At 68.7% G+C, this 56,800-nt stretch carries 50 protein-coding genes and 1 tRNA gene (2 of these 51 only partly in view); 25 read left to right on the top strand and 26 right to left on the bottom strand.

Translation table 11 applies throughout. The features are described from left to right. Together EV668_RS22745 and EV668_RS22750 are read right to left on the bottom strand one after the other, a co-directional pair. Positions 1–751: the 5' portion of an aminopeptidase gene (locus EV668_RS22745; RefSeq protein ID WP_133774502.1), read on the bottom strand. The gene continues 512 nt to the left of window position 1, outside the view; only the first 751 of its 1,263 coding nucleotides appear in the window; the start codon lies at positions 749–751; its stop codon lies beyond the left edge, outside the window. Between the two features lie 28 nt (positions 752–779). Further along, the gene (locus tag EV668_RS22750; protein ID WP_133774652.1) at positions 780–1,814 is read right to left on the bottom strand and encodes an MBL fold metallo-hydrolase; all 1,035 of its coding nucleotides are present in this window, start codon (positions 1,812–1,814) and stop codon (positions 780–782) included. Positions 1,815–1,944: 130 nt separating this feature from the next. Between EV668_RS22750 and EV668_RS22755 the strand changes: the two genes are divergently transcribed. Further along, positions 1,945–4,419, top strand: coding sequence for a glycogen/starch/alpha-glucan phosphorylase (locus EV668_RS22755; RefSeq protein WP_133774504.1), 2,475 nt, complete (start codon positions 1,945–1,947; stop codon positions 4,417–4,419). 16 nt (positions 4,420–4,435) lie between these two features. On the opposite strand, the gene EV668_RS22760 is transcribed toward EV668_RS22755, so the two are convergent. The 3 genes from EV668_RS22760 to EV668_RS22770 form a co-directional block, all read right to left on the bottom strand. Continuing rightward, positions 4,436–4,990, bottom strand: a complete 555-nt coding sequence (locus EV668_RS22760; protein ID WP_133774506.1) for a type II toxin-antitoxin system VapC family toxin — start codon at positions 4,988–4,990, stop codon at positions 4,436–4,438. A 2-nt stretch (positions 4,991–4,992) separates the two neighbouring features. Beyond that, the gene (locus tag EV668_RS22765) at positions 4,993–5,328 is read right to left on the bottom strand and encodes a hypothetical protein (RefSeq protein ID WP_245513374.1); all 336 of its coding nucleotides are present in this window, start codon (positions 5,326–5,328) and stop codon (positions 4,993–4,995) included. A gap of 81 nt (positions 5,329–5,409) precedes the next feature. Next, on the bottom strand, positions 5,410–6,627 hold the full coding sequence (locus tag EV668_RS22770) for a polyhydroxyalkanoate depolymerase (RefSeq protein ID WP_133774508.1): 1,218 nt from the start codon (positions 6,625–6,627) through the stop codon (positions 5,410–5,412). Between the two features lie 137 nt (positions 6,628–6,764). Here EV668_RS22770 and EV668_RS22775 point away from each other — a divergent pair, with 137 nt between their 5' ends. Beyond that, complete coding sequence (locus EV668_RS22775; protein ID WP_133774510.1) at positions 6,765–7,421, top strand: glutathione S-transferase family protein; 657 nt, start codon at positions 6,765–6,767, stop codon at positions 7,419–7,421. A gap of 15 nt (positions 7,422–7,436) precedes the next feature. Here EV668_RS22775 and urtE read toward each other — a convergent pair whose 3' ends face one another. The 5 genes from urtE to urtA all read right to left on the bottom strand — a co-directional run bounded on the left by urtE (position 7,437) and on the right by urtA (position 13,585). Then, positions 7,437–8,132, bottom strand: coding sequence for an urea ABC transporter ATP-binding subunit UrtE (urtE, locus tag EV668_RS22780; RefSeq protein WP_133774512.1), 696 nt, complete (start codon positions 8,130–8,132; stop codon positions 7,437–7,439). Positions 8,133–8,303: 171 nt separating this feature from the next. Beyond that, a complete protein-coding gene (urtD, locus tag EV668_RS22785) occupies positions 8,304–9,062 on the bottom strand; it encodes an urea ABC transporter ATP-binding protein UrtD (protein ID WP_133774514.1) in 759 nt (252 codons plus the stop codon). 196 nt (positions 9,063–9,258) lie between these two features. Next, positions 9,259–10,407 (bottom strand): urea ABC transporter permease subunit UrtC, encoded by a 1,149-nt coding sequence (gene urtC / locus EV668_RS22790; RefSeq protein ID WP_133774516.1) that lies wholly within the window; start codon positions 10,405–10,407, stop codon positions 9,259–9,261. A 160-nt stretch (positions 10,408–10,567) separates the two neighbouring features. Further along, positions 10,568–12,169, bottom strand: a complete 1,602-nt coding sequence (urtB, locus tag EV668_RS22795) for an urea ABC transporter permease subunit UrtB (RefSeq protein ID WP_133774518.1) — start codon at positions 12,167–12,169, stop codon at positions 10,568–10,570. 165 nt (positions 12,170–12,334) lie between these two features. Beyond that, positions 12,335–13,585: an urea ABC transporter substrate-binding protein gene (gene urtA / locus EV668_RS22800; protein ID WP_133774656.1), complete on the bottom strand. Its 1,251-nt coding sequence runs from the start codon at positions 13,583–13,585 to the stop codon at positions 12,335–12,337. Positions 13,586–13,953: 368 nt separating this feature from the next. Here urtA and EV668_RS22805 point away from each other — a divergent pair, with 368 nt between their 5' ends. The 7 genes from EV668_RS22805 to EV668_RS22835 all read left to right on the top strand — a co-directional run bounded on the left by EV668_RS22805 (position 13,954) and on the right by EV668_RS22835 (position 20,018). Then, entirely contained in the window at positions 13,954–15,033 is a 1,080-nt protein-coding gene (locus EV668_RS22805) for an alpha/beta hydrolase (RefSeq protein ID WP_245513375.1), read from the top strand. 23 nt (positions 15,034–15,056) lie between these two features. Beyond that, on the top strand, positions 15,057–16,058 hold the full coding sequence (locus EV668_RS22810) for an Lnb N-terminal periplasmic domain-containing protein (RefSeq protein WP_245513376.1): 1,002 nt from the start codon (positions 15,057–15,059) through the stop codon (positions 16,056–16,058). 95 nt (positions 16,059–16,153) lie between these two features. Then, positions 16,154–16,555, top strand: a complete 402-nt coding sequence (locus EV668_RS22815; protein ID WP_245513377.1) for a DUF350 domain-containing protein — start codon at positions 16,154–16,156, stop codon at positions 16,553–16,555. Positions 16,556–16,559: 4 nt separating this feature from the next. Further along, complete coding sequence (locus EV668_RS22820; protein WP_133774524.1) at positions 16,560–17,144, top strand: DUF1190 domain-containing protein; 585 nt, start codon at positions 16,560–16,562, stop codon at positions 17,142–17,144. Beyond that, positions 17,141–18,307: a glutathionylspermidine synthase family protein gene (locus EV668_RS22825; protein ID WP_133774526.1), complete on the top strand. Its 1,167-nt coding sequence runs from the start codon at positions 17,141–17,143 to the stop codon at positions 18,305–18,307. Before EV668_RS22820 ends, EV668_RS22825 begins: the two co-directional genes overlap by 4 nt. A gap of 71 nt (positions 18,308–18,378) precedes the next feature. Beyond that, positions 18,379–19,161, top strand: coding sequence for an SDR family oxidoreductase (locus EV668_RS22830; RefSeq protein WP_133774528.1), 783 nt, complete (start codon positions 18,379–18,381; stop codon positions 19,159–19,161). 35 nt (positions 19,162–19,196) lie between these two features. Continuing rightward, positions 19,197–20,018 (top strand): SDR family NAD(P)-dependent oxidoreductase, encoded by an 822-nt coding sequence (locus tag EV668_RS22835; RefSeq protein ID WP_133774530.1) that lies wholly within the window; start codon positions 19,197–19,199, stop codon positions 20,016–20,018. Between the two features lie 135 nt (positions 20,019–20,153). On the opposite strand, the gene EV668_RS22840 is transcribed toward EV668_RS22835, so the two are convergent. Next, positions 20,154–21,569, bottom strand: a complete 1,416-nt coding sequence (locus EV668_RS22840) for an APC family permease (RefSeq protein ID WP_245513378.1) — start codon at positions 21,567–21,569, stop codon at positions 20,154–20,156. Between the two features lie 175 nt (positions 21,570–21,744). On the opposite strand from EV668_RS22840, the gene EV668_RS22845 reads away from it, so the two are divergent. The 6 genes from EV668_RS22845 to EV668_RS22865 are packed head-to-tail and all read left to right on the top strand — an operon-like array spanning position 21,745 to position 27,322. Continuing rightward, positions 21,745–22,167 (top strand): hypothetical protein, encoded by a 423-nt coding sequence (locus EV668_RS22845; protein WP_133774532.1) that lies wholly within the window; start codon positions 21,745–21,747, stop codon positions 22,165–22,167. Further along, positions 22,164–23,027 (top strand): alpha/beta fold hydrolase, encoded by an 864-nt coding sequence (locus EV668_RS22850; protein WP_133774534.1) that lies wholly within the window; start codon positions 22,164–22,166, stop codon positions 23,025–23,027. The genes EV668_RS22845 and EV668_RS22850 overlap by 4 nt, the downstream gene beginning before the upstream one ends. After that, complete coding sequence (locus tag EV668_RS22855) at positions 23,024–24,238, top strand: ABC transporter substrate-binding protein (RefSeq protein ID WP_133774536.1); 1,215 nt, start codon at positions 23,024–23,026, stop codon at positions 24,236–24,238. The genes EV668_RS22850 and EV668_RS22855 overlap by 4 nt, the downstream gene beginning before the upstream one ends. Continuing rightward, a complete protein-coding gene (locus EV668_RS25105) occupies positions 24,235–25,695 on the top strand; it encodes an aldehyde dehydrogenase (protein ID WP_208111612.1) in 1,461 nt (486 codons plus the stop codon). The genes EV668_RS22855 and EV668_RS25105 overlap by 4 nt, the downstream gene beginning before the upstream one ends. Continuing rightward, positions 25,692–26,594 (top strand): NAD(P)-dependent oxidoreductase, encoded by a 903-nt coding sequence (locus EV668_RS25110; RefSeq protein WP_208111613.1) that lies wholly within the window; start codon positions 25,692–25,694, stop codon positions 26,592–26,594. Before EV668_RS25105 ends, EV668_RS25110 begins: the two co-directional genes overlap by 4 nt. Before the next feature lie 5 nt (positions 26,595–26,599). Further along, entirely contained in the window at positions 26,600–27,322 is a 723-nt protein-coding gene (locus EV668_RS22865) for an IclR family transcriptional regulator (RefSeq protein WP_133774664.1), read from the top strand. A gap of 6 nt (positions 27,323–27,328) precedes the next feature. Here EV668_RS22865 and EV668_RS22870 read toward each other — a convergent pair whose 3' ends face one another. The 10 genes from EV668_RS22870 to EV668_RS22915 all read right to left on the bottom strand — a co-directional run bounded on the left by EV668_RS22870 (position 27,329) and on the right by EV668_RS22915 (position 40,695). Beyond that, positions 27,329–28,054, bottom strand: coding sequence for an SDR family oxidoreductase (locus EV668_RS22870; RefSeq protein WP_133774538.1), 726 nt, complete (start codon positions 28,052–28,054; stop codon positions 27,329–27,331). 27 nt (positions 28,055–28,081) lie between these two features. Continuing rightward, positions 28,082–30,781 (bottom strand): nitrate reductase, encoded by a 2,700-nt coding sequence (locus EV668_RS22875; RefSeq protein WP_133774540.1) that lies wholly within the window; start codon positions 30,779–30,781, stop codon positions 28,082–28,084. A gap of 169 nt (positions 30,782–30,950) precedes the next feature. Continuing rightward, positions 30,951–32,546 carry a sulfite reductase subunit alpha gene (locus EV668_RS22880; RefSeq protein ID WP_133774542.1) on the bottom strand — a complete coding sequence of 532 codons (1,596 nt, stop codon included), beginning with the start codon at positions 32,544–32,546 and terminating at the stop codon, positions 30,951–30,953. A gap of 118 nt (positions 32,547–32,664) precedes the next feature. After that, on the bottom strand, positions 32,665–34,458 hold the full coding sequence (locus tag EV668_RS22885; protein WP_208111614.1) for a NirA family protein: 1,794 nt from the start codon (positions 34,456–34,458) through the stop codon (positions 32,665–32,667). Beyond that, a complete protein-coding gene (locus tag EV668_RS22890) occupies positions 34,458–35,699 on the bottom strand; it encodes an NAD(P)/FAD-dependent oxidoreductase (RefSeq protein ID WP_133774546.1) in 1,242 nt (413 codons plus the stop codon). Before EV668_RS22890 ends, EV668_RS22885 begins: the two co-directional genes overlap by 1 nt. A gap of 74 nt (positions 35,700–35,773) precedes the next feature. Next, positions 35,774–36,568 carry an ABC transporter ATP-binding protein gene (locus EV668_RS22895; RefSeq protein ID WP_133774548.1) on the bottom strand — a complete coding sequence of 265 codons (795 nt, stop codon included), beginning with the start codon at positions 36,566–36,568 and terminating at the stop codon, positions 35,774–35,776. Between the two features lie 11 nt (positions 36,569–36,579). Continuing rightward, positions 36,580–37,497 (bottom strand): nitrate ABC transporter permease, encoded by a 918-nt coding sequence (gene ntrB, locus EV668_RS22900; protein WP_133774550.1) that lies wholly within the window; start codon positions 37,495–37,497, stop codon positions 36,580–36,582. A 26-nt stretch (positions 37,498–37,523) separates the two neighbouring features. Further along, positions 37,524–38,819 carry a CmpA/NrtA family ABC transporter substrate-binding protein gene (locus EV668_RS22905; RefSeq protein WP_133774552.1) on the bottom strand — a complete coding sequence of 432 codons (1,296 nt, stop codon included), beginning with the start codon at positions 38,817–38,819 and terminating at the stop codon, positions 37,524–37,526. Positions 38,820–39,091: 272 nt separating this feature from the next. Further along, entirely contained in the window at positions 39,092–40,111 is a 1,020-nt protein-coding gene (locus tag EV668_RS22910) for a CmpA/NrtA family ABC transporter substrate-binding protein (RefSeq protein WP_245513379.1), read from the bottom strand. Then, positions 40,108–40,695, bottom strand: a complete 588-nt coding sequence (locus EV668_RS22915; RefSeq protein ID WP_133774554.1) for an ANTAR domain-containing response regulator — start codon at positions 40,693–40,695, stop codon at positions 40,108–40,110. Before EV668_RS22915 ends, EV668_RS22910 begins: the two co-directional genes overlap by 4 nt. Before the next feature lie 204 nt (positions 40,696–40,899). Between EV668_RS22915 and EV668_RS22920 the strand changes: the two genes are divergently transcribed. Genes EV668_RS22920 through EV668_RS22930 form a run of 3 tightly spaced genes read left to right on the top strand, consistent with a single transcriptional unit; the run spans position 40,900 to position 44,203 of the window. Next, a complete protein-coding gene (locus EV668_RS22920) occupies positions 40,900–42,702 on the top strand; it encodes a sensor histidine kinase (protein ID WP_245513380.1) in 1,803 nt (600 codons plus the stop codon). After that, complete coding sequence (locus EV668_RS22925) at positions 42,699–43,136, top strand: response regulator (protein ID WP_133774556.1); 438 nt, start codon at positions 42,699–42,701, stop codon at positions 43,134–43,136. Before EV668_RS22920 ends, EV668_RS22925 begins: the two co-directional genes overlap by 4 nt. Then, positions 43,133–44,203 (top strand): sensor histidine kinase, encoded by a 1,071-nt coding sequence (locus EV668_RS22930; protein ID WP_133774558.1) that lies wholly within the window; start codon positions 43,133–43,135, stop codon positions 44,201–44,203. The genes EV668_RS22925 and EV668_RS22930 overlap by 4 nt, the downstream gene beginning before the upstream one ends. A 63-nt stretch (positions 44,204–44,266) precedes the next feature. On the opposite strand, the gene secA is transcribed toward EV668_RS22930, so the two are convergent. Then, positions 44,267–47,152, bottom strand: coding sequence for a preprotein translocase subunit SecA (gene secA, locus EV668_RS22935; RefSeq protein WP_133774560.1), 2,886 nt, complete (start codon positions 47,150–47,152; stop codon positions 44,267–44,269). Between the two features lie 232 nt (positions 47,153–47,384). Here secA and EV668_RS22940 point away from each other — a divergent pair, with 232 nt between their 5' ends. Then, positions 47,385–47,717: a cupin domain-containing protein gene (locus EV668_RS22940; protein ID WP_133774570.1), complete on the top strand. Its 333-nt coding sequence runs from the start codon at positions 47,385–47,387 to the stop codon at positions 47,715–47,717. 16 nt (positions 47,718–47,733) lie between these two features. Here the strand turns inward: EV668_RS22940 and cmk are convergent, their stop codons facing one another. Beyond that, entirely contained in the window at positions 47,734–48,357 is a 624-nt protein-coding gene (gene cmk, locus EV668_RS22945; RefSeq protein WP_133774572.1) for a (d)CMP kinase, read from the bottom strand. 4 nt (positions 48,358–48,361) lie between these two features. After that, a complete protein-coding gene (gene aroA, locus EV668_RS22950; RefSeq protein ID WP_133774670.1) occupies positions 48,362–49,705 on the bottom strand; it encodes a 3-phosphoshikimate 1-carboxyvinyltransferase in 1,344 nt (447 codons plus the stop codon). 203 nt (positions 49,706–49,908) lie between these two features. On the opposite strand from aroA, the gene EV668_RS22955 reads away from it, so the two are divergent. Further along, a complete protein-coding gene (locus EV668_RS22955) occupies positions 49,909–50,292 on the top strand; it encodes a TIGR02300 family protein (protein ID WP_133774574.1) in 384 nt (127 codons plus the stop codon). A gap of 105 nt (positions 50,293–50,397) precedes the next feature. Next, positions 50,398–50,473 (top strand) — tRNA-Ala (locus tag EV668_RS22960). 158 nt (positions 50,474–50,631) lie between these two features. Here EV668_RS22960 and EV668_RS22965 read toward each other — a convergent pair. Together EV668_RS22965 and EV668_RS22970 are read right to left on the bottom strand one after the other, a co-directional pair. Then, positions 50,632–51,321: a TetR/AcrR family transcriptional regulator gene (locus EV668_RS22965; protein ID WP_133774576.1), complete on the bottom strand. Its 690-nt coding sequence runs from the start codon at positions 51,319–51,321 to the stop codon at positions 50,632–50,634. Between the two features lie 59 nt (positions 51,322–51,380). After that, on the bottom strand, positions 51,381–52,583 hold the full coding sequence (locus tag EV668_RS22970; RefSeq protein WP_166652604.1) for an ABC transporter substrate-binding protein: 1,203 nt from the start codon (positions 52,581–52,583) through the stop codon (positions 51,381–51,383). A gap of 194 nt (positions 52,584–52,777) precedes the next feature. Between EV668_RS22970 and EV668_RS22975 the strand changes: the two genes are divergently transcribed. The 4 genes in view from EV668_RS22975 to EV668_RS22990 are tightly spaced (at most 5 nt apart) and all read left to right on the top strand, a layout consistent with a single transcriptional unit that may run on beyond the window. Then, a complete protein-coding gene (locus EV668_RS22975) occupies positions 52,778–54,373 on the top strand; it encodes a class I adenylate-forming enzyme family protein (RefSeq protein ID WP_166652605.1) in 1,596 nt (531 codons plus the stop codon). After that, entirely contained in the window at positions 54,373–55,173 is an 801-nt protein-coding gene (locus EV668_RS22980; protein WP_133774584.1) for an enoyl-CoA hydratase/isomerase family protein, read from the top strand. Before EV668_RS22975 ends, EV668_RS22980 begins: the two co-directional genes overlap by 1 nt. Next, complete coding sequence (locus tag EV668_RS22985; RefSeq protein ID WP_133774586.1) at positions 55,170–55,943, top strand: SDR family NAD(P)-dependent oxidoreductase; 774 nt, start codon at positions 55,170–55,172, stop codon at positions 55,941–55,943. The genes EV668_RS22980 and EV668_RS22985 overlap by 4 nt, the downstream gene beginning before the upstream one ends. 5 nt (positions 55,944–55,948) lie before the next feature. Beyond that, positions 55,949–56,800 carry the 5' portion of an acyl-CoA dehydrogenase family protein gene (locus EV668_RS22990; protein WP_133774588.1) on the top strand. The gene runs 363 nt beyond the window's last position, so only the first 852 of its 1,215 coding nucleotides appear in the window; it begins with the start codon at positions 55,949–55,951; its stop codon lies off the right edge, out of view.

The following is a 56,800-nucleotide window of genomic DNA, read 5'->3' on the forward strand; positions in this document are numbered from 1 at the left end:
CGATGCCGTTCTTCGCGGTCGTCGCGCCGCCATGCCATTCATGGTCGTCGGCGAGGCCGACGGTGAGGTCCGTGCCGGGGCCGCGGAAGCGGAGCGCGGCGTAGCGGCGGGCGTTCAGCTCCTTGGTACGCCGGCGCAGCTCGCCATTGTGCCGCGCCCAGGCCTCGACCGGATCGTCCCGGTCGACGCGGGAGGCCTGGAAGATCGCGTCCCACAGGCGCGCCACCGCGGCATCCTCGGATTCGCCGGGAAAGACGGTCCGCGCCCAGGCCGGCGTCGCCGCCGAGACGATGGTCCAGTTCGTGGCGAAGCCGGCGATCATCTCGAGCGCGGGCACATAGGCCTTCGAGCGGGCGCGGTTGGCGCGGGCGACCTTGTCGGCGTCCTGGCCGGCGAGGAGGGAGGGATCGTCGCCGGCGATCGCGAGGCGCGCGGCCCCGGAGCGGAAGGCCGCCGCCATGCCCTCGTAGAGCCAGCCGGCCGCCGTGTCGAAGGCACCGTCCGACGCGTTCTCGAAGCGCGACAGCGCCGCCGTCTCGTCCGTGTAGAACACCGTCACGAGTGAGGCACCGGCCCTGTAGGCCTCGTCCGTGATGGCGCGGGCGAGCGGCACCGCATCGAGCGGCGCGGTCATGACGAGTTCCTGACCCGCCTTGAGGCCGAGCCCCGTCCGCACGGCGACCATCGCGAGCCGCCGCAGCTTCTCCTCGTGCTCCGCCGAGCCCGCAGCATTCCTGTCGTGATAGGTCATGACGTCTCTCCGGCCGCGATGGCGTGAGCTACTTGGCGAGCCAACGGTGAATCCCGTCGAGCCCGTCGACGAGGCCGAGGCGGCCGCGCCGCAGCAGATAATTCGTATGCGCCAGGACCTCGCTGAAGGCGAAGCCGGTCTGGTGCGCGTCGAGCGGACGCGAGAACACGAAGGGCACGAGTTCCGAAGCCGAGCGCGGCGTCGCCCGGCAGGCCTCGACGATGACGCCGCAGCGCTCCTCGTGATGGGCGATCATGTCGTCGAGGCGCCCGTGAAGCCCCGCGAAAGGCAGGTCGTGGCCCGGCAGGACGAGCGCGTCGTGCGGGATGGCCGTCTTGAGGCTCCGCAGCGAGCGCAGGAAGATGCCGAGCGGATCGCCCATGGGATCGCGCGGATACACGCTGACATTCGGCGAGATGCGGGGCAGGACCTGGTCGGCACCGAGGAAGAGGTTCTCCTCCGCGCAATAGAGCATCATCTGCTCGGAGGCGTGCCCTCCCCCCGTCAGCACGTCGAAGCTGCGCCCGCCGATGATGAGCCGGTCGCCCGCGATGACGCGCCTGAAGCTCTGCGGCAGTCCGGTGAGCAGACGCAGGTAGTCGTGCCCGCGCGTCATGACGGCCTCGGTCGCCTCCGGCCCGAGGCCGTTATCGACGTAGAAGCGGCGATAATGGTCCTGCCCGAGCGATTCCGGGTTCGTCGTCAGGAGCAGCGCCTGGAGATATTCCGTCTCGGTCATGTCGAGCGGCAGGTCCAGCTTGTCGATGAGCCAGCCCGCCGCTCCGACATGGTCCGGATGCATGTGGGTCACGATGAGACGCGTCAGCGGTCGTCCGGCGAGCGGGCCCGAGAGCAATTGCTCCCAGGCGTCCTTCGTCGCCTCGTTGCCGATGCCGGTATCGAGCACGGCCCAGCCATTGCCGTCCTCGATCAGGTAGATGTTGACGTGATCGAGCCGGTAGGGAAGCGGCAGGCGGGCCCAGAGCAGGCCCGGCGCCACCTCGATCGTCTCGCCCGCGGCCGGGGCGGCGGGGAAGGGGTGGGTCAGGGTCGAGGCGGACATGCCTTCGTGGCTACAGGCCGCACCGCCCGACCTCAAGGGCGTCGCGTGCATCGCTGCTCCTTCCCGCCGCCGCAAAATTGCGATGAAACAAGCTCGCCCCTAAAAGCCTTGTCTCGGATCGGACGGTCGAATGGGATGTCAGGTGCTGAAGCAAATTGAAAACGGACAAGGACAGGCCGGCCTCACCGAAGGCGCCGCCGCGATGCGTTCGGCGATCCTGTCCAAGATTCGTTATGCCTCCGGCCGCGAGCTCGGCAGCGCCCGCCCCCATGACTGGTTCGTCGCGACGGCGCTCGCCGTGCGCGACCGGGCGGTCGACATCTGGCTGGATTCGATCCAGCGCACCCCCACCGAGGCGAAGCAGGTCGCGTATTTCTCGCTCGAGTTCCTGATCGGCCGGCTGCTGGAGGATGCGGTGAGCAACCTCGCGCTCACCGACGACGTGCGCGAGGCGCTGGCGAGCCTCGGCATCGATTACGAGGTCGTCAAGGCGGCGGAACCCGACGCGGCCCTCGGCAATGGCGGCCTCGGTCGCCTCGCGGCCTGTTTCATGGAATCGATGGCCTCGATCGACCTGCCGGCCTACGGCTACGGCATCCGCTACGATTACGGGCTGTTCCGGCAGGTCATCACGGACGGCGTGCAGCACGAGGTGCCGGAGGATTGGCTGTCCTTCGGGAACCCGTGGGAGTTCGAGCGCCCCAACATCGCCTATCCCGTCCGCTTCGGCGGCACGGTCGAGACGGGGCCGGAGACCGGCCTCGGCGTCGGCCACGACTGGCACCCGGCCGAGACGGTGATGGCCGTCGCCTACGACACCCCGGTGGTCGGCTGGCGCGGCCGGCGCGTCAACACGCTCCGGCTCTGGTCGGCGCGCGCCGTCGACCCGCTGAAGCTCGACGCCTTCAACCACGGCGACTATGTCGGCGCCATGGCCGACCGGGCCCGCGTGGAAGCCATCTCGCGCGTGCTCTATCCGAGCGACGAGACGCCGGCCGGCCAGGAACTGCGCCTGCGCCAGGAATACTTCTTCACCTCCGCCTCCCTGCAGGATCTCGTCCGGCGCCATCTCGAGCGCAACCCGGACGTGACGAACCTCGCCGAGCGTTCGGCCATCCAGCTCAACGACACCCATCCGGCCATCGCCGTCGCCGAGCTGATGCGCATCCTCGTCGACGAGAAGCGCGTCGCCTGGGAGGAGGCCTGGCGGATCACGACCGGCACGCTCAACTACACCAACCACACCCTTCTGCCCGAGGCGCTCGAGAGCTGGCCGACCGAGCTGATGGAGCGGCTCCTGCCGCGCCACATGCAGATCATCTATCTGATCAACTGGCTGCATCTCGAGAAGCTGGCGAAGGACCGCCCGCTCACGGACGACTTCATCAAGCGCGTCTCCCTGATCGACGAGGGGCACGGGCGCCGCGTGCGGATGGGCCACCTCGCCTTCCTCGGCTCACGCCGGGTGAACGGCGTCTCGGCGCTCCATACCGACCTCGTGCGCGAGACCGTGTTCAGCGATCTCCACGCCCTCTATCCGGACCGGATCGTCAACAAGACCAACGGCATCACCTTCCGGCGCTGGCTTCAGCAGGCCAATCCGGGCCTCACGGAGATCCTGATCGAGGTCGCCGGCCCCGCCGTTCTCGACGATCCCTCCCGCCTCGAAGCCTTGATGCGCCACGCGGACGACGCCTCGCTGCGGGACCGGCTGCGCGCGGCGCGGCGGCACAACAAGGACATCCTGGCCCGCACGATCAAGGAGAGGGTCGGGATCGTCGTCGATCCGGACGCGATCTTCGACGTCCAGATCAAGCGCATCCACGAATACAAGCGCCAATTGCTCAACCTGATCGAGACCGCCGCCCTCTACGAGGCGATCCGGGCCGAGCCGCATCGCGACTGGACGCCCCGGGTCAAGATCATGGCCGGCAAGGCCGCCTCGAGCTACCACCGGGCGAAGCTCATCATCCGCTTCGCCCACGATCTCGCCCGGCGGATCAACGACGATCCGGCCGTGCGCGGGCGGCTGAAGATGGTGTTCCTGCCGAACTACAACGTGAGTCTGGCCGAATGCATCATCCCGGCGGCGGACCTCTCCGAGCAGATCTCCACCGCCGGCATGGAGGCCTCCGGCACGGGCAACATGAAATTCGCGCTGAACGGTGCCATCACGATCGGCACGCTCGACGGCGCGAATGTCGAGATCCGCGAGCATGTCGGTGCGGAAAACATCGCGATCTTCGGCCTGACGGCCCCCGAAGTCGCCGAGCGGCGCGCCGATCCCGATCACGGCCGGGCCGCCATCGCCCGCTCGCCCCGCCTCGCCGCGACCCTCTACGCGATGCGCGCCGGCGCCTATTCGCCCGAGGATCGCACCCGCTATGCCGCCCTCGTCGAAGGGCTGTCGGATAACGACACCTTCATGGTGACGGACGATTTCGACAGCTACTGGGATGCCCAGCGCGGCCTCGACGCGCTCTGGGCCGACCAGCCGCATTGGTGGCGCGAGAGCATCGCCAACACCGCCCGGATCGGCTGGTTCTCGTCGGATAGGACGATCCGGGAGTATGCGGACGAGATCTGGCGCATCCCGGTGCGATGAGGCGAACGCGCGGGCGCTACCGGTACATCAACACGCGCGCCTGCGGCAGGAGCTGAAGCAGGAAGTCGAAATCCTTGATGTTTCGCGTGAGCACCGTGAGCCCATCCTTGTGGGCCTGAAGAAACAGGACGCAGTCCTGCAACGCTCTGCGTCGGTGCTCGTCCCGGTAGCCCTGAAGACGGCACAAGACACCCGACAGGACGGCCGCTCGCCCAAGCGTATCGAGATCGGGGACACGGATGCGGTGCGTCGGCATGCTCCGGACGAGCGTCCGAAGGGTGCGGATGACGGCCGGCGTGTCCGGATGCTCCGGGTCGAGCACCCCGACGGTATGCATCAGCTCCTGGATCGCCATGGCGGAATGATGAGCATGCCGCGTCCCGATCAGTCGCTCGACCGTTTCGTCCAACCGGCCATGCAACTGATCGATATAGACCACGGTATCGAGAAGCAGGCCCGGTCCCGCGAGATCGGCGACGGTCAGGAAGGGTAGGTCGGCGTCAGGGCGACGCGACAGGCTCGCGGTCCGACGCGCCAGCCGGGCAGCGGCATCGAAATCGAGCTCGGCCACGCTCAGAAGCCGAGCTTGATCCGCGGGTCCACCGTCGCTTTCAGGCTCTTGAACGTTTCGGCAAATCCGTCCTCGAGCGCCAGGTTGGCGAGAGCGAACTCGATCAGCCTCGTATTTTCCTGGATTCCGGTCCTCAGCTTCGCCTTCTCGACCAGCGCCTTGCTGACGCGCCCCGTGATCCGGCTTCCCTTGTCGTCGAGCAGACCCGAGGCGGCCGCCTTCTTCAGAACCTCTGCCTCGACGCCTCCGGCGCCCTCGATCGTCCGGTCCGACCGGCCACGGCCAGAGCTTGAATCCTCACGGCCGGTTGCCCGGACCTTTGTCGTGCCGCGCGGCATCGCCTTCAATCCTGTTCGACAAGAGCCAGATTTGTCGAACATACACCGTTCAGGCCGCCGGTCCAGGCCGGCAGTCGGCGCCTACTCGCTCGCCAGGATCATGTTGCGCACGATCGGGTGGACCTGCCCCTGCCAGCGGCGGCCGCTGAAGACGCCGTAATGGCCGACGCCGACCTGCATGTGGTGGCGCTTGCGATAGGGCTTGAGGCCGCTGCAGAGGTCCTGGGCGGCGAGGGTCTGGCCGATCGCGCAGATGTCGTCGCGCTCGCCTTCGACGGTGAGGAGGGCCGTCTTGCGGATGGCGCGCGGCTCGACCTTGCGGCCGCGATGGGTGAGTTCGCCGCGGGCGAGCCGGTATTCCTGGAAGATCCACTGCACCGTCTCGAGGTAGAACTCGGCCGGCAGGTCGAGGACCGCGAAATACTCGTCGTAGAAGGCCTTCGCGGTCTCCGCCTGCTCCGTGCGCCCGCTGGCGAGGTGATCGAAGAGATCAAGATGCGCCCGCACGTGGCGCGACATGTTCATGGACATGAAAGCGGTGAGCTGGACGAATCCCGGATAGACCCGCCGCCCGGCACCCGGATAGCGCGAGGGGACGGAGGCGATCAGGTTGTCGCGGAACCAGGCGATCGGCTTGCCGGTCGCGAGTTCATTGACCTTGGTCGGGTTGAGGCGCGTATCGACGGGTCCGGCCATGAGCGTCATGGATTTCGGCGCCGCCGGGTGGTCGTCCTGCGCCATGACCGCCGCGGCGGCGAGCGCCTGCACGCAGGGCTGGCAGACGGCGAGGAGATGGGCTCCGGGGCCCATCACCCCGAGGAACTCGATCAGGTAATCGACATAATCCTCGAAGCCGAAGCGCCCCGCCGCCAGCGGCACGTCGCGGGCATTGTGCCAATCGGTGATGTAGACGTCGTTTTCCGGCAGCAGCGTCTCGACCGTCCCGCGCAGCAGCGTCGCGAAATGCCCCGACATCGGCGCGACGACGAGAATGCGGGGCTGCTCGACGTCGATGTCCTTGCGGAAGCGCAGCAACGTGCCGAACGGGGCGACATGCACCCGCTCCTCCGTCACCGCCACCTCGCGGTTGCCGACGCGGACCGAAGGCAGCTCGAAGCTCGGCCGCGCATGGCTCAGACGGAACCGCTCCACCATCTCGAGCCCCGCCGTCATGGACCGCGCGACGGAGCTGCTCGATACGGCGGGCGCGAGCTCCCCGAGGATGCCGCGCATCGTCCCGGCCATCCGGCGGAACGGGTCGATGACATCGTCCTGACTTTGATAGGCGAGATACATCATGCCCGGCGGGTCCCCTTGCACGAGTTTTGCAGCCGCGTAGCTCCGATCGCCCGACCACGAGGACCGATATGACCGACGGGCTGCATGTTGCGTTGCATCATCATGGACGACAAGGCTCAACAGAGGAGTGACAGGTGATGGCCGAAGCGACGCTGACCATCAGCAGCAAGAACTATTCCTCCTGGGCCCTGCGGGGCTGGCTGCTCTGCAAAATGGCCGGGCTCTCCTTCAGGGAGACCATGCTCCCCTGGGACGACCCGTCGGTGCGAGCCGAATTGCTGCTCCTGTCGCCGTCCTTCCTCGTGCCGAAACTGACCCATCGCGGCATCGAGATCTGGGACACGCTCGCGATCGCCGAGTATCTGGCCGAGATCAGGCCCGAGGCGACGCTCTGGCCCACGGATCCGGCGGAGCGCGCGGCCTGCCGCTCGATCAGCGGCGAGATGCATTCCGGCTTCAGCAACCTCCGGTCCGCGCTGCCGATGAACCTCAAGGCCCATTATCCGGGCTTCAAGGTCTGGGCGGGGGCGCAGGCCGATATCGACCGCGTGACGACGATCTGGCGCGACCGCCTCAAGACCTCGGGCGGACCATTCCTGTTCGGCGCCTCGCCGACCGTCGCGGATGCGATGTACGCGCCCGTCGCAACGCGCTTCCGGACCTATGCCGTCACGCTCGACCCGGTCTCGTCCGCCTATTGCGACACGATCCTCGGCTGGGCGCCGATGACGGAATGGATCGGCGCCGCCCAGGAGGAGCCGGACGAACTCGAGGAACTCGACGTCGAGTTCTGAGACGCGCGGACGCGCTCAGATCGCCATCCGGTCGCGGACGGCGTCTCCTTCGAGCTCCTTCGGGCCGCCCGCCATCACCACCTCGCCCCGCTCGAGCAGGATGAAGCGGTCGGCGAGGTCGCGGGCGAACTCGAAATACTGCTCGACCAGCACGATCGCCATGTCGCCCCGATCGCGCAGATACGAGATGGCGCGCCCGATATCCTTGATGATCGAGGGCTGGATGCCTTCGGTCGGCTCATCGAGGACGAGGAGGCGCGGGCGTGTCGTCAGCGCCCGGCCGATGGCGAGCTGCTGCTGCTGGCCTCCCGAAAGGTCGCCGCCGCGCCGGTGCAGCATCGATTTCAGCACCGGGAAGATGTCGAAGACCTCGGGCGGCACATGCCGGTCGCGCCGCTTCAGCGGGGCATAGCCCGTCTCGAGGTTCTCCTTGACGGTGAGGAGCGGGAAGATCTCGCGCCCCTGCGGCACGTAGCCGATGCCGCGCCGGGCACGCTCATAGGGTTTGAGCGCCGACACGTCCTCTCCGTCGAGCGAGATCACGCCGGACGCGATCGGCCGGTGGCCGACGATGGCGCGCATGAGAGAGGATTTCCCGACGCCGTTGCGGCCGAGGACGCAGGTCACCTCCCCGACCCGGGCCTCGAGCGAGACGCCGCGCAGGGCCTGGGATGCGCCGTAGAAGAGGGAGATGTCGTGGACGTTCAGCATGCTAACCACTCCCGCCTCTCCCCTTGCGGGAGAGGTCGAGCGCCGCCGGCAGGCGGCGACCGGGTGAGGGGTGCGCAAGACGCGAATGTCGAGTCTCTCCCCTCATCCGACCCCTGCCGCCGCAGGGGCCACCTTCTCCCGCAAGGGGAGAAGGGACGCTGTGCGAGCCGCTCATCGCCCGAGATACACCTCGACCACCCGCTCGTCGGCCGAGACCTGATCGAGCGGCCCCTCCGCCAGCACCGAGCCCTCGTGGAGGCATGTGACCTTGACGCCGAGATCGCGCACGAAGGTCATGTCGTGCTCGACGACGACGACCGCGCGCGTCTCGGCGATCTCGCGCAGGAGATCGGCCGTATCCGCCGTCTCCTGGTCGGTCATGCCGGCGGCCGGCTCGTCGACGAGAAGGAGCTGCGGCTCCTGGGCGAGCAGCATGCCGATCTCGAGCCATTGCTTCTGGCCGTGCGACAGCTCGGAGGCCGGACGCCGGCGCTGGTCCTTGAGGCGCACGCGCTCCAGGAGCGCGTCGATCCGCTCGCGTTCCGCCGCAGTCTTGCGCGCGAAGAGCGTCGGGAGAGTGCGCCGGTCGGCCTTCAGCGAGAGGCGGATATTGTCCTCGACCGTATGCATCTCGAAGACGGTCGGCGTCTGGAACTTCCGGCCGATGCCGAGCTGGGCGATCGAGGCCTCGTCGAGCCGCGTCAGGTCGTGCCGGCCGGCGAAGATGGCATCGCCCTCGCTCGGCCGCGTCTTGCCGGTGATGACGTCCATCATCGTCGTCTTGCCGGCCCCGTTCGGGCCGATGATGGCGCGCATCTCGGCGCGGCCGATGGCGAGCGAGAGGTTGTTCAGCGCGCGGAAGCCGTCGAAGACGACCGAGACGCCGTTGAGGTAGAGCAGCGCCGTGGTGACGGGGAGACTCGTCGTCATAGGAGCCCTCCGCTCGCTCGCCCACCCTCCCCTGGAGGGGGAGGGTCGGACCGCAGGTCCGGGGTGGGGTGATACGCGATCGCCGCTGCGATGACGCTGGCGGTGTGGCGAGGGGGATTCACCCCACCCCGCCGCCTTCGGCGTCGACCCTCCCCCTGCAGGGGAGGGTGAAGGAGTGGGATGGAGAACATCGCTCTCACTCCGCCGCCGCCGGCTTCGAGGCGACGCCGTCCTCGTCGATGATCTCGGGCGCGGGCCGCTTCCTGCGGAAGCCCCAGGCTTCGAGGAAGGTGCCGAGGATGCCCTTCGGCAGGAACAGCGTCACGACCACGAAGAGCGCGCCGAGGGCGAAGAGCCAGAGTTCGGGCAGGACGCCGGTGAACCAGGTCTTGCCGGCATTGACCGTCAGCGCGCCGAGGGCCGCACCGACGAGCGTGCCGCGTCCGCCGACGGCGACCCAGATCACGGTCTCGATCGAATTGGCGGGCGCGAATTCGGACGGGTTGATGATGCCGACCTGCGGCACGTAGAGCGCTCCGGCGATCCCGGCGAGCACGGCCGAGACGACCCAGACGAAGAGCTTGTAGTGCTCGACCCGGTAGCCGATGAACCGGGTCCGGCTCTCGGCGTCGCGGATGGCGACGAGGACCTTGCCGAGCTTCGAGGTCACGATGGCGCGGCAGGCGAGGAGGCCGAGCGCAAGCGCCAGGGCCGAGGCCGCGAACAAAGCCGCGCGCGTGCCCGGCGCCTGGACGGGGAAGCCGAGGATGTCCTTGAAATCGGTCAGGCCGTTATTGCCGCCGAACCCCATGTCGTTGCGGAAGAAGGCGAGCAGCAGGGCGTAGGTCATCGCCTGGGTGATGATCGAGAGGTAGACGCCCGTGACGCGCGAGCGGAAGGCGAGCCAGCCGAAGACGAAGGCGAGGAGGCCCGGCGCCAGCACCACCATCAGCGCCGCGAAGGGGAAATGATCGAAACCCCACCAATACCAGGGCAGCTCCTTCCAGTTCAGGAACACCATGAAGTCGGGCAGGACCGGATTGGCATAGACGCCGCGTGTCCCGATCTGCCGCATCAGGTACATGCCCATGGCGTAGCCGCCGAGCGCGAAGAAGGCGCCGTGGCCGAGCGAGAGGATGCCGGCATAGCCCCAGATCAGGTCGACCGAGACCGCCAGCAGGGCGTAGCAGAGATACTTGCCGAGGAGCGGCATCATGTAGTCCGGCACGTGCAGCGGCGAGCCGGGGGGCAGCAGCAGGTTCGAGGCCGGCACGAGCAAGGCGGCGGCCAGCACGATCGCCAGGAAGACGATCGTCGTGCGGTTGAAGACGCGGTCGGAGGTCATGGGGCCTTCCTCTCCCGAGAGGGAGAGGTCGAGTCGGCGTCAGCCGACCGGGTGAGGGCAGGACGGTTTCCGGAGAGGTCGCATCCCTCACCCGGTCGACGCCTGCCGGCGTCGCTCGACCTCTCCCTCTCGGGAGAGGAAGGTTGCGTCAGGACCGCCATCACCCCTCCACGAACCGGCCCTTGAGCGCGAACAGGCCGCGCGGGCGCTTCTGGATGAACAGGATGATGGCGACGAGGAGGATGATCTTGCCGAGCACGGCGCCGGCGAAGGGTTCGAGGAGCTTGTTGGCGATGCCGATCGACATCGCCCCGACAAGCGTCCCCCAGAGGTTCCCGACGCCGCCGAAGACGACCACGAGGAAGGAATCGATGATGTAGCCCTGGCCGAGATTGGGCGAGACGTTGTCGATCTGCGAGAGCGCGACGCCCGCGATCCCGGCAATGCCGGAGCCGAGGCCGAAGGTGAGCGCATCCACCCAATCCGTCCGGATACCCATGGCGCCGGCCATGCGCCGGTTCTGCGTGACGGCGCGGATCTGGAGGCCGAGCGCGGTGCGCTTCAGCGAGACGAGCAGGGCCGCGAAGACGACGAGCGCGAAGACGATGATGACGAGCCGGTTCCAGGTCAGCGTCAGGCCGAGGAGATCGAAGGAGCCCGACATCCAGCCGGGATTGCCGACCTCGCGGTTATTGGCGCCGAAGACCGTGCGGACGGCCTGCTGCAGGATCAGCGAGATGCCCCAGGTCGCGAGCAGCGTCTCGAGCGGGCGGCCATAGAGGAAGCGGATCACCGAGCGCTCGATCAGGACGCCGACCGCGCCCGCGACGAGGAAGGCCAGCGGCAGGGCGATGAAGAGCGAGGAATCGAACAGCCAGGGCGCGTGGGAGCGGATCACCTCCTGCACGACGAAGGTCGTGTAGGCGCCGAGCATGACCATCTCGCCATGGGCCATGTTGATCACGCCCATCACCCCGAAGGTGACGGCGAGGCCGATGGCCGAGAGCAGCAGGACCGAGCCGAGGCTGATGCCGTAGACGACGTTCTGGACGTTGCGCAGGAGCGCGATGCGGTTCTCGATCGCGGTGATGGCGTCGCCCGCCATCGCGCGGATGGCAGGCGGCGCATCCGCCGGCAGGTTGCGGAGGACGGCGACGGCCTCCTGGTCGCCCCGCGCGCGCAGAACCGTGATGGCCTCGGCGCGCTGGTCGGGCGTCGCCTCGGGGCGGGTGAGGAGGATCGCCGCCCTCGCCTCCTGCATCTGGCGCCGGATGGCCGGATCGGTCTCGGCCGCGAGGGCAGCCTCGAGGGCCGGCAGCGCCGAGGCATCGCGGGACTTGAACACGGCGGCCGCGGCGGCGGCCCGCCTTGCGCGATCGGGCGAGCGGAGCGTCAGGGTCCCCATCGCCGCCTCGACGGCACGGCGCACGCGATTGTTGAGACGGACCGGCTTGAGATCGGCGCCCTGTACCGCAGCCGGGCTGCCGGTGCCCGCATCGCGGAAGGAGCCGTCCGGATCGCGGATGAAGACCGCCTTGTCGGCGGCGCGGACCATGAGGCGGCCCTCGCGCACGGCCCCGACGACGTCGGCCGCAAGCGGATGGCCGCTCGCAGCGACGCCGTCGATCGCCGCCTCGGTCTCGGAGAAGCTGTCCGCCGCGAACCGCGCGAGCGCGTCGGTATAGGCGTCGGCACGGGCGACGGCCGGCGCGAGAAGCAGGACGCCCAGGACGAAAGCAATGAGAAGCGCAACGGGTCGCACGGGATATTCCGGTCTCGGTACCACGCCCTCCTCATCCTGAGGTGCTCGCCGCAGCCGGCCCTCGAAGGACGCGAGACCGCTCGGTGCGTGCTTCGAGGGCCGGCTGCGCCGGCCACCTCAGCATGAGGCGATGAGAGGCAGCGATCGCCTCGGGTCAGGCGGCGCTCAGGCGCCGCCGCACTTGCCGGTCTTGGTGTTGAAGTTGCCGCACTTCTTCTCGACCCAGTCGGCGACGAGGTCCTTCGAACCATCGAGCTCCTTCGACCAGGCGTCGCCCGCGACGAGACCGTCGGTCTTCCAGACCACGTCGAACTGGCCGTTCTCCTTGATCTCGCCGATGAAGACGGGCTTCGTGATGTGGTGGTTCGGCAGCATCTTCGAGACGCCGCCCGTCAGGTTCGGGGCCTCGATGCCCGGCAGCGCGTCGATGACCTTGTCCGGATCGGTGGTCTTCGCCTTCTCGACCGCCTTGACCCACATGTTGAAGCCGATGACGTGGGCCTCCATCGGATCGTTGGTCACGGCCTTCGGATTCTTCTTGAAGGCCTGCCACTTCTTGATGAATTCCGCATTGGCGGGCGTGTCGATCGACTGGAAGTAGTTCCAGGCGGCGAGATGGCCGAGGAGCGGCTTCGTGTCGATGCCCGCGAGCTCCTCCTCGCCGACCGAGAAGGCGACGACCGGGATGTCGGTCGCCTTGATGCCCTGGTTGCCGAGCTCCTTGTAGAAGGGCACGTTGGCGTCGCCGTTGATGGTCGAGACCACCGCCGTCTTCTTGCCGGATGAGCCGAATTTCTTGATGTCCGAGACGATCGTCTGCCAGTCGGCATGGCCGAACGGCGTGTAGCTGATCATGATGTCCTCGGACTTGACGCCCTTCGACTTGAGGTACGCCTCGAGGATCTTGTTGGTCGTGCGGGGATAGACGTAGTCGGTGCCGGCCAGCACCCAGCGCTCCACCTTCTCTTCCTTGGCGAGGTAGTCGACGGCGGGGATCGCCTGCTGGTTCGGCGCGGCGCCGGTATAGAAGACGTTGCGCTCGCTCTCCTCGCCCTCGTACTGGACGGGATAGAAGAGGATGTTGTTCAGCTCCTTGAAGACCGGGAGCACGGATTTGCGGGACACCGAGGTCCAGCAGCCGAACACGGCCGCGACCTTGTTCTGCGCGATCAGCTCGCGGGCCTTCTCGGCGAAGAGCGGCCAGTTCGAGGCCGGATCGACCACGACCGCCTCGAGCTTCTTGCCGAGGAGCCCGCCCTTCTTATTCTGCTCCTCGATCAGGAAGAGCATCGTATCCTTCAGCGTCGTCTCCGAGATCGCCATCGTGCCCGAGAGCGAATGGAGGATGCCGACCTTGATGGTTTTCTGAGCCTGGGCCGCCGCGCCGCCTGCCGTCATGGCCGTGGCGGCGAGCATGCCAAGCGCGACCCGTCTGCTGATATTCATGCTGCCTCTCCGGGATGCTCGTCGCTGCGGAAATCGAAGGCCGACGCGCAGCGCGGAGAAGCTTGGGCAAGGGGTGTGCCAGTTCGTCCGGACATCTGGGCCGCCGCAATTCCCCGTAGGATCCCGACCTCTGAGCGCCGGCTGCGACGCGCCCTTGCCGGCCTGCCTGTTCTTTAGGCAAATGCACGATGAAGCGGCGAGGCCGATCGGCTGCGCGGTGTGTCTCCAGCGTCATCGCGCGGCGCGGTACGCTCCGATACGTTGGACCGGAGCGAAACGAGGCGCGAAATCCGGCGAGCATGCTGGCGCTGCGTGCCCTGACGAGGCCTGCTGATCGGATGAAACGAGTTGCGTCGATCCTTTTGCTGCTCGTCCTCGCGGCCTGCGGCGCACGGCCGGGACCCGAGGCGCTGCAGGCGAGCGGCACGGTGCCGGGTGCGAAGCTCGTCACGGTCTACGTCACCACGAGTCGTGGCCATGATCCCGGCAGTCTCGGCTTCAACAACGACCGCGCGCGCAAGCTGAGCTATGCCGAGTTCACGATCTCGATCCCTCCCGGCCATCAGCCGGGACAGATCGAGTGGCAGGAAGGCCCGGCCGACCCGGCCCGCTTCTTCACGACCGTGAGTTCGCGCACCCTCGATCGGGCCACCTTCGAGGCACGGCTCGCCGCCCAGCAGAAGAAGGCGGCCGTCTTCGTCCACGGCTTCAACACGAATTTCCAGGAGGCCGTCTTCCGGCTCGCACAGATGGCGGCGGATAGCGGCATCCAGGCTGTCCCCGTCCTGTACTCCTGGCCTTCGGCCGGCGCCGTCAGCGCCTATGTGGCGGACCGAGACGCGGTCACGACATCGCGCGACAGCCTGGCGGAAGTGCTGACGATGGTCTCGGCCCGCCGCGAGGCGCTCGTGCTCGCCCACAGCATGGGAGCCTGGTTGACGATGGAGACGCTCCGCCAGCTCCGTCTGACCGGCAAGAACGCCGTCCTGAACCGCCTTAAGGTCGCGCTGGCGGCGCCCGACATCGATGTCGACGTCTTCCGTTCGCAACTCGCCACGATCAAGCGGATGCCGCAGACGATGGTCGTCATGGTCTCGCCGGACGATTCGGCCCTCGCCATTTCGAGCCGCATCGCGGGAAGCCGCACACGCCTCGGCGCGCTCGACATCCGGGACCCGCGGGTCGTCCAGACCGCGATCGCGGCGAACGTCCAGATCGTCGATATCTCCTCGGTCCAGTCGCTCGACTTCGCAGGCCATAACCGGTTCGTCGAATTCGCGATGATGCATGCGCGCGGGGGAACCGGCGAAGGAGCCATCGGCGTGCGGAAGGCCGGAGCCTTCGTGTTCAACACGATCGGCGACACCCTCTCGACCCCGTTCAACGTCATCGGCAAGGTGGTCGGCGGCGAGCATTGATGCCGATGGGCGGGCCGAGTCCGGTGTCCCGGCCCGCTCGATTGCCCTCGGTCGCGCTGTCGCTCGTCGCCCTGATCGGCGGCGCATGGCTGCTCGGCGCGCTGTTCTTCCAGTTCGACCCGCCGCTCCGAGGGCTGCTCATGGCAGGGGCCGCGGCCGTGGCGATGGCCATCGTCGCCCTCGCCTGGACCCGGCGCCTCGCGGCCCTCCTCGTCCTCGTGGCCTGCCTCGCCGCGGCCGCGGTCTGGTGGGCCTCGATCCTCCCCTCGAACGATCGCGACTGGGCTCCGGATGTCGCCCACGGCGTGACCGGCACGATCGACGGCACATCGGTCGTCCTGCATCACGTCCGCGATTTCGCGTGGCGGACGGAGACCGACGCCGACATCCGCTGGGTGACGCGCCGCTACGATCTCGACGATCTGCGCAGCGTCGATCTCCTGACCTCGGTCTGGGACAATCCGGCCATCGCCCATACGCTCCTCAGCTTCGGCTTCGCGGATGGCCGCCACGTCGTCTTCTCGGCGGAGATCCGCCGCAAGCGGCACGAGGCGTTCTCGGCCATCGGCGGCTTCTTCAAGCGCTTCGAGCTCGTCCTGATCGCGGCGGAAGAGCGGGACATCGTCAGGCTGCGCACGACGATCCGCCGCGAGGACGTGTCGCTGTTCCCGCTCCGCGTCCCGCCCGACGCCGCGCGGCGGCTGTTCCGATCCTATATCGATCGGGCGAACGAGCTCGCGACACGTCCGGAATTCTATCAGACCGTCACCACGAACTGCACGACCGTGGTGGTCCGGCTCGCACAGGAGGCCGGCCGCGGCATCCCGCTCGATTGGCGCATCCTCCTGTCGGGATACCTCCCCGACTACCTGAGCGATCACGGCGCGATCGCGAGCGACCGCCCGCTCGACGAGATCAAGGCATCCGCGAAGATCAGCCCGCTCGCCCGCCGCGAGACGGCCGGGGACGATTTCTCTCGGCTGATCCGCTCGGGCGACCTCTTCGTCACGGCGACGGCTCGCTGACGCGCTCGGGCAGACGACATCATCCGGAAACTCCGGCGGGGCGATAACATGGCGCGGCCGCCCAGCGAGGCCGCCTCCACGACGAGGAGTGGTCCTTGAGCATCTCGATGGCCGGGCTGCCGGCATTCCTCGTCTATTTCGCGGTCGGAGCAGCGCTGATCGCGGGATTCGCGGTCGTCTACATGCGCCTCACCGCCCATGACGAGGTCGCGCTCATCCGGTCGGGCAATCTCGCAGCCGCGATCGCGCTCGGCGGCAACCTCGTCGGCTTCTCGATTCCCGTCGACAAGGCGATCGAGCAGGCGGCCAGCATCCCGGACCTCGTGATCTGGGCCCTCATCGCCATGGCGATCCAGCTCGCGGCCTACGGGGCGGTGCGCTGGCTCGTTCCCGATCTCTCGCGCAAGATCGAGGAGGACGACATCCCCGCCGCCGCCTTCCTCGCCGTCGTCGCCGTCCTCTGCGGCACGCTCGCCGCCGCCAGCATGACGGAATAGGCGGATGAAACGCTCCACCCAGATCGGGCTCGGCGCGGTCGGCATCATCCTCGTCGCGAGCGGCTGGTCCTATTTCGGCGGCGAGGACGACCAGCTCGTCTACACCGATGCCGCCTCGTGCCGGGCCGACGGCAGGATGTCGGAGGCGCAATGCGAGCAGCGCTTCCGGGAGGCCCGGACCGCCCAGGCGCGGGACGCGAAACGCTTCCCGAGCCAGTCTTCCTGCGAGACGGAGTTCGGCCAGGGCCGCTGCGACACGATCCAGGTGAACGGCACCCCGATGTGGGTGCCGGCCCTCGCCGGGATCATGCTGGCGCGGCGTCTCGCGGCGGGAGGCGGGGCCGCCGAGCCGCTCTTCGCGCCGACCCGGCAGGCCTGCCCGCCGGGCGGCACGGCTCCCGAATGCCAGCCCGCCCGGTCGGGAACCGGCAGCAGCGGAAGCGGCGGCGGCTATGCGGGCCGCCGGGCCTATTCGACGACCTCCGGCGGAACCGTGACGGCCGGGACCGGCACGACGAAGGTCAGCGTCGCCTCGCGGGGGGGCTTCGGCTCGACCGGGCGGGGCGGCGGCTATTCGAGCGGATCGTGAACAGACTGTCCCCCCGCCGCCGGGGCGACTGGCAGGCCGCCGTCGAGCGCCTCGGCTTCGCCTTCCACACGATCGAGGGCGATCTCTACTGGGACGAGAGCGTCGCCTATTCCTTCACCTTGAAGGAGATCGAGCAGGATATCGAAGCGCCGACCGGCGAGATCGAGGCCCTGTGCCTCAGCTTCGTCGACCGCGCCCTGCGCGACGACGCGATCCTGACGCGTCTCGCCATCCCGCCTGCGCATTGGGATCTCCTCCGGCAGAGCTGGCAGCGCGGCGACCGCAATCTCTACGGCCGGCTCGATCTCGCCTATGACGGCACGGGACCCGCGAAGCTGCTCGAATACAACGCCGATACGCCGACCGCCCTGTTCGAGGCAGCCGTCGTGCAGTGGGATTGGCTCGAACAGGCGATGGAGCAGCGCCTGATCTCGCCCGGCTGCGACCAGTTCAATTCGATCCACGAGCGGCTGATCGAGGCCTTCCGCCAGCTCTGGCCAACCCTGCCGCCGCGCCTCCACTTCGCTGCCGACCTCGAGAGCGCCGAGGATCGCGGCACCGTCGAGTACCTGCGCGATTGCGCCGACCAGGCCGGGCACGAGACGCGGCTCCTGTCGATCGAGGAGATCGGCCTGTCCACCGACGGCCGCTTCGCCGATGGGGAGAGCGAGGTCATCTCCCATCTCTTCAAACTCTACCCTTGGGAATGGCTGTTCCGGGAGGCATACGGCTCGGCGCTCGCCGGATCGGATTGCCGCTTCGTCGAGCCGCCCTGGAAGGCGGTCCTCTTGAACAAGGGGCTCCTCGCCTATCTCTGGGAGATGGAGCCGGGCCATCCGAACCTGCTCCCGACCTTCTTCGAGACCGATCCGGCCGCCTCGGCCCTCGGCCGCAGCCATGTGCGCAAGCCGCTCTACTCCCGCGAAGGCGCCAACGTCTCGCTCGTCGTCGACGGCGAGGTGCGCGACAGCGGCGGCGGCCCCTACGGCGCGGAAGGCTTCGTCCTCCAGGACGTCGCCCGGATGCCGTCCTTCGGCGGCCGCTATCCGGTCCTCGGCTCCTGGCTGGTCGCCTCCCAGCCCTGCGGTCTCGGCATCCGCGAGGATGAGACGCCCATCACCAAGGACAGCTCGCGCTTCGTGCCGCATATCATCGAGCTGTGATCGCGGCAGGGCTCGCGCGCGGTCCGCGTGGGCGCTAGTCTGATTCGCAAAGGCGAGGCTGGGGAAACACCATGGATGTGAGGCTGGACGGGCGCGTTGCGCTCGTGACGGGCGGGAGCAAGGGGATCGGGCTCGCCGTGGCGCGATCCTTCCTCGAGGCCGGCGCGCGGGTCGCGATCCTCGCACGCGGCCAGGAGGCGCTCGACACGGCCGCCGCGAGCCTCGCCGCCGAGGGACTGACCGAACTGCGCGCCTATTCCTGCGACGTCTCGAAACCCGACGCGATCAGCGCGATCCATGCCCGCGTCGTGGCCGATCTCGGCCCCGTCGACATCCTCGTCAACAATGCCGGCACCTCGCGCACGCTCGCCTTCGAGACGATCACGGACGAAGAATGGCAGGAGGATTTCGACCTCAAGCTCTTCGCCGCCATCCGCATGAGCCGGGCCGTCTGGCCGGCGATGAAGGAGCGCGGCTTCGGCCGCATCATCAACGTCCTCAACACCTTCGCCAAGGCGCCGCGCGGGGGCAGCGCGCCGACCTCGGTCTCGCGCGCCGCCGGCATGGCCCTGACCAAGGTGATGGCGGGCGAAGGCGCCCCGCACGGCATCCTCGTGAACGCGCTCCTCGTCGGGCTCATCATGAGCGACCAATGGGTCCGCAGGCATGCGGCGACGGCACCCGCCATGCAGCTCGAGGATTTCGCGCAGACGCTCGTGACCGACGTGCCGCTCGGCCGCATCGGGCGGGCCGAGGAATTTGCGAACCTCGCCTGTTTCCTCGCCTCCGACAAAGGCTCCTACATCACCGGCACCGCCATCAACGTCGATGGCGGCCGTTCGCCGGTCGTCTGATCCCGGCTCCTTCCTTCCGATCACAGGTGCGTCTCATGGCTGACAGCCCGTTCTCCCTCTCGGGCCGGGTGGCCTTCGTCACGGGCTGCGGCTCGCAGGGGCCCGGCTGGGGCAACGGCAAGGCCATCGCCGTGACCTTCGCCCGACACGGGGCCGCCATCTTCGGGGTCGATCTCAATCCCGCGGCGGCCGAAGAGACGCGCCGGATCGTCGAGGGCGAGGGCGGGCGCTTCGTCGCCGGCACCGGCGACGTCACCGACCGGGCGAGCGTCGAGAGGCTCGTCGCCGAATGCCTGACGGAATTCGGCCGGATCGACATCCTCGTCAACAATGTCGGCCTGTCGCTGCCGGGCGATCCCGCCACGATGTCCGAGGAGACCTGGGACGCGCAGATCGACGTGAACCTCAAGACCGCGTTCCTGTGCTGCAAGGCGATCCTGCCCATCATGGAGAAGCAGGGGAAAGGCGCGGTGGTCTCGACCTCCTCCACCGCCGCCCTGCGCTATACCGGCAAGCCCCAGGCGGCCTATGCTGCGGCGAAGGCGGGCCTCGTCCAGTTCAGCCGCGTCGTCGCGATCGACTATGCGCGGCGCGGGGTGCGCCTGAACTGCGTCCTGCCGGGCCTGATCGAGACGCCGCTCGTCGCGAAGCTGGCGGAGGATTTCGCGACGAAGGAGACCGGCACGACGCGAGAGGCCTTCTATGCCCGCCGCCACGAGCAGGTGCCCATGGGTCATATGGGCGAGGCCTTCGACGTCGCCCACGCGGCCCTGTTCCTCGCCTCCGACGCCGCGAAATACGTGACCGGAACGGAGATCGTCGTCGATGGCGGCCTGACCTCGGCGGTCCGGAACTAGAGCGTGCTGCGGAAAAGTGGAGTCCGGTTTTCCGATAGCAGCACGCGATCACACTAAGTTAGATCAAGCTGCGGAAACGTAGAATCCGGTTGTCCGCAGCACGAGGCTCCGACACAACGGCGGAGCCCCGCATCCTCAATTCTGCGGGCCGTGGCCGCCGAGATCCTCCATCACGGGCTCGCTCGGCACGGTTCCGGTCGCCTTGTTGATCGCCACCGTGACCAGCCAGAGCCCGACGCCGATCGCCAGGAGCACGCCCGCGATGGTGTATTGGGACGGATCGCGCCCCGTCCACGGCCCGACGAGGAAGGCGCAGGACAGCATGCCGAGGATCGCGAGAGGCGTCGGCGTGCGGAAGTGGTCGTGCTCGACCTTGTCCTTGCGCAGGACGAGCACGGCGACATTCACGACGGTGAAGACGCATAGCAGCAGCAGCGCGGTCGTGCCGCCGAGCTGCGGCACGCCGCCGACGAAGGTGATCAGGCCGAAGGCCAGCAGCGTCGTGAAGGCGATGGCGACATAGGGCGTCCGCCGCGTCGGATGGACCTTGCCGAGGATCGGCGGCAGGACGTGCTCGCGGCTCATGCCATAGACGAGCCGGCTCGCCATCAGCATGTTGATCAGGGCGGAGTTGGCGACCGCGAACATCGAGATGAAGCCGAAGACCGCGAGCGGGAACCAGGGCGCGCCGGCCTGGACGACCTTGAGCAGCGGCGCCTCGCCCTCGCCGAGCTGATCGGGCGGGACCAGCGTGATCGCGGAGATCGACACCAGCACGTAGATCACGCCGGTGATCAGAAGCCCCGCGAGCAGGATCTTCGGGAAGACCTTGGTCGGGTTCTCCGTCTCCTCCGCCATGTTCACCGAATCCTCGAACCCCACCATCGCGAAGAAGGCGAGTGTCGTCGCGGCGATGACCGGCCAGAAGAAGCTCTGCCCCTCCGGCATCGGCTTGAACTCGAGGACGCGCGAGACGTCGCCCTGTCCGCGGGAGATGGCCCAGAACCCGATCATGATGATGATCAGAAGGCCGGTCAGTTCCACCACCGTGAGGACGACGTTCGCCTTCACGCTCTCTCCGACGCCGCGCAGATTGATGGCGGCGACGAGCGCCATGAAGCCGAGCCCCGTGAGCGTGATCCCGGTCGGCGAGAAATGAAGGTCGAAGGCGTGGGACATGTTCGCCGCGAAGGCCCGCGAGGCCGTCGAGGCCGAGGTGATGCCGGAGCACATCACGGCAAAGGCGACGATGAAGGTCACGAAGTGGATGCCGAAGGCGCGGTGCGTGTAGAGCGCGGCGCCGGCGGCCTTCGGATACTTCGTGACGAGTTCGAGATACGAGAAGGCCGTGATCAGGGCCACCACGAAGGCGACGAGGAAGGGCAGCCAGACGACGCCCCCGACCTGCTTCGCGACCTGCCCCGTCAGCGCATAGATCCCGGTTCCGAGGATGTCTCCCACGATGAAGAGCAGGAGCAGCCAGGGCCCCATCACCCGGTGCAGGCTGGGTTCGGCCGGAGGTGCTGACGATCGGACGCTTTCCACGGCCATGCTCTTGCTCCGACGCTGACGTCGCCGGTCAGGATGCACCGCGCCCGCGGCCGCGGCAATGCGGAAATCGCGCTCCTCCACCCCCCGAATCGACATGCGTTGCCAGCACCCGAGTCCAATGGTATGCACTCATAATAGAATAATAGTTCTATCTAGCAGAACACAGGAGAGAGCCTTGAGGAAGGACGAAGCCGCGCCGGCGGAGGACGAGGTGGCGCAGGCCCTCGCCCGGCTCCCGGAACTCGCCGATGCCGATCTCGTCCGGCGCGGCCGCTTCCTGACGGTCGCTTGCCTCTTCGGCACGCCCTCCGCGCCGCTCCACGTGACGATCGAAGCCGGTCAAGTCGTCGAGGTCCTGCGGGGGCCGGTCCTGATGCGCTCCTGGCGCTTCGCCTATCGCGCGACGCCGGAGGCCTGGGCCGCATTCTGGGAACCGGTGCCGAGGCCGGGCTTCCACGATCTTCTCGCGCTGACGAAACGCGGCGCCGCGACGCTCGAGGGCGATCTCCAGCCCTTCATCGCCAATCTCCAGTACTTCAAGGATCTGCTCGCCCTGCCGCGCGGCTCCTTCGGCAAGCCCGTCGGGAGGGCTGCATGACCCCCGATTTCGAGCCCATCACGGGCCGCTACCTGCGCTGCGAGATCGCCGGGGTGCCGCACCGCGTCTATGTCGAGGAAGCCGGCTCCGGCATCCCTCTCCTCTGCCTGCACACGGCAGGATCGGACGGCCGCCAGTGGCGTCATCTCCTCAACGACGAGGAGGTCACGCGGCATTTCCGGGTCATCGCCTTCGACATGCCCTACCACGGCAAGTCGAACCCGCCCGAGACGTGGCAGGGCGAAGAATATCGCCTGACGACGAAATCCTACACCGACACCATCCGCGCGGTGAGCGGCGCGCTCGGGCTCGACCGTCCCGTCGTCATGGGCTGCTCGATCGGCGGGCGCATCGTCCTGAACCTCGCCATCGACCACGCGGCCGAGTTCCGGGCTCTCGTCGGTCTCGAAGCGGCGGATTTCCAGCAGCCCTGGTACGACACGACCTGGCTGCACCGTCCGGACGTCCATGGCGGCGAGGCCTGCGCCGCGCTGGTCTCGGGCCTGATCGCACCCGGCGGCCCGGACGCGGCCCGGCGCGAAACGCTCTGGCACTACATGCAGGGCGGCCCCGGAATCTTCAAAGGCGACCTCTATTTCTACCGGGTCGACGGCGATCTGCGGCCGCGCATCGGCGCGATCGACACCGCCATCTGCCCGCTCTTCCTGCTCACCGGGGAATACGACTTCTCCTGCTCGCCCGACGACACGATCCGCACCGCGCAGAGCATCGCGGGCGCCGAGGTCACGGTGATGGAACGGCTCGGGCATTTTCCGATGTCGGAGAACCCCGCCCAGTTCCGCAGCTACATCCTGCCCGTTCTCGAAAAGATCAGACATCTCGAGGGAGAAACACGATGAACCTCAAGACGGCCCTGCGCGGCCTCGCCATCTGCGGCGCTCTCGCGCTGCCCGCCGCCGCCCAGGCCGCCGGCGACGTCATCCGCATCGGCGTCCTGAACGACCAGTCCGGCGTCTTCGCCGACAATGGCGGGCTCGGCTCGGTCGCGGCGGCGAGGCTCGCGGCGGAGGAATTCGGCAACACGATCCTCGGCAAGCGGATCGAGATCATCACCGCCGATCACCAGAACAAGCCCGACATCGCCTCGACCATCGCGCGCAAGTGGATCGATCAGGACGGCGTCGACCTGATCGCCGACGGCGCGGCCTCGTCGGCCGGCTTCGGCATCCTCAATGTCGTCAACGAGAAGGGCAAGATCTTCGTCGTGACCGGGCCGGGTGCCTCGGACTTCACGGGCAAGGCCTGCTCGCCGCAGAGCTTCCACTTCAACTACGACACCTATGCGCTGGCGAAGATCACCGGCAAGGCGATCACCGAGGCGGGCGGCAAGAACTGGTACTTCGTGACCGCCGACTATGCCTTCGGACATGCGCTCCAGCGCGACGCGACGCAGTTCATCCAGGCGGCGGGCGGCAAGGTCATCGGAAGCGCCGCCCATCCCCTCAACGCGATGGACTTCTCGTCCTTCCTGCTCCAGGCGCAATCCTCGAAGGCCGACGTCATCGGCCTCGCGACCTCGGGCAAGGATGTTCAGACGGCGATCAAGCAGGCGAACGAATTCGGCATCGTGACCTCCGGCCAGAAGCTGGCGGGCCTGCTCGTCTTCATCACGGACGTCAACGCGCTCGGCCTCGAGGCCGCCAAGGGGCTCCAGGTGACGACGTCGTTCTACTGGGACGCGAACGACGAGACCCGCGCCTGGTTCAAGCGCTTCATGAAGGTCAGCGGCGGACGGGTTCCGCCGACGATGATCCACGCCGGCACCTATAGCGGCGTCCGCCACTACCTCGCCGCGATCAAGGCCGCCGGGACCGACGATCCCAAGATCGTCGCCGCCAAGATGCGCGAGATGCCGGTCGAGGACATGTATAACAAGAAGGTCGAGATCCGCGCGGACGGCCGCGTGCTGCACGACATGTTCCTCGTGCAGGTCAAGACTCCCGCCGAATCCAAGTACCCGTACGATTACTACAAGATCGTCCAGAAGGTCCCCGGCAACGAGGCCTTCCGCCCGCTCTCCGAGAGCGAGTGCTCGCTGGTGAAGAAATGACGGAGTCGCGATCGAGAGTCGGCTTCCTCGTCGCCGGCGAGCGCGTCCAGGGGTCCGGCACGCCCTTTTCCTCGGTCGATCCCGCCACGGGCGAGGTCAATTACGAGGTGGCCGCGGCCGGAGCCGAGGATGTCGCGCGCTGCGTCGAGGCCGCGCAGGAAGCGGTCGCCCGGCCGGGCTGGCGCGACATGCGCCCGCACGAGCGGGCGCGCATCCTCTCCGCCATCGCCGACGGGATCGTCGCGAAGGCGGACGACCTCGCGGCGATCCAGCGCCGGGAGAACGGCAAGGTCCTGGCGGAATGCCGAACCCAGGTCGCGAGCGCGGCGGCGACCTTCCGCTATTATGCCGGCGTCTGCGAGACGACCGGATCGGAGGTCACGCCGTCGCGCGGCGACTATCTGTCGATGACGACCTACGAGCCGGTGGGCGTCGTCGCGGCCATCACGCCGTGGAACTCCCCGCTGACGATGGAGGCGCAGAAGATCGCGCCCGCCCTCGCGGCCGGCAACGCCGTCATCGTCAAGCCCTCCGAGGTCACGCCGACGGCGGCCATCGCGGTCGCCGAGATCGCGCTCGCGGCAGGCCTGCCGCCCGGCCTCCTCAACGTCCTCACCGGAACCGGAACCGAGACGGGCGTGCCGCTCGTGCGCCATCCCGGCGTCCGGATGGTGTCCTTCACCGGCGGCACCGAGACCGGCCGGGCGATCGCGCAGATCGCGGCGGGCCGGCTCATCCCGGCCGCGCTGGAGCTCGGTGGCAAGTCGCCCCACATCGTGTTCGCCGATGCCGATCTCGACAGGGCGGCGGCCGCCGTCCAGGACGGCATCTTCGAGGGGTCGGGCCAGTCCTGCGTCGCGGGCTCGCGGCTGTTCGTCGAGCGCAAGGCGCTCGACCGGATGGTTGCCCTGATGCGCGAACGCGCGACGTCGCTGAAGGTCGGCATGCCGCTGGCGCCGGACAGCCGGATGGGCCCGCTCGCGAGCTTCCGCCAGCGCGAGACCGTCGAGCGCTTCGTGCAATCGGCCCGCGACGAGGGCGGGGAGATCATCGCCGGCGGAGCACGCCCCGACGATGCGGCGCTCGCAGCCGGCGCCTTCTATCTGCCGACGCTGATCGGAGGCCTCGACGGCTCGGCGCGCGTGGTGCGGGAAGAGATCTTCGGCCCGGTCCTGTGCATCCTCCCCTTCGACGACGAGGAGGATCTGATCGCCCAGGCCAACGGCACGGCCTTCGGCCTCGCCTCCGGCATCTGGACGTCGGACGTCACGCGGGCGCTCCGCATCGCACGGCGGATCGAGGCGGGCACGGTCTGGATCAACACCTACAAGCAGCTCAGCATCGCCACCCCCTTCGGCGGCTACAAGGACAGCGGCCTCGGGCGCGAGAAGGGAATCGGCGGAATGCGGCTCTACCAGCAGGCGAAGAGCATCTATCTCGGGGGCGTGAAGCTGTGAGCGGCACAAGGATCGGTTTCATCGGGCTCGGCGTCATGGGCGAGCCCATGTGCCGGAACCTGGCGCGGAAGAGCGGCCGAGCCGTCCTCGCCTTCGACCGTGCGCCCGAGCCGCTCGCCCGTCTGCAGGAGCACGGCGTCGCCGCCGCCGGAAGCCTCGCCGAACTCGCCTCCTCCTGCTCGGTGATCTTCATGGCGCTGCCCTCGGGCAAGCATGTCGAGGCGGTCTGCGCGGGCGAGGACGGCCTTCTCGCGGCGATCGGCCCCGGCACGCTCGTCGTCGATCTCGGCACCTCGCCGGTCGACCTGACGCGCGATCTCGCCGCCCGGTTCACGGCGAAGGGAGCCCGCTACGCCGACGCGCCGATCGCCCGCACGCGACAGGCCGCCGAGGACGGCACGCTCAGCATCATGGTCGGCGCTGACGAGGCGGATTTCACCGAACTCGAGCCGCTTCTCGACACGCTCGCGAGCGACGTCACCCATTGCGGCCCGGTGGGCGCAGGCCAGATCGTCAAGATCATGAACAACATGGTCCTGGTCGAGACCGTCGTCGCGCTGTCGGAAGCCATCGCGGTGGCCCGGCGCGCCGGGCTCGACGGCAAGGTCCTGTTCGAGACCCTGACCAAGGGGTCGGCCGACAGCTTCGCCTTGCGGAACCACGGCATGAAGGCCGTCCTGCCGGGCGCCTTCCCCGAGCGCGCCTTCTCGACCGACTATGCCCGCAAAGACCTCTCCTACGCCCTCGCCCTCGCCGAAAGCGTGGGCGTCGACCTTGCCGGGGCGAAGACGGCCGACGCCCTTCTCGCGCGCAGCGCCGAAGCAGGCTACGGCGATCTGTACTGGCCCGTCGTGAGCCGTATCATCGCCGGCTCGGATCCGGAGGCCGGCAAGGGGTGAGCGAGATGGGGGCGGTCGAGGCGCGGAAGGACGGGGTCGCGGCGGTGGACCGCGCCCTTTCGGTTCTGGGCGCCCTCGCCGGGAAGGAAGAGCCCAGCACGCTCGCCGAACTCGCCCGCGCGACCGGGCTCTACAAGAGCACCATCCTGCGTCTCGCGGCCTCCCTCGAGGAGGCCGGATACCTCGCCCGCCTGCCCGACGGGCGCTACGGGCTCGGCGGCTCCGCCTTCCGGCTCGGCCTCTCCTACGAGCGCCAGAACCCGTTGCGGCAGCACGTCCTTCCCGTGCTCCAGGACCTCGTCGAGCGAGGCACCGAGAGCGCCTCCTTCCATATCCGCCACGGCGCCGGGACGCGGCTCTGCCTGTTCCGCGTGAACTCGCACCATTCGACGCTCGACCGGGTCGAGGCGGGCGCGATCCTGCCGCTCGATCGGGGCGCGGCCGGACGCGTCCTGGCGAGCCCCGACCCCTCGGCGCCCCGCGGCGGCCACGCACCGGGAACTCCCTTCGTCGCCCTGTCGCGCGGCGAGCGCGACACGAGTTGCGCGGGCATGGCCACGGCCGTCTTCGGCCCCGGAGGCCTTGTCGGGGCGCTGTCCCTGTCCGGTCCGGGAGACCGGTTCACGGAGGAGGCGGTCGCCCGCATGGCGGGCGCGCTCACCGAAGCCGCCGCTCGCCTCACGCGCGAACTCGGCGGAAGCGGCGCGCGCGCGGCGGCGGCAGGCTGAGGCGGCTCAGAACCGGTTGACGGGCAGAACCATGATCTCCGCGATCTGGACATGCGGGGGCTGGTCGAGCGCGAACATCACGGTCCGCGCCACGTCCTCGGGCTCCAGCGCCTGCTTGAACTGGTCGAAATAGGCCTTCGTCTTCTCCTCGTCGCCGCGATAGCGCGTCTTGATGATGCCGGTCTTGGTGAGGCCCGGCAGGATCTCGGTGACGCGGATCGCGGTCTCGGCGAGCTCGCCGCGCAGGGTCTGCGTGAACATGCGCACGCCCGCCTTGCTCGTGCTGTAGGCCGCCATGTCCGGGATGATCCGCACCGAATTGATCGAGCTGACATTGACGATGTGGCCCGCATCGCGCCGCACGAAATCCGGCACGATGGCCCGCGTCACGCGCATCAGGCCGATGAGGTTGGTCTGGATGATCGCCGCCCAGTCGTCGGGCGAGCCCTCGTCGAACCGGATGCGCCCGCCGATGTCGTGGCCGGCATTGTTGATCAGCACGTCGAGCGGCCGGAAGGCTTCGGGGACGGCGTCGAGGAGCTTGTCGACGGCAGCCGCATCGGTGATGTCGAGGCGGATCGTGCAGACGCCGGATCCCAGTTCCTTCGCGAACGCGGCGAGCGACGCCTCGTCCCGGTCCACCAGCACCAGGCGATGGCCCGCGCTCACGGCCGCTTTCGCCATGGCCCGGCCGAGCCCGCCCGCTGCTCCCGTCAGTAGAATCGTCGCCATCGTATCCTCCCTTTTGGTCGGACCGGCTTAGCGCACCACCAGACTGTCAGACAATCTTTCGTTTGCAGGCGTGGCGGCCTCGCTGGCGAGGATGCGGCGCAGTTCGGGGAGGCACGAGCCGCAATTGGTGCCCGCGCGGAGAGCGGCGCCGATCGCCTCCGTCGAGGTCGCGCCCTTGGTCCGGATGGCATCGCAGATCGTCGCGAGGCCGACCCCGAAACAGGCGCAGACCAGCGGCCCCGGATCGGGCCCCGCATTCCGGCCCGACAGCGCCTGCCGCGCCCCCCTGCCCTCCGCCTCGGCGGCGAAGAGCGCCCGTGCCGCCTCCCAATGGGGCCGCGCCGCGGCCGGACCCGCGAAGAAGACCGCTTCGAGCCGGCCTTCGACGAAGGCGGCGAGGCGGTACACGCCCGCGCCCGCATCGAGATAATCGGCGATCTCGGCGCCCGGGACGAGAGCGGGCGCCCAGGCCGCGATCCGGCCGATCGAGCCGCGCGCGGCGAAGAGCGTTCCGGTGCCGCCCTCGATCGCGGCGCGCGCCCACCAGGTGCCGTCCGGCAGCCCGATCGGCAGCCGCGACAGGAGGAAGCCGCGCAGGGGCATGGGTTCGGGAGTGATGGCGGCCGGGCTCGCCTTCATCTCCGGCTGGCCCGAGAACGGGTCGACATGGTCGTGGACGAGGGCACCGATGCGCCCGTCCGAGGAGGTCTCGCCGCTCCAATGGATCGGCGAGAACAAGGTGCCCGGCGGCTGGCCTTCGGCGAGACGGGTCTCCAGCACGCATGATCCCATCGCGGTCGAGACGCGGGCGAGATCGCCGTCTCCGAGGCCGAGCCGCGCGGCATCGGCGGGATGGAGTTCGACGAAGGGCGCGGGCCGGTGCGAGCCGAGCCGAGGGCTCCGGCCGGACCGGGTCATCGTGTGCCACTGGTCGCGGATGCGCCCCGTATTGAGCACGAACGGATAGGCCTCGCTCGTCTCCGTCGCGAGACGCGGCAAGGCGGGCGCGACGAAGCGCGCCCTGCCGTCCGGCGTCTGGAACGGCCGTTCCGCAAAGAGCCGCGCCGTCCCCTCCCCGTCAGCGCCGACGGGCCACTGCACGGGCGCGAGGTCGTCATAGCCCCGGTCGCCGAGATCGGCGAGGCCGCCGAGATCGAGCACGCGCTCGCCCCCGTTCTCGAAGGCCGTCAGCGCGGCGTGCTCGCGGAAGATGTCCGCCGCTTTGCGATAGGGGAAGGCGCTCGCGAACCCCATGCGGGCGGCGACAGCGCTGACGATCCACCAATCCGGCTTCGCCTCGCCCGGCAGCGGCAGGACGGCGCGCTGGCGGGAGATGCGGCGCTCGGAATTGGTGACGGTGCCGTCCTTCTCGCCCCAGGCGGCGGCCGGCAGGAGGACATGGGCGCCGCGGGAGGTGGTGTCGTTCGAGGCGACGTTCTCCGAGACGACGAGGAGGTCGAGCTTCGCGAGCGAGGCCCGGACCCGGTCCGCATCCGGCAGCGAGACGGCGGGATTGGTCGCCATCACCCAGAGCGCCCGGACCTCGCCCCGGTCGATCGCGTCGAAGAGCGCGACGGCCTTCAGCCCCTCGCGCCGGGCCATGCGCGGCGCGTCCCAGAACCGGCCGACGCGGTCGATCTCGGCGGGCAGGTAGTTCATATGCGCCGCGAGCATGTTGGCGAGGCCGCCGACCTCCCGCCCGCCCATGGCGTTGGGCTGGCCGGTGAGGGAGAGCGGCCCCATGCCGGGCCTGCCGATCCGTCCCGTCGCGAGATGGCAATTGACGATCGCGCCGACCTTGTCGGTACCCTGGGCGGATTGGTTGACGCCCTGGGAATAGCAGGTGACGACCTTCTCCCTCGTCCGGAACAGGTCGTAGAAGGCGGCAAGGTCGGCTTCCGCGATCCCCGTCGCCCGGGCCACCGAGGCCGGGTCGGGCGCGATCTCGCGGGCGCGGGCCAGGGCCTCGCCGAAACCCTCCGTCCGTCCGCCGAGGAAATCCGCGTCGAGCGCCCCGCTCTCCGCCAGATGGACGAGGAGGCCGCAGAACAGGGCCGTGTCCTGGCCCGCGGCGACCGGCAGGAAGAGGTCGGCCTCGTCGGCGCTCGCCGAGCGCCGCGGATCGACGACGACGATCTTCGCGCCGCGCCTCGCCCGGTTGTCGAGCATCCGGCGGAACAGGATCGGGTGGCACCAGGCCGCGTTCGAGCCGACGAGGACGATGAGGTCCGCCTCGTCGAGATCCGCGTAGCAGCCCGGCACGATATCGGCCCCGAAGGCGCGGCGGTGGCCGGCGACCGAGGACGACATGCAGAGCCGCGAATTCGTGTCGACATTCCCCGAGCCGACGAAGCCCTTCATCAGCTTGTTGGCGACGTAGTAATCCTCGGTGAGAAGCTGGCCCGACAGGTAGAAGGCGACCGCGTCGGGGCCGTGCTCGGCCACGATGCGCGACAGGTCCCCCGCGACACGCCCGAGGGCATCGTCCCAGGACGCCCGCCGCCCCTCGACCATCGGATGAAGGAGCCTGCCCTCGAGGCCGACCGTCTCGCCGAGCGCCGAGCCCTTCGAGCAGAGACGGCCGCAATTCGCCGGATGGTCCGGGTCGCCCTCGACGGCGAGGCCGCCGAGCCCGTCCGGCCGAGCCAGCACCCCGCAGCCGACGCCGCAATACGGACAGGTCGTCCGGATCGCCGGCGGCGCGACGGGCCCCGGATGGGCGTTCATGGTTCCGACGCGCCACCTCTCCCCTTGCGGGAGAGGTGTGGTCGGGAGCGCCAGCTTTCGACCGGGTGAGGGGTGCGCAACATCGACGGGGTCCACCCCTCATCCGGTCGCCCTGCCGGGCGGCTCGACGTCTCCCGCAAGGGGAGAAGCGGTGCGCAATGCCGCCCCATCAATACACATCCGCCTGATAGCGGCCGGCCTTCTTCAGCCCCTGGACGAAGGCCACCGCCTCCTCCGCGCTCAGTCCGCCATGCTGTGCGGCCACGTCGACGAGGGCGGTCTCGACATCCTTGGCCATGCGCTTGGCATCGCCGCAGATGTAGAAATGCGCGCCGTCCTTGAACCAGGCCCACAGATCGGCCCCGACCTCGCGCATCCTGTCCTGGACGTAGATCTTCTCGCTGCCGTCGCGCGACCAGGCGAGGGTCAGGCGATCGAGGAACCTGGCCTCCTTCATCGCGGTCAGCTCCTCCTTGTAGAAGAAGTCGCTGGTGGAACGCTGGTGGCCGAAGAAGAGCCAGTTGCGGCCGGGCGCCCTGTCGGCCTCGCGGTCGCGCAGGAAGGCGCGGAAGGGGGCGATCCCGGTCCCGGGCCCGACCATGATGACGGGCGTCTTCGGATCCTTCGGCAGGGCGAAGCCGTGGGCCTTCTGGACGTAGACCCGAAGCGGCGTGCCGGGCGCGATGCGCTCGGCGAAGAAGGTCGAGGCGACGCCGAGCCGCTGGCGCCGGTTGATGGCGTAGCGGACGGCGTCGACGGTCAGCGTCACGCGGCCGGGATCGGCCTTGGGCGAGGAGGAGATCGAGTAGAGGCGCGGCTGCAGCGGCTCGAGCGCCTCGAGGAAGGCCTCCGCGTCGGGCCGTGCCATCGGGAACTTGTGCAGCGCGCCCAGCACGTCGAGCGCGGCGAGGTCGCCATGCGGATCCTCGCCGGCCGCCAGGGCCCGCGCCGTCTTCCGGGTGTCTCCGCCCGTCACCTGCGAGATGAGCGTGAAGAGCGCGTCCGGCGCGGGGCCGAGATCGTAATCCTCCATCAGGGCGAGACGGAGCGGCTTCTCCCCGATCATCCGCTCGGGGCGTGCGCCGAGCTGCGCGATGACGGCATCGACCACGAGGCTCGCATTCGAGGCGAAGACCCCGAGGCTGTCGCCGACGACATACTCGACCCCCGATTCCGTGAGGTCGATCTCGACATGCCAGGTCTCCTTCTCGGAGCCCTCGCCGTTCAGCCTGCGGCGCGACAGGAAGGTCGCGGGAGCGGGATTCTCGCGGCAATAGCCGCGCGGACCGCTCGGGACCGCGGCTCCATCGACCGCCTTCGCCTCGGCCGGCGCGGCGCCCGCCTCGCCCATTTCCGCCGCGAGGGCCTTCAGCATGCGGGCGGTCTCCTTGCCGCCCGGCGCGCAGAGGTTCAGCCGCTCCTCCGTCTTCAGGAACAGGGCATTGGCGTAATCGGCGCAGTTATAGCCGCACTGCCCGCAATCCTGCTGGGCCATCGCCGCCATCAGGCGCGGCGCGAGCGGGCGCTCCTTCGCCATGTCCATGCGCTCGGGAAGGGCGATCGACGGATCGTGCCAGGGAGCGGTGTCGTTCTCGGCGAGTTCCGGGCCGGAGGATCCGCCCGCATCGCCCGCGATCGGCGTCGCGCCCAGCATGTCGGGCGAGAGGAGCGCGGAGAAATAGCCGGAGAGCCAGGAGCGCTGCTCCGCGCTGAACGGCGCCGAGTCCGGAATGGCGAGGACGGGGGTTGGGACATGGGCGGTCATGCGACGTCTCCAACACCGTCCTTGCGAGGAGGCGCAGCCGACGAAGCCACCCAAAAGCCGCCTGGGTTTCCGATCTGGGTTGCTTCGCTGCGCTCGCGATGACGGAATGGCGCTCCCATCACTCGGCCGCCTCCAGCATCCGCGGGGATTGAAGCGGCGCGGCCTCGACGAGGGCCTTCAGCGCCTCGGTCTCGTGGCGGCGCGTCCAGGCCGCGACGCCCTCTTCGGGACCGGAGCGGTGGGCGAGATAGGCGGCGAGGATCCGCTCGACGCGGGCCGGCGCGTCCTCCGCCTTCACCCCGAGGAAGAGCTCCCGCCCGATCTTGGGATCGTCGGCGAAACCGCCGCCGACGACGATGTCGAAGCCCTCCACGGTCTCGTCGTCGCCGACCGGAACCTTGGCCCCGATGAGGCCGATATCGCCGATATAGTGCTGCGCGCAGGAATTGTGACAGCCGGTGACATGGATGTTCACCGGCACGTCCATCGCGATCCGCCGCTCGACATGGGCGGCGATGACGAGGGCCGCTTCCTTGGTGTGGGCGGCGGCGAATTTGCAGCCCGTCATGCCGGTGCAGGCGACGAGGCCGGCGCGGATGGGGTTTGCGTGGATCGACAGGCCGAGCGCCGCGACGCGGGCCTCGACCTCGGCGAGCTTCGCATCGGGCACGCCCGAGACGAGGAGGTTCTGCCAGACGGTGAGGCGGATATCCCCGTCCCCGCATTCTCGCGCGATCTCGGCGAGCGCCCGCATCCGGTCGCTCGTCAGATGGCCGACATCGAGCGTCACGCCGACCCAGTTCAGCCCGGGCTGCGCCTGCTTGTGCACCCCGACATGGGCGGCGCGGTCGAAGCCGCCGCGCGGCGCGACGTGGTCGGGCGCGACGCGCGCGAGCTTGCGCCCGAGCTTCTCCTCGACGGCCGCGAGGTACGTCTCGAAACCCCAGGCATCGAGCACGTATTTCAGCCGCGCCTTGTTGCGGTTCGTGCGGTCGCCGTTCTCGATGAAGACGCGCAGGATCGCATCCGCGACGGCGTCGCATTCGGCGGGGCGGCAGACCACGCCCGTATCCCGCGCGAGGTCGCGATGGCCGGAGATGCCGCCGAGCACGAGCCGCATCCACAGGCCGGGCTCGATCCCCGCGCCGTCCAGCACCCGGACGGCCTGGAAGCCGATATCGTTCGTTTCCTCCAGCGCCGGCAGGACGCCGCCGCCATCGAACGAGACGTTGAACTTGCGCGGCAGCCCGTAGAGCGAGCGGTCGTTGAGGATGTGGAAATGCCAGGACCGCGCGAGGGGGCGCGTGTCGATGATCTCCTGGGCGTCGATGCCTGCCGTCGGCGAGCCGGTGACGTTGCGGATGTTGTCCGCCCCGGCGCCGCGCGCGGTGAGGCCGATATCGACGAGGCCCTCGACGACGGGAGCCGCGCTCTCCGGCGAGATCTCGCGGATCTGGAGGCCCGCGCGGGTCGTGACATGGGCATAGCCGCCGCCATGGGCATCGGCGAGGGCGGCGACCCCGGCGAATTGCCAATGCTTCAGGATGCCGTTCGGGATGCGGATCCGGCACATGAAGGAGGTCTGGTTCGGCGCGACCCAGAACAGGCCGTGATAGCGCCAGCGGAAATTGTCCTGCGGGTTCGGCTGTTTGCCCGCATCCGCCTCGGCCTTGAGGCGCGCATAGCCGTCGAAGGGGCTTTCGGCGCGCTTCCACTTCTCCTGGTCGACGAGCTTGCCGCCCGCCGCGACCTGCCGGTCCTGCGCCTTGAGGTGGCTGGCCTCCGGCCCGACCGGCTCGGCGACCGTCGTCGCGGCCGGCTGGCCCGGCATGACGCCCGCCTTGCGCATCGCGGCGATGCCCGAGGCGAAGCCGTCGAGATAGGTCTTCTGCTCGGAGCTGAACTCGCTCATCACGCCGCCATCCGCGTCGGTTCAGAGGGCGCGGCCTCGGGCTGCGGCAGGTCGACCCGGCCGAACATCAGGTCGTGGCGGATCGCGGAGACGGGCGCGCGGCTCTCGATCAGGCTGCGATACCAGGCGCCCTCGCCGGTATCCCCGATCAGCAGGGCGCCCGCGAGCCGCCCGTCCTTCAGCACGAGCTTGCGATAGATGCCGCCCACGGGATCGGACAGGAGGATCGGCTCGCCGCCCGCATCGTCCGCGATCTCGCCCGCCGAGAAGACCGGAAGGCCGGAGACCTTGAGGCTCGTCGCGATGGTGGAGCCGCAATAGAGGCGGTCCTTGCCGGCGAGGCGGCCTGCAAGGGTATCGGCCATCTCGTAGCCCGGCTCGACGAGGCCGTAGACCATCCCGCGATGCTCGGCGCATTCGCCGATGGCGAAGATCGAGGGATCGGAGGTCGCGAGGCCGTCATCGACCTGGATGCCCCGGCCGATCGCGAGTCCGGCCTCGCGGGCGAGATCGACGCGCGGGCGGACGCCGACCGCGACCACGACGAGATCGGCCGGGATCACGGTCCCGTCCGCGAGGCGCAGGGCCTCGACGCGACCGTCGCCGACGATCTCCGCCGTGTCGGCCTGAAGCACGACGCGGACGCCCTTCGCTTCCATGGTCTTGCGGACGATGGCGGCGGCGCGCCGGTCGAGCTGGCGCTCCATCAGCTTGTCCATCACGTGGAGCAGCGTCGTCTCGAGCCCGAGCCGGGCGAGGCCGTAGGCGGCTTCCAGACCGAGCAGCCCGCCGCCGATGACGATGCAGCGCGCGCCGGTTCCGCGCAGAGCCTTCATCCGGTCGACATCGGCGAGATCGCGGAAGGCCATCACGCCCGGCAGGTCCATGCCCGGCTTCGGCAGCATGATCGGGGTCGAGCCCGTCGCAAGGACCAGCCTGTCATAGGGGATCGCCTCGCCGGCGACGCTCACCGTCCGCGCCGCGCGGTCGATCGCGGAGGCCGCCGCGCCGGTGCGCAGGCGAATATGCTCCGCCTCGTACCAGCCGCGCTCGCGGAAGTTGCAGCCGGTCTCGTCGACATCCCCCGCGAGCAGCGCGGACAGCAGGACGCGGTTATAGGCGGGGGCCGCCTCCTGGCCGATCACGGTGACGTCGTAACGCCCCGGCGCGTGGAGGCAGAGCCGTTCGAGGAAGCGCAGCGACACCATGCCGTTGCCGACGACGACGAGGCGCCGGGTCATGGTGCGGCTCCGACCGTCCTTCTCACCCGGCGGGAGAAGGATGCCGGCGCAATTGTCCACGCCACGAACATGGCTCATGCCGCCAGGGCCGGCGCCGCGTGGCGCGCATAGAGGAATTCGAGCACCGCCGCGCGGGCATGGGTGTAGACCGCGTCCTCGACGAGTTCGAGCCGCCGGCGCGGGCGCTCGAGCGGGATCGGCAGCACCTCGCCGATCGTCGCGGCGGGACCGTTCGTCATCATCACGATCCGGTCCGACAGCAGCACCGCCTCGTCGACGTCGTGCGTGATCATCAGCATCGTGTTGCCGAGCCGCGCATGGATCTCCATCACCTGATCCTGGAGATGGGCGCGGGTCAGCGCATCGAGGGCCCCGAAGGGCTCGTCGAGGAGCAGCAACTTCGGCTCCATCGCGAGGGCCCGGGCGATGCCGACGCGCTGCTTCATCCCGCCCGAGATCTCGGCGGGCCGCTTGTCGGCGGCGTGAAGCATGTTCACGAGCGCGAGGTTCTCGTCGATCCAGGCGCGGCGCTCGGCCTTCGACTTCCGCCCGCGGAAGACCTTGTCCACCGCGAGCGCCACGTTCTCGCGGACCGTCAGCCAGGGCAGCAGCGAGTGGTTCTGGAAGACCACCGCGCGGTCCGGGCCGGGAGAGTTCACTTCCTTCCCGTCGAGAAGGATGCCGCCCGTCGAGGCTTTGAGAAGGCCCGCGACGATGTTCAGCAGCGTCGACTTCCCGCAGCCCGAATGGCCGATGATCGAGATGTATTCGCCCTGTTCGATGCCGAGCGAGACGCCCTGCAGGACCTCGCTCGTCTTGCCCGAGCGGGTGAAGGAGATGCCGACGTCGGAGATGTCGAGATAGGCCATGATGCCGCTCCTCACTGCGCGCTGGTGCCGCGGGTGACGTAGACGGCGACGAGCGCCACGATCCGGTCGAGGACGAAGCCGATCAGCCCGACATAGATCAGCGCCAGGATGATCTCGGACATCTTCGACGAATTCCACGCGTCCCAGATGAAGAAGCCGATGCCGACGCCGCCGATGAGCATCTCGGCCGCGACGATGGCGAGCCAGGACAGGCCGATCCCGATGCGCAGGCCCGTGAAGATGTAGGGCGCGGCCGACGGGATCATGATCCGCCAGAAGAACTCGAACTGGTTCAGCCGAAGGACGGAGGCGACGTTGCGGTAATCCTGCGGGATGTTGCGGATGCCTACGGCCGTGTTGATGATGATCGGCCAGATCGCGGTGATGAAGATCACGAAGATCGCGGAGGGCTGCCCGTCCCGGAAGGCCGCCAGCGAGAGCGGCAGCCAGGCGAGCGGCGGCACGGTGCGCAGGACCTGGAAGATCGGATCGAGCCCGCGCATCGCCCAGACCGACTGCCCGACGAGGGTACCGAGCGCGATGCCCGCCACGGCCGCGAAGGCGAAGCCCAGCGCGACGCGCTGGAGGCTCGCCGAGATATGCCAGAACAGGCCCTTGTCGGTGCCGCCATTGTCGTAGAACGGGTCGACGATGAGGTCCCAGGTCTCCGCCAGGACCCGCGAGGGCGGCGGCAGGCCCGCCCCCGCGCGGCTGCACAGGATCTCCCAGACGAGAAGCAGGACCGCGAGCACGGCGACCGGCGGCACGACACGCGCCCCGGCCACCTTCAGGAGCGCGGTGAGGCGCGGCTCGGGGGAGGCCGCCGGCGCGCGGGGAGGTGCGGATGCCGAGGCGGCCGCCGGCCTGGGCGAGGCCGGCAGCGTTTCGGTCCCGGCCTCGAACGGGAACTTGGCGGCTGTCGTGCTCATGCGGGTCTCCACCGCTGGCGTCGGGGTCAGGCGATGCGTTTGATGTCGAGGCTGGCGAGGTAGGCGCCGGGATCGCCCGGATCGAAGACCTTGCCGTCGAAGAAGGTCTCCTTGCCGCGCGAGGTCGAGGCCGGGATGTCGGCGGCGGCGACGCCGAGCTCCTTGGCCGCCTCGCGCCACAGATCCTCGCGGTTCACCTTGGCGACGAGCGCCTTGATGTCGGTATCGGCCGGGAACTTGCCCCAGCGGATATCCTCCGCGAGGAACCACAGGTCGTGGCTCGGGAACGGATACGAGGCGTGGTCGGCCCAGTACTTCATGATGAAGGGGCTGTTCTCGACGCGGCGGCCGTCGCCGTAATCGATCGTGCCCTTGGTGCGGCCGGCGACGTCGCTCGCCGGGATGTTGATCCATTGCCGCTTGCCGAGGATGGTCGCCAGCTCGTCCCGGTTCGCCGGCATGTCGCACCATTGCTGCGCTTCGAGCACGGCCATGGTCAGGGCCTTGGTCGCCTTCGGATTCTTCTCGACGAAGGAGGCTCTGAGGGCGAAGGCCTTCTCGGGATGGTCCTTCCAGAGCTCGCCCGTCGTCAGCGCCGTGTAGCCGATGCCCTGCGTCACGAGTTGCGCCGGCCACGGCTCGCCGACGCAGAAGCAATCCATGGTGCCGACCTTCATGTTCGCCACCATCTGCGGCGGCGGCACCACGATCGTCTCGATATCCCTGTCGGGGTCGATGCCGCCGGCCGCCATCCAGTAGCGGATCCAGAGGTCGTGCGTGCCGCCCGGGAAGGTCATGGCGGCTTTGACCGACTTGCCCGCCGCCTTCTTCTTCTCGATCGCGGCCTTGAAGACCTTGGCGTCGAGCTGGACCTTGAGGTCGAGATACTCCTTGGCCACCGAGATGGCCTGCCCGTTCGTGTTCAGGCGGGCGATCAGATGCATCGGCACGCCGACATTGTTCTGCGTCACGCGCCCGGCCGTGATGAGATACGGCATCGGCGAGAGGATATGGGCGCCGTCGATGCCGTTGCCCTCGCCGCCGAGGACGAGATTGTCGCGCGTCGTGCCCCACGAGGCCTGTTTGAGGACCTCGACGTCCGGCATGCCGTACTTGGCGAAGAAGCCCTTCTCCTTGGCGACGAAGAGGGGCGCCGCATCGGTGAGCGCGATGAAGCCGAGCCTCGCTCCCTTCACCTCCGGCCCCGCCGATTGCGCGAAGGCGCCGCCGGGGAAGGCCGCCTTCGCGGCCGCCACCGTGGCGAGCGCGCCGGTCAGCGCGGCGCGACGGCTCGGTTTGAACGAACGATCGAACGAAACCATCTGCCTCGATCCCTTTCGGACAATAAAAAAAGCCGCTGAACGACACTCCGAAGCCCGGATCATCCGGGTTACAGGAGGCCCTTCAGCGGCGTTGCTGACGGCTCGTCTTCGAACGTCATCGCCATTGACGACGTTTGAAAAGAACACTGCGAATAAGATGCAGTAATCGTAGCGCGGATCGGTGTTTCGTCGAGTCGATTTGACGGGCAGGACTGCGCAGATTTGATGCGAACGGCCTGCTGCGCTGCACAAAGGGCGCGCAGGCGCCTCCTTTAGATGCAGTCGAAGGTAGACGGGTCGAAGACCTCGCGCGCCGCCGCCAGCGTGGCCTGCGTGGCGGCGAGATGGCCGGCCTTGGTCATCTCGCTCAGAACCCGCTCCGCCTGGTCCGGCTCGGGACGGCCGATATCCCTGCCGATCCGCAGATAGGCAGGATCGCGGCGATCCTCCTCGCCCGGCCCCAGCGCGAGACGGCCCTCGAGCGTGCGCAGGATCATCGGCGCCGGCAGGGCGAGGTGGCGTGGCTGCGCCAGCAGCGCGGCGAGGTCCGGCCGGTTTCCGGGAGCGGCGCACCATTCGGCCGCCTCGCGCAGGGCCGCGACGAGGGAGAGGGCCGCGCGATCGGGCATGCGGCCGCGTGGCCAGGCGAGGACCTTCTCCGGAGCGTCGGGGATGAGATCGAGCCCGAACGCCGCGATCCGGCCCGCACCGGCCGCGACGGCGACGCTGTTCCAGGGCGCCCCGACGCAGAACCCGTCGATCGAGCCCGCGGCGAGGGCGTCCGCGCTGTAGGAGGGCGGAACCACCGTGATCCGGACGTCGCGGTCCGGATCGAGTCCGGAGCCGGCGATGAAGCGCCGGAGGAGGTAGGTGTGCATCGAATAGGGGAAGACGGTCGCGAGAATCAGCGGCTGTCCGCCTGCCGCCCGCGCGAGGCCGACCCGCCGGAACGCCGCCTTCACCCGATCGAGACTGCCGTCGGGACGGCCCATCGCCTCCCACAACGCGACCGACAGCGTCAGCGCGTTGCCGTTCAGGCTCAGGGTGAAGGGCGCGGTGAGCGGCAGGGCCGGTCCCGGCCCGAGACCGATCGAGGTCGCGATGGCGAGCGGGGCGAGGAGATGGGCCGCATCGACATGGCCGAGAACGAGCTTGTCGCGCAGGGTGGCCCAGGAGGCCTCGCGCTCGAGCCGGATCGCGACCCCGCGCCGTTCCGCGAATCCCCGCTCGGCGGCCGCGATGACCACGGCCGCATCGACGAGCGGCACATAGCCGATCCCGATCTCGATCATCCGAGCAGCTCGTGGCTGATGACGATCGCCTGCGCGATGTCGACGATCTTGCGCTGCTCGTTCATCGCCTTGCGGCGAAGCATGGCATAGGCTTCCTGCTCGTCGATGGCCTTGGCTTTCATGATCAGGTGCTTGGCGCGTTCGATGGTCTTGCGCGCGGCGAGTTCGTCCTTCGCCTCCTTCAACTCGCGCTGGAGCCGGGCGAAGGCGTTGAACCGGAGGATGGCGACGTCGATGACCGATTTGACCCGCTCGCTCTTCAAGCCGTCGACGACATAGGCCGAGATGCCCGCATCCACCGCCGCCTGCATCATCGAGGCATCGGACTGGTCGACGAACATGGCGACCGGGCGCTCCACGAGGCGCGAGACGTGGAACATCTGCTCGAGCAGGTCCCGGCTCGGGCTTTCGAGATCCATCACGACGACGTCCGGATCGACCTCGGAGAGGCGCCGCAGCAGGTCGGCCGTGTCGGGGATCACCACCACGCGCTGGATTCCGGCCGCGCGCAGCCCTTCCTCGACCACCGCCGCGCGAGCCGGCTTCAAGTCGACGACGGCGATCGTGAGGTTTCTCTCGGACATGCCTCGAAAGCGGTTGATTGCATCCGTCGGCGGGCAAACGCCGTGCCACGACATTTCGCAATGGTGCTCTTCGGACGAAGCCTTGCCAAACCCTGGCGTCTCGGCCAAATCCCGTCCGGATCGCACAACGTGACTTCGACCTCCCCCGGGACGCCCCCATCGCAAGACGAGCCGCAGGAAACGGCCGATCGGGCGGGATGGTCCGTGCGCCGGCATCTGGCGCTCTTCACGGTGGCGCTGATCCTGCCGATCCTGCTCCTTCTCGGCATGGTCCTGTGGCGCTTCGCCATGGCGGAGCAGAACCGCTTCGAGCGCGAGGCGTCGGACCTCGCCAGCGCGATCGCCGTCGGGCTCGACCGGGAGCTCACCGGCATCTTCGCCTCGCTCGAGGTCCTGTCGACATCGGCGCATCTGCCGACGCGCGATTTCGAGGCCTTCCACAGGCAGGCCTCCATCCTGCTCGAGCGTCAGGGCATCGTCGCCGTCCTGGCCGATCTCGACGGACAGCAGCTCATGAACGTCCGGCTGCCATGGGGCGCCTCCCTCCCGCGCAGCAACATCGCCCTGGACCGGACAGCCCTCGACAGAGGCCGCCCGTTCGTCACCGACCTGATCGTCGGCCAGATCACGGGGACGCGGCAGATCCTTGCGGTGACCGGCGTGCGGATCGACGGCAAGCTGACCTACCTCCTGTTCTTCAGCGTGCCGCTCGACCAGCTCCGGCAGGTGCTCACCGATGCCGGCATCGCAGGCGCCTACACGGCCTCCCTCATCGACCGCCGCGGACTCATCCTGGCACGCTCGCGCGACGCGGACGCCCTCGTCGGACAGACGGCGAAGGAAGACATGCGCGAGAACGCGCGCGACGCGCAGGGGACCTGGGACGGAACGGCCGCGGACGGACGATCGATCTTCGGCGCCTATGCCCGCTCGCGCCTGTCCGACTTCGTCGCCGCCGTCGAGGTCGGCTATGCCGATCTGCGGGCCCCTCTCTGGCGCTCGCTATCCGTCTTCGCGCTCCTCGGGGCCGCCATCGCCGCCCTGTCGACCTGGCTGGCGATGTATGTCGGCCGCCAGATCACCCGCCCCATCGCCGCGCTCGCCCGCACGGCCGCCGCCCTCGGACGGGGCGAGCCCGTCACGCCGCTCGCGACCGGCCTCGCGGAGGCCAACGAGGTCGGCCGTGTCCTGGTCGGGGCCTCCTCGAACCTGCGTGATCGCGAAGCGGACCTCGTGGAGGCGAACCAGGAGATCCAGCGCTTCGCCTATATCGTCAGCCACGATCTGCGCTCGCCCCTCGTCAACATCATGGGCTTCACGACCGAGCTCGAGGCGCTGCGGGGCGATCTCTTCACGCGGCTCGACGAGCTGAAGGAGGCCGCCGGCGTCGCGGAGAACGCAGCGCGGGACGAGGAGCTCGGGCAGGATTTCGACGAGGCCATCGGCTTCATCAAGGCCTCGATCTCGAAAATGGACCGGCTGATCAACGCGATCCTGCGCCTGTCCCGCGAGGGCCGGCGCGACTTCACGCCGGAGCGCATCGACATGGACGCGCTCGGCGACGGCATCAAGCGCTCGCTCGCGATCCAGGCCGACGAGGCCGATGCGACCGTGACCATCAACCGGCTGCCCTCGATCGTCAGCGACCGGGTCGCGATCGAGCAGGTCTTCTCGAACCTCATCGACAACGCGCTGAAATATCTGCGCAACGGCGTTCCGGGCCGGATCGAGATCGTCGGCAAGGCCCGCGGCGCGACGCTCGTCTTCGAGGTCCGGGACAACGGCCGCGGGATCGACGCCCGCGACGCCGACCGCGTCTTCGACCTGTTCCGCCGCTCGGGCGTGCAGGACCGCCCCGGAGAGGGGATCGGCCTTGCCCATGTCCGTGCACTCGTCCGCCGCCTCGGCGGTACGATCACCTTGACGTCGACGCCGGGTCAAGGCTCCACTTTCACGGTGACGCTGCCGAGACGGTGGACGCAAACCGAGTACAAGAGGGTAGCATGACCGTGCCCGTCACCATCATCATGATCGAGGACGACGAGGGCCATGCCCGCCTCATCCAGAAGAACATCCGGCGAGCGGGCGTGACGAACGAGATCGTCGCGTTTCCCGACGGAACCAGCGCGCTGTCGTTCCTGCTCGGGCCCGACGGAACGGGCCAGTCGAACGTCGGACGGCCCTTGCTCATCCTCCTCGACCTGAACCTGCCGGACATGACGGGCGTCGACATCCTCAAGACGATCAAGGAGAACGAGCACCTGAAGCGGACGCCGGTCGTGGTCCTGACGACCACGGACGACCAGCGCGAGATCGAGCGCTGCTACGATCTGGGCTGCAACGTCTACATCACGAAGCCCGTGAACTACGAAGGCTTCTCGAACGCCATCCGCCAGCTCGGCCTGTTCTTCTCGGTCATCCAGGTGCCGGAGACAGCATGACCGAGAGCCTCCTCCGGCTTCTCTATATCGACGACGATCCGGGTCTCGCGCGCCTCGTCCAGAAGAACCTCGGCCGCCGGGGCTTCGACGTGGACACCGCGCAGGACGGAGCGGCGGGGCTGGCGCGTCTGCGCGAAGGCGCCTTCGATGCCGTCGCGCTCGATCACTACATGCCCGGGCAGGACGGGCTCGCGGTGCTGTGCGAGATCACCTCGCTGCCCGATCCGCCGCCGGTCGTCTATGTGACCGGGACGCAGGAAAGCTCCGTCGCCGTCGCCGCGCTCAAGGCCGGCGCCTCGGACTACGTGGTGAAGACGGCGGGCGGGGAGTTCATCCATCTCCTCGAGGCCGCCATCGGGCAGGCCATCCGCAGCGTCCGGCTGCGGCGCGAGAAGGAGGCGGCGGAGGCCGAGGTCCGCGCCGCCCGCGACCGCTTCGAGGCGCTCGCGGCCGAGCGGGCCCTCCTCATACGCGAGGTCAATCACCGCGTCGGCAACTCGCTCCAGATCATCGCCGCGCTGCTGCACCTGCAATCGTCGACGACGGCGAGCGAGGACGTGAAATCCGCGCTGGCAGCGGCCAACCGGCGGGTGATGGCCGTCGCGCAGGTCCATCGCCGCCTCTACACCTCCGACGACGTCCAGGCCGTCGCGCTCGACCAGTACCTGAAGACGCTCGTCGACGATCTGCGCGGCTCGGCGGAGGGTGACGGCGGCGGCGACGAGCTGACGCTCGCGGCCGAGCCCTGCGAAGTCGGTCCCGACAAGGCCGTGGCGGTCGGCGTCGTCGTCACCGAACTCGTGCTGAACGCGCTGAAATACGCCTATCCCGACGGGCGCGGCCCGATCCGGGTCTCGCTCGTCAAGCGGGACGCGGGGCGCATCGCCCTCAGCGTCGAGGATGACGGCGTCGGGCGCGACTTGAAGACCGGGCGCACCGAAGAGGGGCTCGGCCGCATGATCGTGCGGGCCATGGCGGTCAAGCTCGGCGCCGATTGGGGCCGCGACGAGAGCCATCCCGGCATGAAGGTCACGCTCACCTTCGAGACCGGACAGGCCGCAGCTTAGGCCCCTCGGCGCTCCCCGGAAGGGCGCCCCGCAGGCGGCTGCCGGCGGGGCGATGGTGCTCGATCAGGCCGTGAAGCGGCCGTGGCAATGCTTGAACTTCTTGCCCGACCCGCAGGGGCAGATTTCGTTCCGGCCGACGCGGCCCCAGGTCGCGGGATCGGCCGGGTCGCGTTCGAGCACGTCGAGATCGCCGGCGACCGCCTGCCCATAGGCGAGGGACGAGGCCGAGCCCGGCCCGCCGAACGAGCCGAAGGCCTGGGCCGCATCGAACTCGTTCTCGCCCGTATTCGGATCGAGATGCTGCGCGAACATCGGCGGCAGCTCGGCCGGCGGGTTGGCGAAATCCGCGCCGCCTTCGTTCGGATCCTGGAAGACGACGTCGACGCGCATCAGCTGGCCCGTGACCTGCTCGCGCAGATGGCCGACGAGCTGGTTGAAGAGATCGAAGGCCTCGCTCTTGTACTCGTTCAGCGGGTCGCGCTGGGCATAGCCGCGCCAGCCGATGACCTGCCGCAGATGGTCGAGCGTGACGAGGTGCTCGCGCCAGAGAGAATCGAGCGATTGCAGGAGCACCTGCTTCTCGACGTAGTTCATCACCTCCGGCGTGTTCTTCTCGACGCGGGCCGCATAGGAGGCATCGGCCTCCTTGCGCAGGCGCTCGCGGATTTCCTCGTCCGCGATCCCCTCTTCCTTGGCCCAGTCCTCGACCGGCAATTCGAGATTGAGGACGTTCTGCACCGCTTCGTTGAGCCCCTTGGCATCCCATTGCTCGGGATAGGCCCCCTCGGGGATATGGTTCGCCACGAGATCGTCGATGACGCCGCGGCGCATCTCGTCGATCTCGTCACGGACGCTCTCGGCGCTCATGAATTCGCGGCGCTGCTCGAACACGACCTTGCGCTGGTCGTTCATGACGTTGTCGTACTTGAGGATGTTCTTGCGCATGTCGAAGTTGCGCGCTTCGACCTTCTGCTGCGCCTTCTCGATCGCGCGGTTGATCCAGGGATGGACGATGGACTCGCCGGGCTGGAGCCCGAGCTTGACCAGCATCCCGTCCATGCGGTCCGACCCGAAGATGCGCATCAGGTCGTCCTGGAGGGACAGGTAGAAGGCGGACCGGCCGGGATCGCCCTGGCGGCCGGACCGGCCGCGGAGCTGGTTGTCGATGCGGCGGGATTCGTGGCGCTCGGTGCCGATGATGTAGAGGCCGCCCGGCATCGGGTTCTTGCGCCCGGCTGCGGGATCGGCCGGCTCGCCCGATTTCAGCACCACCTCGCGGTGGGCCTCGATCTCGCGGCGGATGGCGTCCGCCGCCTCGGAATCGGCCGCCACGCCCTCCTTCTCGAGCCGCATCTCGATATTGCCGCCGAGCTTGATGTCGGTGCCGCGGCCGGCCATGTTGGTCGCGATCGTGATCGCGCCCGGCACGCCCGCCTCGGCGACGATATAGGCCTCCTGCTCGTGGAAGCGGGCGTTCAGCACGGCGAACTGCTTGGTCGGCCGGCCCGTGCGGGCGCCTTCGTAGAGCTTCTCGACCGCCGCCGGATCGGCGAAGTCGATGATCTTGTAGCCGGCCTTCACCATCAGTTCGGCGAGGAGTTCCGACTTCTCGATCGAGGCCGTGCCGACGAGCACGGGCTGCAGCCGGGCATGGGCCTTGCCCACCTCCTCGACGATCGCCTTGTATTTCTCCTCGGCCGTCCGATAGACCTGATCGTCCTCGTCGATGCGCGAGACGCCGCGATTGGTCGGGATCTCGACGACCTCGAGCTTGTAGATCTCGGCGAACTCGTCCGCCTCCGTCGCCGCCGTGCCGGTCATGCCGGCGAGCTTGCTGTAGAGCCGGAACAGGTTCTGGAAGGTGATCGAGGCGAGCGTCTGGTTCTCGGGCTGGACGGTGACGCGCTCCTTCGCCTCGAGGGCCTGATGCTGGCCCTCGGAATAGCGCCGTCCCGGCATCATGCGGCCGGTGAACTCGTCGATGATGACGATCTCGTCGTTGCGGACGATGTAGTCCTTGTCCTTGTGGAACAGCTTGTGCGCCCGCAGCGCCTGGTTGACGTGGTGGACGAGCGTGACGTTGCCGGCGTCGTAGAGCGTGCCCTCGTTGAGGATGCCGTGCTCGCGCATCAGCTCCTCGATATGCTCGTTCCCGGCCTCCGTGAGGTTCACCGTCCGCTGCTTCTCGTCGAGGTCGTAATCCTCGCGGACGAGCTTCGGGATGACCTGGTCGATGGCCATGTAGAGGTCGGACCGGTCGTCGAGCGGACCCGAGATGATGAGGGGCGTGCGCGCCTCGTCGACCAGGATCGAGTCGACCTCGTCGACGATCGCGAAATGGTGCCCGCGCTGAGCCATCTGCGCGAGCTCGTACTTCATGTTGTCGCGCAGGTAGTCGAAGCCGTATTCGTTGTTCGTGCCGTAGGTGATGTCGCAGGCATAGCTTTCGCGCCGCTGGTCGTCGTCGAGACCATGCACGATGACGCCGACGGTGAGGCCGAGGAAGCGGTAGATCTGCCCCATCCACTCGCTGTCGCGGCGGGCGAGATAGTCGTTGACCGTGACGACATGCACGCCCTTGCCCGAGAGCGCATTGAGATAGACTGCGAGCGTCGCGACGAGCGTCTTGCCCTCGCCGGTCTTCATCTCGGCGATGGCGCCCTCGTGCAGGACCATGCCGCCGATGAGCTGGACGTCGAAATGACGCTGGCCGAGCGTGCGCTTGGCCGCCTCGCGGACGACGGCGAAGGCGGGGACGAGGATGTCGTCGAGGCTCTTGCCGGCGGCGATCTGCGCCTTGAACTCGTCGGTCTTGGCCCGCAGCTGCTCGTCCGACAGCGCCGCGATCTGCGGCTCCATCGCGTTGATGGCCGCGACCTTCGGCGCGTAGGTCTTGAGGCGCCGGTCGTTGACCGAGCCGAAAATCTTCTTTGCGAGGGCACCGAGCATCGCGGGCAGGCCTATCGGATCAGAACAAAAATGGATCAGCGCGGCTTATAGACCTAAGTCTCGTCTCGCGCATCTTAAAGGAGCTGCCCTACACGAGACGATGCCGCATGGGAAATTGGGACGCGGCGGGGCAGCGGCGCGGGCGGCGCAGGGCCGGCCTTCCGGCGGCCGCTTGATCGGGCCGGCCGGGGGTGCAGAACTCGGCCCGACCGATTCCCGCACGGACCCCGCCATGGCCTTCACCTGCACCATCCCCGCGAGCCCCACCCTCCAGCAGGACGACGCGAATGTCCGGATCACGCGCTGGGACTTCCAGCCCGGCGCCGTGACCGGCTGGCACACGCATGGCTGGCCCTATTTCGTCATCATGCTCGACGAGGGCACCCTGCGCATCCACGACGGCGCGGCCGAGACCGACGTCCCGCTCGCGCGCGGGCAGACCTATTCGCGCAAGGCGGGCGTCCAGCACGACGTCATGAACGCCTCGCCCCATCCCATCGCCTTCGTCGAGATCGAACTGAAGCGGCCGGAAGCGGCCGCGGCGATCGGCCTCCCCGAGGCCTGATCCCCAGCAGCGTGCCCTAAGCCACCCCGGCCGGCAGCATGTCGAGGGCCCGCGCGAAGGCGGCGTCGGCATCGAGTGAGGTCGTGTCGAGATGCCGGGCGTCGGCGGCAGGCCGCATGGGCGCCGCGCTCCGCTCCGAATCGCGGGTGTCGCGCCGGAGGATGTCCGCCAGGATGTCGTCGAAGGTCGTGGGCTCACCGCGCCCCGCGAGCTCGCGGAACCGGCGGCGCGCCCGCTCCTCCGGCGAGGCGGTGACGTAGATCTTCACCTCCGCCTCGGGACAGACGACGGTGCCGATGTCCCGCCCGTCGAGCACCGCCCCGCCCGGCTGGGCCGCGAAGCGCCGCTGGAGGTCGAGCAGGGCGCCGCGCACACCGGGATGGACCGAGACGAGGGAGGCGGCCTCGCCGATCTCGCGGCTGCGCAGCCGGTCCTCCTCGAGGGTGGCGACGTCGAGCGCTTCGGCGATGCGGGCCGCCCCGGCGGAATCCGTCAGCGGCAGGCCCCGGTCCAGCAGGGCGAGCGCCACGGCCCGGTAGAGGAGGCCCGTATCGAGATGCGGACGGCCGAGATGCGCGGCAATGCGCCTCGCGAGGGTTCCCTTGCCGGAGGCAGCCGGCCCATCGATCGCAATGACCATCGCGTCACGTCCGGAAGGAGGCGCCGAGGCGTTCGAGCGTCGGCATGAAGCTCGGGAAACTGGTCGCGATCATGGCGCCGTCGTCGATCGTCACGGGGTTCCGGCTCGCAAGCCCCATGACGAGGAAGGCCATGGCGATGCGGTGATCGAGTTCGGTCGCGACCGTGCCGCCGCCGGGGACCTTGCCGCCCAGCCCCTCGACGACGAGATCGTCGCCCTCGATGCGATGCGGAACGCCTGTCACCGCGAGCCCCGCCGCCACGGCGGCGAGCCGGTCCGATTCCTTCACCCGCAATTCGGCGAGGCCGCGCATGCGCGTCTCCCCCGTCGCGAAGGCGGCCGCGACGGCGAGAACCGGGTATTCGTCGATCATGGCCGGCGCCCGCTCGGGCGGCACCTCGACGCCCCGCAGCGGGCCGGCGGTGACGTCGAGATCGGCCACCTCCTCGCCGCCGAGGTCGCGGCGGTTCCGCAGCGCGATCTCGGCGCCCATCTCGAGCAAGGTCGTCACGAGGCCCGTGCGCAGCGGATTGGTCATCACCGCCTCGATCGTCACGCGCGAGCCGGGCACGATGAGGGCTGCGACGAGCGGGAAGGCGGCCGAGGACGGATCGGCCGGGACGACGATGTCGCGGGCCCGCAGCTCCGGCTGGCCTCTCAGCGTGATGCGGCGGCCGGCCCCCTCCGTCTCGACGCGGATATCGGCACCGGCATGGGCGAGCATGCGTTCGGTATGGTCGCGCGTCGCCTCGCGCTCGACGACGGTCGTCTCGCCGGGGGAATTGAGCCCCGCGAACAGCACGGCCGACTTGATCTGAGCCGAAGGCGCCGGCGTCTCGTAGACGATGGGGATGGTCTCGCGCGGGCCGCGCAGCGTCAGCGGCACCCGGCCGCCCTCCGCCTCCTCCACGACCGTCGTGCCCATCCGCACGAGCGGGTCGAGGATGCGGCGCATCGGGCGCTTGCGCAGGGACGCGTCGCCGTCGAAGGTCGCCGTCACGGGATGGGAGCCGACGACCCCCATCATCAGGCGCGATCCGGTGCCCGCATTGCCGAAATCGAGGACGGTCTCGGGCTGTCCGAGCCCGCCGATCCCGACGCCGATCACGCGCCAGCGCCCCTCGCCCTCCCGCGTGACGGTGCCGCCGAGAGCACGGACGGCATCGGCGGTGCGCAGCACGTCCTCGCCCTCGAGCAGGTTCTCGACCCGGGTCTCGCCGATGGAGAGGCAGCCGACGATCAGGGACCGGTGCGAGATCGACTTGTCCCCCGGCACCTGCACGTGCCCGGACAGCGGGCCTCCGGCGGCAGCGGCGACCGGACGGGCCGGATGGGACGTATGCGACACGATCATGACTCTCGACGAAACCGGGCGCTTATCACGGCACAAGGCGCGGGTCATCAGCACTCAAGGGGTCGCGCGGGCTTGACGGCGGCGATGCCGCTCCCGATCTGATTCCAGCGATCCTGACACGCGACGCCTCGCGACGCGTTGACATGAGAGCGGTTGCGCTCTAACCGGCGCCCTTCCCGTCCTTCAGAGTTGAACCGGTGGCCAGACCAGAACTCGGCACGAAACGTGTGTGCCCGACGACGGGTCGTAAGTTCTACGACCTCAATCGCGATCCCATCGTGTCTCCCTATACGGGGGAAGTGCTCGCCCGCGCCGCGTTCGAGCCCGTGCCGCTGCAGCCGGCACGCGCATCGAACGAAAGCGACGAGGACGAGACGGACCTCGTGACGACCGGCCCGGAAACGGTGTCGCTCGAAGACGCGGCGGCCGAGGAGGAGAGCGCGGCCGGAGACGACACCTCGCTCGGCGACGACGACGAGGGCGGCGCGCCGGACGACGATACCTTCCTCGAGGAGGAGGAAGAGGGCGGCGACGTGTCCGACCTCATCGACAGCGATATCGAGGACGACGAAGAAAGCTGAGATTATGGGCCAAAGCGGGCTTGAACCCGCCGAGGCTCGTCAGTATAGAGGCGCTCCGCCGTCGAGGCGGACGTCGCGCGGCCCACCCAAAGGCCGCTTCGGTTCGGGGCCATAGCTCAGTTGGGAGAGCGCGTGAATGGCATTCACGAGGTCGGCGGTTCGATCCCGCCTGGCTCCACCAAACCCAATATCCCGAAAGTCGCTGTCGAAATGTGACAGGCCCTCAGGCCTGATCCGGACGGCCTGTCGGCGAGCAGTCACGCGGGCGCCACGAGCGCCGCTCCCACCCACACCCGATTTCCTCCCGCCGGCGCAGCCTTGCGGGCGCTGGCGCGCCGCTCAGGCCGGCGTCTGGGCCGTGCCACAGAGCCCGCAGGTCAGGAGCTTGCGATAGGTCTCGACGGCCTCGCGCATGGCCGCCTCCGGATCGTCGCTTCGGTTGATGTAGTTCGAATAGACGTAGTCCCGCGCCGCGATGAGCACATAGGCCAGGGTCTTGAGCTCGGCTTCCTCGTAGGCGGGCAATTCGCCTCGGTCCCAGCTTCGCTTCAGCGCGCGCGTGAACCGCGCCAGGATGTTGTCGAGGTGCTCGCGATAGGCTCGCGGGGCGGCGATCTCGCCTTCATGCAGCAATCGGAAGAACCAGGGATGGTCGGCGACGAAACGGAGGAAGGCGGCGAAGCCGCGCACCTCGAGATCGATGATGTCGCGCGAACCCGCGACCTGGTCGCGCATGAGGTCCAGGACCTCCAGGCCCTTCAGCGGAAGCAGCTTGTCGAAGAGGTCGGCCCGGCTCTCGAAATAGGCGTAGAACGTGCCGTGCCCGAGGCCGGCGCGCTCCATGATGCGGCTGATCGAGGCGTCGGCATAGCCGTGTTCGCCGATCACCTCCGCGGCCGCATCGACGATGGCGCGCCGGTTCCGTTCAGCTTTCTCGTGCCGCTTGAGCTTACGGGGCGGCGAGGGCTGCTCGAGGTCCGAGGCGGAGGGTGTCCCCCGCCCCGAAGGTCGCTTGGTCCCGCTACGCATTACCGTGTCACGTGCTTCGATTCCGCTCGCAGAGGCAGGATGATCTCACTCGACCTTCCTCATTTTTGATCGAGCGGACAAGCCCGCTCGCTGGCCGGCCGGAAGCCCTCCTCCGGCGGAATCGCGGTCAGGAGCTTGTAGTAGTCCCAGGGCTCCTTCGATTCGCTCGGCGACTTCATCTGGGCCACGTAGGCGCGCCGCATCAGCCGGCCATCCTCGCGGAGCCATGCGTCGTCCTGGAAGAAGTCGACCACCTTTTCCTGGCGCATCTGCTTCATCACGGCCTTGGGATCCGTCGTGCCGACCGCCTTCACCGCCTTCAGGTAATGGCTCACCGCGCTGTAGGTGCCCGCATGGGCTTCGGCCGGCATGAACTTGTTGCGCGCGAAGAAGCCCATGGACCAGGCACGGGCGGCCGGATTCATGTTCCAGTACCAGACCGTCGAGAAGGTGATGCCCTGGGCCGCCTCGAGACCGACGCCGTGCGCGTCGCTGAGCAGGAAGGCGGGAGCGACGAGGATCTGCTTGCCGTCCCGGCCGACCCCGAATTCGCGCGCCTGCTTGATCGAGTTCGAGAGGTCCTGGACGGCGCTGAGGAAGGCCACCACGTTCGCTCCCGAACCCTGGGCCTGAAGGAGCAGCGAGGAGTAGTCGGCGGATCCGGCCGGATGACGGACGCTGCCGACCACCTTGCCCTCCGCCGCCTGCACGTTGGCCGTCACGTCACGCTGGAGCGCGTGTCCGAACGCCCAATCCTGCACCATCAGGAACCAGCTCTTCTTCCCTTCCGCGATCAGCTTCTTGGGAAGCGCGCTCGCGAACAGGTACGAATCGTGGCTCCATTGCGCCGTGTTCGGCGAGCAGGCCTTTCCCGTGAGGTCGGAGCTCGAGGCGCCGACGAACAGCGCGACCCTGTTCTTGCTGACGACGAGTTCTCGCACCGCGAGCGCGACGGCCGAATTGCCGATATCCGCGATCATGTCGACGCCGTCCTCGTCGAACCAGCGCCGCACGATCGTCGCGCCGATATCGGGCTTGTTCTGGTGATCGGCGTAGACGAACTCGATCGGCCGGCCGAACATCTCGCCGCCGAAATCCGCGATCGCCATCCGGGCGGCGTCGACGGAGCCCGTGCCGAGCGCCGAGGACAGGATCCCGGTCATGTCCGTCAGGACGCCGACCTTCAGGGGTCTTTGCTGAGCTTCGGCGGCGTATGACACAAGGCCGAACACCAACGCCGCAATCGCGCGCGCACCACGCATCCCATCCTCCCCTGCTTGCCGTTCTTGAGGACGCAGCATTCTGCAACTGCGCCATCCCAGTCCTACACGACGCGCTGGACAGCGTCAATAAAACCGACTACCGAGTCGGAAGTCGAAATTAATCTCGCAAGCGTCGGCCTGACCGGCGACAAGGGGCGATGCGCTCGCTCACGCGAGGATCAGGGAGGATGGGGATGCCCGGAGCGGGTCCGTGCGATATTCCGGCCTTCGGATCGATCATCGAGCTGGTCGAGCGACAGGCGTCCCGACGTCCCAACGCGCTCGCCCTGACCGCGAGCTCGGCAGCGGGCGGCGAGATTCGCCTCAGCTATGCGCAGCTCGCCTGGAGCGCGAGCCGCATGGCCGCCGGTCTCGCCCGGCTCGGATTCGGCCGGGGCGATCATGTCGGCCTGATGATGGATAACGAGGCGGGCTTCGAGGCCGCGATCTCGATGCTCGCGCTCTATCACCTCGGCGCCGTGGCCGTGCCGGTCAACGCGCGCTTCGCGGCCGAGGAAGTCGCCTTCGTGCTCGGCAAGGCGCAATGCCGGGGCCTCGTCATCATGCGCCGGTTGCTGCCCGTCTTCGAGGCGGTGAGAGCGCAGGTGCCGGGGGTGGCGCATGTCGTCACGGTCGGCGACGGCGCGCCGGACGATGAGCACGACTGGCATCGGGTCTTCGCATCCGTCCAGGCGCCGGCGGCGGGATGGCCCCGCCCGGCGCCGGACGACACCTCCGAGATCCTCTTCACCTCCGGCACCACCGCCCGGCCGAAGGGTGCGGTGATGACCCATTCGCGGAGCGTGGCGGCCGCCTATGGCTTCGCGGACGCGCTGAGCCTCGACGAGACGGACGTCTTCCAGAGTTTCTTTCCGTTCTTCACCACGGCGTCGCTGCATTGCGTTCTGCTGCCGTCATGGTGGGCGGGCGCGCATGCCGTCCTCGATCCGGGCCTCGACATCCCCAAGATCATCGACCGCATGGAGCGGGAGCGCACCACGAAGTACATCGGCGCGCCGTCATTCTACATCTTCCTGCTCGATCACTACGATTCGAGCCGCCACGATCTCTCGCGCCTCCGTCTTTTCGACTATGGCGGCGCCTCCATGTCCGTGGAGGTCGTCAAGCGCCTCGCGGCGGCCTTCCCGCATGTCGAGCTGCGCCAGACCTACGGCCAGACGGAGAGCGGGCCCGCCGGGACCGTGCTTCGGGGCAGCCATGCGACATCGAAGCTCGGATCAGTCGGCCAGCCCTGGCCGCTGACGGAACTACGCATCGTCGACGATGCCGGCATCCCCGTGCCGACGGGCACGACGGGGGAGATCTCCGTGCGCAGTCCGAGCGTCATGCGCGAGTATTTCGACGAGCCGGGGCTGACGGCCGAGACCCTGAAGGACGGCTGGCTCCTGACCGGAGACATCGGATACTTGGACGAGGATGGATTCCTCTATCATGTCGATCGCAAGAAGGACATGATCATCCGGGGCGGCCACAATATCGGGTCGCTCGAGGTCGAGGAGACCTTCTTCCGTCATCCCGCCGTCCAGGAAGCCGCCGTCGTTTCGGTCCCTCACGCGAAGCTCGGCGAGGACATCTGCGCCTTCGTGCAACTGCGGCCGGGCCAGACCGTGACGGCCGACGCGCTCCGCGCCTTCTGCGCCGACAAGCTCGCCGACTACAAGATCCCGCGTCGGATCATCTTCATCGACCACTTTCCGCGCGGCCCGATGGGCAAGGTGCTGAAGTCCGACCTGCGCGACCGCGCGATCGCCAACGAAGGAGCGCGGTGATGCGCCAGACCGATTACCGGACCATCGAGATCAGGCGGCGCGGCCGGGTGCTTCAGCTCGTCATGAACCGCCCGCAGGCGCTCAATGCGGTCGACGCCACGCTCCACGAGGAATTGTCGCGTGTCTTCGTGGATGCCGCCAAGGACGAGGGATCCGACGTCGTCGTTCTGACGGGGGCCGGCCGTGCGTTCTGCGCCGGCGGGGACGTCGACTGGATGCAGGACGCGATCGACTGCCCGGAGAGCTTCGAGACCACGGTGGCCGAGGCCAAGGCGATCGTCTTCTCCCTGATCGACTGCGAGAAGCCGACCATCGCCAAGATCAATGGGCCCGCCGTCGGGCTGGGCGCCACCCTGGCGCTTCTGTGCGATCTCAGCTTCGCGTCCGAAGAGACGTATATCGCCGATCCGCACGTCTCGATCGGGATGGTGGCGGGCGACGGCGGCGCGGTCATCTGGCCCCAGTTGATCGGTTTCGCGCGGGCCAAGGAGTTCCTGCTCACCGGTGATCGCATCGACGCCCGCAGGGCGGCCGAGATCGGCCTCGTCAACCACGCGGTGCCGCCCTCCGAACTCGACGCGGCGGTCGATGCCTTCGCGGAGCGGCTGGTCGCGGGATCGACCAAGGCGATCCGCTGGACCAAAGTGACAACGAACATCGCGCTGAGGCAGCTCGCCACCAGCATGATGGATACGGGCCTCGCCTACGAGGCCTTGACGAATGTCAGCCAGGACCACCGCGACCGTGTTCGCGCCTTCCGTGAGAGGTCCGAACGGCGCGCTGCGCAGGCCGGCCGATGAGAGCGCCGACGATCGACCTCTCGGGCAGGACGGCTCTCGTCACGGGGGCGACCGGCGGGATCGGGGCCGCGATCGCACGGACGCTCGCGGCCTGCGGATCCCGCGTCGTGCTCAGCGATCTCGACGCGGACCGCCTTGGCCTGCTGCAGGCCGACCTCCCGGACGGCACCCTGGCGGTCGCCGGCAATCTCGGCTCGGTCGACGGGGCCGAGGCGCTCGCCCGCGAGGCGATCGAAGGCGTCCGGACCCTCGACATCCTCGTCAACTGCGCCGGCATCGCCGAGCCGCTGCGGCGGACCCTGGATCAGGACCTCGACGATTGGCAGCGGGTGATCGACGTCAATCTGAGAGGCGCCTTCGTCCTGTCGCGCGAAGTCGGTCGCCACATCCTCGGGCGCAAGGCGCAGGGCGCCATCGTCAACATCGCGTCCGTGGTCGGGCTCTTCGGCGTGCCGGGCTCGAACGCCTACGGCGTCTCGAAGGCCGCGCTGATCCATCTGACCAAGAACCTCGCCTGCGAGTGGAGCGGCAAGGGCGTGCGGGTCAACGCCGTCGCCCCCGGCTATATCGAGGCGCCGCTCGCCTTCGACATGTTCGCCAGCGGTCGGGTGGACAGGGCCCAGATCGAAGCGCGGCTGCCGATGCGGCGGCTCGGCCAGCCGGAGGAGATCGCCGCCGCGGTCGCCTTCCTGGCCTCGGATGCCGCAGCCTACATCACGGGCGTCACGCTTCCGGTCGACGGCGGCTGCTCCGCCTATGGCGGACCGTGACGGGCATGGCCGCACCCTCTCCCGCCGATCTCGCTCTCGACGAGGCGGCCGACGCCGATATCCGCGACACCGCGCGCCGCTTCATCGCCCGCGAGATAACGCCCCATTACTCCACCTGGGAGCAGGCCGGGCGCGTCCCTCGCGACCTCTGGCGCAGGATGGGCGCGGCGGGTCTCCTCTGCCCCTCGCTGCCTGAGGCCTATGGCGGCGCGGAAGCGGGTCTTCGCGCCAGCATCGCGCTCATCGAGGAGATGGCGAACGCCTTCGTCGCCCTCCACGGCTTCTATACGCATTCCGAGATCTGCGCGCCCTACATCCTGCATCTCGGCTCGGAGGAGCAGAAGCGCCGCTGGCTCCCGGGCTGCGCCAGCGGCGATGTCGTGCTCGCCATCGCGATGACCGAGCCGGGAGCCGGCAGCGATCTGAAGGCGACGCGCACCATCGCCCGGCGCGATTCGGACGGATACCGCCTGACGGGGCAGAAGACCTTCATCACGAACGGCCTCCAGGCCGACCTCGTGATCGTCCTGGCGGAGATGGCGGACAGCGCCCGAAGGGCGAAGTCGCTCTTCCTGGTGGAGGCGGACCGGCCCGGCTTCGCGCGCGGCCGCGTCCTCGACAAGGTCGGGCAGAAGGCACAGGACACCACGGAGCTGTTCTTCGACGACGTCGCGATCCCGCCGGAGAACCTTTTGGGCGAGGCGGGACGCGGCCTGAAATACCTGATGGAGTTCCTGCCGCGGGAGCGGATCCTCGTCGGGGTCGGCTCGCTGGCCGGCGCGGAGGCCGCCTTCCGCGAGACCCTCGCCTACGTGCAGACCCGGCAGGCCTTCGGGCAGGCCATCGGCTCGTTCCAG

Source organism: Enterovirga rhinocerotis (genome assembly GCF_004363955.1).
Classification (GTDB): Bacteria; Pseudomonadota; Alphaproteobacteria; order Rhizobiales; family Beijerinckiaceae; genus Enterovirga; species Enterovirga rhinocerotis.

What these genes read in the sequence shown, in the direction of transcription:
- EV668_RS22905 (WP_133774552.1), bottom strand. Translation starts at nt 38,819, where the DNA reads ATGGTTTCGTTCGATCGTTCGTTCAAACCGAGCCGTCGCGCCGCGCTG.
- EV668_RS22910 (WP_245513379.1), bottom strand. Translation starts at nt 40,111, where the DNA reads ATGATCGAGATCGGGATCGGCTATGTGCCGCTCGTCGATGCGGCCGTG.
- EV668_RS22765 (WP_245513374.1), bottom strand. Translation starts at nt 5,328, where the DNA reads ATGCCGCGCGGCACGACAAAGGTCCGGGCAACCGGCCGTGAGGATTCA.
- EV668_RS22850 (WP_133774534.1), top strand. Translation starts at nt 22,164, where the DNA reads ATGACCCCCGATTTCGAGCCCATCACGGGCCGCTACCTGCGCTGCGAG.
- EV668_RS22770 (WP_133774508.1), bottom strand. Translation starts at nt 6,627, where the DNA reads ATGATGTATCTCGCCTATCAAAGTCAGGACGATGTCATCGACCCGTTC.
- EV668_RS22870 (WP_133774538.1), bottom strand. Translation starts at nt 28,054, where the DNA reads ATGGCGACGATTCTACTGACGGGAGCAGCGGGCGGGCTCGGCCGGGCC.
- urtA (WP_133774656.1), bottom strand. Translation starts at nt 13,585, where the DNA reads ATGCTCGCCGCCACGGCCATGACGGCAGGCGGCGCGGCGGCCCAGGCT.
- cmk (WP_133774572.1), bottom strand. Translation starts at nt 48,357, where the DNA reads ATGGTCATTGCGATCGATGGGCCGGCTGCCTCCGGCAAGGGAACCCTC.
- EV668_RS22970 (WP_166652604.1), bottom strand. Translation starts at nt 52,583, where the DNA reads ATGCGTGGTGCGCGCGCGATTGCGGCGTTGGTGTTCGGCCTTGTGTCA.
- EV668_RS22975 (WP_166652605.1), top strand. Translation starts at nt 52,778, where the DNA reads ATGCCCGGAGCGGGTCCGTGCGATATTCCGGCCTTCGGATCGATCATC.
- EV668_RS22775 (WP_133774510.1), top strand. Translation starts at nt 6,765, where the DNA reads ATGGCCGAAGCGACGCTGACCATCAGCAGCAAGAACTATTCCTCCTGG.
- EV668_RS22755 (WP_133774504.1), top strand. Translation starts at nt 1,945, where the DNA reads ATGGGATGTCAGGTGCTGAAGCAAATTGAAAACGGACAAGGACAGGCC.
- EV668_RS22875 (WP_133774540.1), bottom strand. Translation starts at nt 30,781, where the DNA reads ATGAACGCCCATCCGGGGCCCGTCGCGCCGCCGGCGATCCGGACGACC.
- urtD (WP_133774514.1), bottom strand. Translation starts at nt 9,062, where the DNA reads ATGACGACGAGTCTCCCCGTCACCACGGCGCTGCTCTACCTCAACGGC.
- EV668_RS22840 (WP_245513378.1), bottom strand. Translation starts at nt 21,569, where the DNA reads ATGGCCGTGGAAAGCGTCCGATCGTCAGCACCTCCGGCCGAACCCAGC.
- EV668_RS22980 (WP_133774584.1), top strand. Translation starts at nt 54,373, where the DNA reads ATGCGCCAGACCGATTACCGGACCATCGAGATCAGGCGGCGCGGCCGG.
- secA (WP_133774560.1), bottom strand. Translation starts at nt 47,152, where the DNA reads ATGCTCGGTGCCCTCGCAAAGAAGATTTTCGGCTCGGTCAACGACCGG.
- EV668_RS22965 (WP_133774576.1), bottom strand. Translation starts at nt 51,321, where the DNA reads ATGCGTAGCGGGACCAAGCGACCTTCGGGGCGGGGGACACCCTCCGCC.
- EV668_RS22890 (WP_133774546.1), bottom strand. Translation starts at nt 35,699, where the DNA reads ATGACCCGGCGCCTCGTCGTCGTCGGCAACGGCATGGTGTCGCTGCGC.
- EV668_RS22985 (WP_133774586.1), top strand. Translation starts at nt 55,170, where the DNA reads ATGAGAGCGCCGACGATCGACCTCTCGGGCAGGACGGCTCTCGTCACG.
- EV668_RS22895 (WP_133774548.1), bottom strand. Translation starts at nt 36,568, where the DNA reads ATGGCCTATCTCGACATCTCCGACGTCGGCATCTCCTTCACCCGCTCG.
- urtE (WP_133774512.1), bottom strand. Translation starts at nt 8,132, where the DNA reads ATGCTGAACGTCCACGACATCTCCCTCTTCTACGGCGCATCCCAGGCC.
- urtC (WP_133774516.1), bottom strand. Translation starts at nt 10,407, where the DNA reads ATGACCTCCGACCGCGTCTTCAACCGCACGACGATCGTCTTCCTGGCG.
- EV668_RS22865 (WP_133774664.1), top strand. Translation starts at nt 26,600, where the DNA reads ATGGGGGCGGTCGAGGCGCGGAAGGACGGGGTCGCGGCGGTGGACCGC.
- ntrB (WP_133774550.1), bottom strand. Translation starts at nt 37,497, where the DNA reads ATGAGCACGACAGCCGCCAAGTTCCCGTTCGAGGCCGGGACCGAAACG.
- EV668_RS22880 (WP_133774542.1), bottom strand. Translation starts at nt 32,546, where the DNA reads ATGACCGCCCATGTCCCAACCCCCGTCCTCGCCATTCCGGACTCGGCG.
- EV668_RS25105 (WP_208111612.1), top strand. Translation starts at nt 24,235, where the DNA reads ATGACGGAGTCGCGATCGAGAGTCGGCTTCCTCGTCGCCGGCGAGCGC.
- EV668_RS22835 (WP_133774530.1), top strand. Translation starts at nt 19,197, where the DNA reads ATGGCTGACAGCCCGTTCTCCCTCTCGGGCCGGGTGGCCTTCGTCACG.
- EV668_RS22805 (WP_245513375.1), top strand. Translation starts at nt 13,954, where the DNA reads ATGAAACGAGTTGCGTCGATCCTTTTGCTGCTCGTCCTCGCGGCCTGC.
- EV668_RS22820 (WP_133774524.1), top strand. Translation starts at nt 16,560, where the DNA reads ATGAAACGCTCCACCCAGATCGGGCTCGGCGCGGTCGGCATCATCCTC.
- EV668_RS22830 (WP_133774528.1), top strand. Translation starts at nt 18,379, where the DNA reads ATGGATGTGAGGCTGGACGGGCGCGTTGCGCTCGTGACGGGCGGGAGC.
- EV668_RS22940 (WP_133774570.1), top strand. Translation starts at nt 47,385, where the DNA reads ATGGCCTTCACCTGCACCATCCCCGCGAGCCCCACCCTCCAGCAGGAC.
- EV668_RS22930 (WP_133774558.1), top strand. Translation starts at nt 43,133, where the DNA reads ATGACCGAGAGCCTCCTCCGGCTTCTCTATATCGACGACGATCCGGGT.
- EV668_RS22855 (WP_133774536.1), top strand. Translation starts at nt 23,024, where the DNA reads ATGAACCTCAAGACGGCCCTGCGCGGCCTCGCCATCTGCGGCGCTCTC.
- EV668_RS22885 (WP_208111614.1), bottom strand. Translation starts at nt 34,458, where the DNA reads ATGAGCGAGTTCAGCTCCGAGCAGAAGACCTATCTCGACGGCTTCGCC.
- EV668_RS22750 (WP_133774652.1), bottom strand. Translation starts at nt 1,814, where the DNA reads ATGTCCGCCTCGACCCTGACCCACCCCTTCCCCGCCGCCCCGGCCGCG.
- EV668_RS22925 (WP_133774556.1), top strand. Translation starts at nt 42,699, where the DNA reads ATGACCGTGCCCGTCACCATCATCATGATCGAGGACGACGAGGGCCAT.
- EV668_RS22915 (WP_133774554.1), bottom strand. Translation starts at nt 40,695, where the DNA reads ATGTCCGAGAGAAACCTCACGATCGCCGTCGTCGACTTGAAGCCGGCT.